This window comes from Micromonospora sp. NPDC126480, assembly GCF_040302465.1.
In the GTDB taxonomy this organism is placed as follows: domain Bacteria; phylum Actinomycetota; class Actinomycetes; order Mycobacteriales; family Micromonosporaceae; genus Micromonospora.
In genome coordinates, this window is sequence record NZ_JBEORU010000025.1 from 1 (window position 1) to 57,248 (window position 57,248).

A 57,248-nucleotide genomic window follows, 5' to 3' on the forward strand; every position below is an offset into this window, starting at 1 on the left:
CGCAACCACACAGACCTACAGCTTCCACGCCGACATCACAATCTTCGAAAAAGGGCTTGCCTCCCGGTCACGGCGCTAAACGCAACGGTGTTGACATCTGCGGGAGAGCGCGATCTTGGTGCGACTCACCAGAGTGAGGGCAACCCCGGGTACGTGTCAGTACGACTTGTCCTGACCCAGCACGTGCTGCGCGACGAAGTTGAGGATCATCTCCCGGCTGACCGGCGCGATCCGCCCCGCCCGAACCGCCCCCAGCAGCGTCGCCACCCCGTACTCCGTGGTCATGCCCGCACCGCCGAGCACCTGCACCGCCGTGTCCACCGCCAGAGCCGCAGCCTCCCCGGTCGCGTACTTCGCCATGTTGCCGGCGACGCCCGCCTCCAGGTCGCGTCCGGCGTCGTACAGCACGGCGGCCTTCTGGATCATCAGCCGGGCCAGCTCCACCTGCACGGCCGCGTGCGCCAGCGGATGCGACACCCCCTGGTGCGAGCCGATCGTCCGCCCGCCCCACACCGCGCGGGTGGCCGTGTACTCCGACGCGCGCTCGATCGCGTACCGGCCGGTGCCGGCGCCCATCGCGGCAACCGTGATCCGCTCCGGGTTGAGCCCGGAGAAGAGTGCCGGCAGGCCGGCGTCCAGCGACTCGCCGACCAGCGCGTCAGCGGGCAGGCGCACGTCGTCCAGGTAGAGCAGGAACTGGTTCTCCGGGGAGAGGATCTCCATGTCCAGCTTGGACCAGGTCAGCCCGGCCGCATCGGTCGGCACGATGAACAGCGCCGGCTTGAGCTTCCCGGTCGACGAATCCTCGGTACGCGCCACGACCAGCACGTGCCCTGCCTCGTCGACGCCGGAGATGTAGCACTTGCGGCCGGAGAGCACCCAGTCGTCGCCGTCCCGGCGGGCGACGGTGGCGAGGCGGTGGAAGTTCGACCCGGCCTCCGGCTCGGTAATCGCGAAGACGATCTTCTGGGAGCCGTCCGCCAGGCCGGGCAGGTGACGCTTGCGCTGCTGCTCGGTGCCGTGCCGGTTGATGACGGTGGCGGCGATGGCGGGGGAGACCACGAGCAGCAGCAGCGGGCAGCCCGCCGCGGCCAGTTCCTCGCAGACGATCGCCAGGTCGGTGATGCCGCCGCCCCCGCCGCCGTACTCGGTCGGGATGTTCACGCCCAGGTAGCCCAGCCGGCCGGCCTCGTTCCACAGCTCGGTGGTGTGCTCGCCGGCCTTGGCCTTCTCCACGAAGTACCGGTGGCCGTACCGCTTGCCCAGCGCCCGCACGGCGTCGCGCAACTGGTCCTGCTCGGGGGTGAGGTCGAAGTTCATGACTGAGCCTCCTCAAGGGGGTTGACCACGGCGAGCACGGCTCCGGTGTCGACCTGGCCGCCTTCGGGTACCGGCAGCTCGGCGACCACGCCGTCGGTGGGGGCGAGCACGGGGTGCTCCAGCTTCATCGCTTCCAGCGTCAACAGCAGGTCACCGGCGGTGACCCGCTGGCCGACCCCGACGTGCACCCGGGTCACCGCGCCGGGCAGCGGCGCGAGCAGCGACCCGGCGGCCAGCTCCGCGGTGGGCAGGGGGAAGCGCGGCAGCTCGGTGAGGCTCGCCGCCCCGTCCGGGCCGTCCACGAAGACCTCCGACCCCGCCCGGTGTACGCGGTACGCCCGCCGCACCCCGGCCACGTCCAGCACGACCCGCTCCGGTGCGGCGGTCACCATTCGCACCGCCGGCGAGTTAAGTGGGGGCCCTTCCTCTACCGGAGGCGTTGAACGGGGGCCCTTCCTTTCACTTGACCACTCGGCGAGGCCGCCTGAGCGGTCCAGCCGGTAGCGGACTTCGACCTCGGCGCCGTCCGGAGCGGTGAAGCGGGTGACCTGCGGGAAGGCGGGCACGTTGCGCCAGCCCGACGGCAGCCCGGCCAGCACCGGCGCCGAGGCGCGGCGGTCGGCCGCCGACGCGAGGGCCGCGGCCAGTGCGACCAGGGGGAGCTGATCGGCCGGCAGCAGCGGGGCGAACACCTCCGGGTGCCGGTCCAGGAAGCCGGTGTCGATGTCGACCGCGGCGAACTCGGGGCTGCGCAGGACGCGTACCAGCAGGTCCCGGTTGGTGGCGACGCCGTGCAGCTCGGCCCGGGCCAGCGCACCGGCCAGGGCGCGGGCCGCCTCGGCGCGGGTGGGCGCCCAGGCGATCACCTTGGCGAGCATCGAGTCGTAGTGCACCCCCACCACCGACCCGTCGGCCACGCCGGAGTCGAGGCGCAGGCCGGCGGAGGACAGCGGCCCGAACTCGGCCGCCACCCCCGGGACGGCGAACCGGTGCAGGGTGCCGGTCGCCGGCCGGTACCCCTGAGCCGGGTCCTCGGCGCAGAGGCGTACCTCGATCGCGTGCCCGACCGCCGGCGGGGCTGCGGACACGGGTAGAGCCGCACCCTCGGCGACGAGCAGTTGCAGCCGGACCAGGTCCAGGCCGGTGGTCAGCTCGGTGACCGGGTGCTCCACCTGGAGGCGGGTGTTCATCTCCAGGAAGTAGATCTCCCCGTCGGGCGCGAGCAGGAACTCGACCGTGCCCGCGCCGACGTAGTCGACCGCCCGGCCGGCGGCCACCGCCGCCTCGTGCAGCCGTTCCCGCACGCCGTCGGGAAGGACGCCGGGTGCCTCCTCGACGATCTTCTGGTGGCGGCGTTGGATCGAGCACTCGCGGACACCGACGGCGGCCACCGTCCCGTACGCGTCGCCGAAGATCTGGACCTCGACGTGCCGGCCGCGTTCGACGTACCGCTCGATGAAGACCGTGCCGTCGCCGAATGCGGAGGCCGCCTCGCGGCGCGCACTGGCGACGGCCTCGGCGAGCCCGTCGGAGTCGCGGACCACGCGCATGCCGCGCCCGCCGCCCCCGGCGGACGCCTTGACCAGTACCGGGAAGCTCGTCACCTGTTCGGCGTCGGTCCAGGTGGGCAGCATCGGTACGCCCGCCTCGGCGAGCAGTGCCTTCGCCGCCATCTTGTCGCCCATCGCGGCGATCGCCTTGGCCGGCGGCCCGATCCAGGCCAAGCCGGCGTCGGTGACGGCGGTGGCGAACTCGGCGTTCTCGGCGAGGAAACCGTAGCCGGGGTGGACGGCGTCCGCGCCGGAGCGGCGGGCCGCGTCGAGGATCAGGTCGATCCGGAGGTACGTCTCGGCGGGCGTGTTCCCCGGCAGCCGGACGGCGTGGTCGGCCTCGGCGACGAAGGGCGCGTCGGCGTCCGCGTCGGAGTGCACGACGACCGTCTCCACGCCGAGCGCCCGGCAGGTGGCGAAGATCCGGCGGGCGATCTCACCCCGGTTGGCGACCAGGAGTCTGCTGATCATGAACTGCCCCCTACATCCGGAAGACGCCGAAGCCGTCGGCGCCCTTCACCGGTCCGTTGTGGATCGCCGACAGGCACAGCCCGAGGACGGTACGCGTGTCCCGGGGGTCGATGACGCCGTCGTCGTAGAGGCGGCCGGAGAGGAACAGCGCTCCGGACTGGGACTCGATCTGCTGCTCGACCATCATCCGCATCGCCGCGTCGGACTCCTCGTCGTACTCCCGGCCCTTCGCGGCGGCGGCCTGCCGGGCCACGATCGACAGCACCCCGGCGAGCTGCGCCGGGCCCATCACCGCGGACTTGGCGTTCGGCCAGGTGAACAGGAACCTCGGGTCGTACGCCCGGCCGCACATCCCGTAGTTGCCCGCGCCGTACGAGGCGCCCAGGTTGACGGTCAGGTGCGGCACCGTCGAGTTCGACACCGCATTGATCATCAGGGCGCCGTGCTTGATGATGCCGCGCTGCTCGTACTCGGTGCCGACCATGTAGCCGGTGGTGTTCTGCAGGAAGATCAGCGGGGTGTCCGAAGCGTTGGCGAGCTGGATGAACTGCGCCGCCTTCTGCGCCTCCGCGCTGAACAGCACGCCCCGGGCGTTGGCGAGGACGCCGACCGGGTACCCGTGCAGCTCACCCCAGCCGGTGACCAGCGCGGTGCCGTAGCTGGGCTTGAACTCGTCGAACTCGCTGCCGTCCAGCACCCGGGCGAGGACCTCGCGCGGGTCGAACGGGACCTTGAGGTCGGCGCTGGCGATGCCGAGCAGCTCCTCCGGGTCGTACTTCGGTGGCCGGGGGACGGGGTTGCGGGGCAGCGGGCCGTGCTTGCGCCAGTTGAGCCGGCGTACGCACTGCCGGGCCAGCCGGATGCCGTCCCGCTCGTCCTCGGCGAGATGGTCGGCCAAGCCGGACGTGGTGGCGTGCATGGCCGCGCCACCCAGCGACTCGTCGTCGGCGTCCTCGCCGGTGGCCATCTTCACCAGCGGCGGCCCGGCCAGGTAGACCTGCGACCGCTCGCGGATCATGATCACGTGGTCGGACATCCCCGGCACGTACGCGCCGCCCGCCGTGGCGTTGCCGAAGACCACGCTGACCGTGGGGATCCTCGCAGCGGAGAGCCGGGTCAGGTCGCGGAACACCCGCCCGCCGGGGATGAAGATCTCCGCCTGGGTGGGCAGGTCCGCGCCGGCCGACTCGACCAGGTTGACCATCGGCAGCCGGTTGGCCAGGGCGATCTCACCGGCCCGCCGGGTCTTGGCGAGCGACCACGGGTTGACCGCGCCGCCGCGTACCGTCGGGTCGTTGGCGATGATCAGGCACTCGACGCCCTCGACCACGCCGATGCCGGTGACCACGCTGGCACCCACCGGGAAGTCGGTGCCGTACGCGGCGACCGATGACAGCTCCAGAAACGGGCTGTCCCGGTCGAGCAGCAGCTCGATGCGCTCCCGGGGGAGCAGCTTGCCGCGCTTGTGGTGCCGGGCCACGTACTTCTCGCCGCCGCCGGCCCGGGCCTTGTCCAGCGCGGCGTCCAGCTCGGCGAGGCGTTCCAGCAGGGCCTCGCGGTTGGCCTGGAAGCCCGGGGAGGCGGGGTCGATGGCGGTGTCCAGTGTTGTCACAGGGCCTCCTCCGGTCGCGGGCCCGGCGTGCTCGGCGCTCTCACAGGCCCATGCCCTTCGCGATGATCTCGTTCATGATCTCGGTGGTGCCGCCGCCGATGCCGAGGATGCGCTGGTCCCGGTAGTGCCGCTCGACCTCGGCGTCGCGCAGGTAGCCGAAGCCGCCGTGCAGTTGCAGCGCCGCGTCGACGACCTCGGCGCAGGCCGCCACGGCCACGTTCTTGGCCATCGCCACCTCGGTGATCGCCGGCTCGCCGGCGGCGACCCGCTCCGCCACCGCGAGCACGTACGCCCGGGCCGACTCGGCGCGGGTGTGCACCTCGGCCAGGCGATGACGCACGAGCTGCCGGCTCGCGAGGGGACGGCCGAAGGTCTCCCGGTCCCGGCACCAGCGGGTGGCCAGCTCGACGCAGCGCTGCGCGGTCGCGTACGCCTGGACGGCCAGCGAGATCCGCTCGGCGGCGAAGTTCCGCATGATGGCGAGGAAGCCGCTGTTCTCCTCGCCGACCAGGTTGGCCACCGGCACCCGCACGTCGGCGATGGACAGCTCGGCGGTGTCCGAGCAGTGCCAGCCGAGCTTCTCCAGCCGCCGCCCGACCGTGAAGCCGGGCGTGCCCTTGTCGATGACCAGCAGCGAGACGCCGCCCGCGCCCGGCCCGCCGGTGCGGACCGCGGTGGTCACGAAGTCGGCGCGGTGGCCGCTGGTGATGTAGGTCTTCGCGCCGTTGACGACGTAGTGGTCGCCGTCGCGGATGGCGGTCGTCCGCAGGCCGGCGACGTCCGAACCGCCGTCCGGCTCGGTGACGGCCAGCGAGCCGATCATCGTGCCGGCCAGGGTCGGCCGGACGTACCGGTCGACGAGGTCGTAGTCGGCGGCCGTGCCGGCCCGGTCGGACACCGCCGCGACGATGTGCGGCAGCGCGATGCCGTGCGTGAACAGCGCCGCGATCAGGCCGGATGAGCCGCCCGCGCGGATGACCTCCTCGGTGACGACGGTCGAGTCGAGCAGGTCGCCGCCGCTGCCGCCGACCTCCTCCGGAAACCCGATGCCGAGCAGGCCGAGCTTCGCTGCGGTGGCGTGCAGGTCCCGGGGGACCTCGCCGGCCCGCTCCCAGTCGGCGAGGTGCGGCAGCACCTCTTTGGTCACGAAGGCCCGGGTCAGGGCGCGGAGCTGACGGCGCTCGGGAGTGTCCAGGCTGGTCAAGGGGTCACCTCCCCGGCCGGCTCGGCGGCCGTGCCCGCTGGCGGGCCGGTCAACAGGTGGGCCGGCAGGTCCACCATCCGGGAGCGCAGCAGCTCGCCGAGCGCTTTGGCCTGCGGGTCGAAGCGGGTCGACGCGGCCACCCCCTGCCCGAGCAGGTCCCGGATGACGAAGTTGACCGCCCGCAGGTTCGGCAGCTCGTACCGCTCCACGCTCAACGGGGCGGTCTCCGGCAGCAGCTCGGCCAGCCGCTCGACGGTCAGCCAGCCGCGCAGCCAGGCCCAGGTCGCGTCGGTCCGCGCCCAGACGCCGAGGTTTGCGTCGCCGCCCTTGTCGCCGGACCTCGCGCCCACCAGCTCACCCAGCGCCCCCCGCCGGGTGGGATGTAAGGAGGGGACCCCCGTTAACGCCTGGCGTTGTACAAGGGACCCCTCCAAACACGTCACGGGCGGCGGGGGGATCGGCACGCGGGTGCCGTCGGGAAGGACCGCCACGTGGTCGACCGCGTCCTGCGGGACCGTGTCGGCGGTGAAGACCCCGTACGGCGTCGCGTCGCCGGGCAGCGTCGTCAGCGTGCAGCCCGGGTACGAGGCCAGGGCCAGCTCCACCGCGGCCGCCGAGAACGCCCGCCCGGCCCGCGCCTTGTCGCCGTCGCGCAGGTGTACGTGCAGCAGCGCGCTCGCCGCTTCGGTGTCGGTGGCGTCGGCGTGGTCGGTACGGGCGAGGACGAACTCCAGCCCGTCCTTGCCGACCGCCTCCTCGACCTGGCCACGTACCAGGGCGGCCTTCGCGGGGATGTCCAGCCCGCAGAGCACGAACGTCATCGAGTTGCGGAAGCCACCGAGGTTGTTCACGCCCACCTTGAGCGTCTCCGGCGGGGCCGTCCCCCGGACGCCGGACACCCGCACCCGGTCCGGCCCGTCCGGGGTGAGCGTCACGCTGTCCAGGTGGGTCACCACGTCCGGACCGAGGTACGCCGGCCCGCCCACCTCGTACAGCAGCTGCGCGGTGACCGTCTCGACGGTGACCGCACCGCCGGTGCCCGGATGCTTCGTGATCACCGACGAGCCGTCGGGGTGCAGTTCCGCGACCGGGAACCCGGGCCGGTGCCCACCGTCGGGCAGCTCGGTGAAGAAGCTGAAGTTTCCGCCGGTCACCTGCGCCCCGCACTCCAGCAGATGACCGGCGACGGTCGCTCCGGCCAGCGCGTCCAGGTCACCGCGGCCCCAACCGAACCGGGCGACCGCCGGGCCGACCACCAGGGACGCGTCGGTGACCCGACCGGTGACCACGACGTCCGCGCCGGCGTCGAGGGCCGCGGCGATCCCGAACGCACCGAGGTACGCGTTCGCGGTCAGCGCGTCCGGCCGCGGCAGGGCGTCGCCCTCGACGTACCCGACGTTGACGTCGAGCCCGAGCCGCTCGGCGAGTGAGCCGACGGCGGCGGCCAGGCCGGCGGGGTTCAGGCCGCCGGCGTTTGTGACGATCCGGACGCCCCGGTCCAGCGCCGCGCCGAGGGTGCCTTCGAGCTGGCGGAGGAAGGTCTTCGCGTACCCGAGACCGGGGTCCCGCATCCGGTCCCGGCCGAGGATGAGCATTGTCAGCTCGGCCAGGTAGTCCCCGGTCAGCACGTCCAGCTCGCCGCCGTCGAGCATCTCCCGCCAGGCGTTGAACCGGTCGCCGTAGAAGCCGGAGGCGTTGCCGATCCGCAGCACGTCGCCGGACACCCGGCCACTGTGGCGGGTGATCCGCTCGGCGGGCTCGCTCACGCCGGCACCTCCCGCGCGTTCCGCGGCTCGCGGCCGGCGCCGGGTGGGCCGGCGAAGGCCTGGGCCACGTCCAGCCATGCGTCGGCGACCGGCCCGGACGCGTCGAGGGCGAGGTCGGCGCGGTGCCGGCGCTGCGTCACGAGAAGGCAGAAGTCCAACGCCGGACCGGTGACCCGGTCGGCGGCGTCCGCCGGGCCGAAGGCCCAGGTGGCGCCGCCGGGTGCCGACAGCTCGACCCCGACCGGCGTCGCCGGCACCTCCCGGCCGTGGGCGGCGAAGGAGTGCCCCAGCGTACGGAAGCCGAGGTACGCGATGTGCCGCAGCCGCGCGGTGGCGGGCCGGTCGACGCCGAGCGTGTCGGCGACGTCCTGCCCGTGCGCCCAGGTCTCCATCAGCCGGGCGGTGACCATCGAGGCGGGCGACATCCGGGTGCCGTACCAGGGCAGCTTTCCGCCGGGCGGGGCCGCCGCGAGCGTGGCGGCCAGCGCCGACCGGCCGGCCCGCCACCGGGGCAGCAGCTCGGCCGGCGGGGCGAGGAACTCCTCCGCGCCCGCGTCGACAAGCCGGTCCGGCTCGGGCGCGGTGGTCACCGACGCGTAGAACGCCTCGGCATCCGTGGCGGCGAGCAGCGCGACGTGGTCCGTCCAGGCCAGGTGCGCTATCTGGTGGCCGATCGTCCAGCCGGGGGAGGGGGTGGGACGGGCCCAGTCGGCGGCGGGCAGCGGCGACACGAGGTCGTCCAGCTGCTCCGATTCGGCGGCCAGATCGGTGAGCAGGTCCGTGAGGTCGACCATGGTGCCTCCGGGGGTGCGGGGTGCGGCAGGGCCGTGCGTCAGGGGGTGAGCAGGTGGGCGAGCTGGCGTTTCCAGGTGGCGAGCAGGGCGGTGCGGCGCGCCGAGTCGTCGCTGAGCAGGTTCGCCACGCCCAGGCCGCGGAGCAGGTCGAGGGTGGCCTGCACCGCCTCCCGGACGCCGGGGCGGCGCTCGTCCACTTCGAGCAGCGCGACGGTCAGCCGGTGCATCTCGCGGCCGACCCTGGCCTCCAGCGGGACCAGCGCCCGGCGCAGCTCGGGGTCGGTGCGGGCGGCGACCCACAGCTCCAGGGCGGCGACGAAGAGCGGCCCGGTGAAGGCGGCGGCGAGCAGGTCGACCACGCGGTCGAGACGCTGCGGGCCGGCCGGCAGCGCCTCCGCCTCGGTGCGCAGCTCCTCGGCCCGCCGCTCGGCCAGGTGCCCGACCGCGGCGGTGACCAGCGCGGCCTTGGTCGGGTAGTGGTGCAACTGGGCGCCGCGCGAGACGCCGGCCCGGGCCGCCACGACCGTGGTGGTGGTGCCGGACCAGCCGTGCTCGACCAGGCACTCGACGGTCGCCTCCAGCAGACGGGCCTGGGTGGCGCGGCTGCGTTCCTGCTGCGGGACGCGGGTCGATGCGGCGGACACGGCCCCAGCCTGCCGCCCGCAAAACAAACAGTCAAGCCTGACTTTTTCTGAGTCGGGCCTGCCCCGCGGCGCGATTGGCGCCGGCTCGAGGGTCCTGGCGGTCACGAACGCCGCCGCGTCCGCAGCGGGCGGTACGGTCAGCGGCCGTCGCGGGGGGCGAAGACAGTCAATGCATCCGTGTCGCTGTGCCGGGAGCGGACGTACTCGTCGGCGAAGGCGGCGGCGTCGGGGTAGGCCGAATCCGCGGCGATCCGGGCGCAGGCGGCGTCCACGTCGAAGTCGGTGCGGCGCAGCTGCACGCCCGGGCCGAGCAGGGCCCAGAACGCGCCCGGTCCCCCGTACGGCATGCCGACGCTGCCCGGGTTGACGACCAGCCGGCGGTCGACCAGGCGGGTGAACGGCATGTGCGTGTGCCCACAGACCACCGTGCGGACCTCGGCCGGCACACCCGCCAGCACTTCGGCCCAGCGTTGCAACCGCGAGTCGACCAGGACGACCTCCTCGTCGTCCCGGGGGGTGGCGTGACAGAAGAGGGTCGGGCCGAGTCCGGCGATCTCCAGGGTGACCGTCAGCGGCAGGGCGGCCAGCCGGGCGAGTTGATCCTCCCGGAGCTGGGTCGCGGCCCAGTTGGAGACGTCGATCGGTGACGGCCGGCCGGCCCGGGCCTCGACCAGCTCCCGGTCGGCGTTGCCGCGTACCCAGCGCACCCGGTCACCCAGCCCGGCGAGCCGGTCCAGCACCTCCACCGGCTGCGGCCCGGCGGCGATGTCCCCGGTCACCACGATCAGGTCGGCGGCGGCCACGTCCGGCTCGGCCAGCACGGCGTCCAGCGCCGGCAGCACACCATGAATGTCGGAGAGAACCGCGACCCGATCCAGCATGGCCCCCACGTTCCCGGGTGTCCGCCGGCCCGTCCACACTGTTCTGCTTCCGGCAGACCGCCGTCGGCCACCGGGTTGCCTCTTGCCGCAGCCACCTACCGTGCGGAAGAGACGTCGCGAGTGGGCCGGTTACGCGGGGAGGCAACAGTGGGCAGGCAGGACCGGCGGCGCCGACGTCGCCCACGACCGCAGTCCACCACGGCGGCCGGTCCGGTCCAGCGGGAGCCGCGCAGCCGCTGGCGTCCCGGCTACTGGCTCCGGCATCCCGCCTTCGCGGCCTTCCTGACGGTGAGCTTCGGTGCCCTGACCTTCATGGGGTGTGGTGGGGTCGTGCTGATTGACGCCCACAGCCTGCGGGAGCGGGGCGAGTCGACCACCGCGGTCGTGGTGGAGTCCCGGGAACTGAATCGGGGGACATTGGTGAGGGTGTGGTTCACGACGGCCGACGGCGAGCGGGTGTCCGCACGGCTGGTCTCGTCGCCGGACGACCTTCCGGCCGTCGGGGAGCGGCTCGCCGTGGTCTACGACTCGGAGGCTCCCGAGCGCGTCTACGCCGTGGGTGTGACGCCGACCCTCGCGAAGGGTTGGCTGATCATCGCGGTCGGCCTGCTGCTGGTCGCGCTCTACCTCGCGTACCTGCGGCGGACCTGGCACCGGTGGCGCAACCAGGCCGAGCGATGGCGTCACCGCTTGCCGGTGCCCCGGCTGGGCACGAAGCAGGACGTGTGGCGGAGGGAGAAGCGCGACGACTCGCTGCCGTGACGCCGAGCGGCCCGGACCGCGTAGGGCGATCCGAGCCGGTCTGAAGGCTCCGGGTCAGACCCGGGCGCGGCGGGCCAGGCGCTCCGGGTCGAGGATGATGATGCTCTTGCCGTCCAGGCGCAGCCAGCCGCGCGAGGCGAAGTCGGCGAGCGCCTTGTTGACCGTCTCGCGGGAGGCCCCGACGAGCTGGGCGATCTCCTCCTGGGTCAGGTCGTGGGTCACCCGCAGCACGCCGCCGTCGCGGGTGCCGAACCGGCCGGCCATCTGGAGCAGGTTCTTCGCGACCCGGCCGGGGACGTCGGTGAAGATCAGGTCGGCCAGCGAGTCGTTCGTCCGGCGCAGACGCCGGGCCAGCACCCGCAGCAGCTGCTCGGCGATCTCGGGCCGGTTGTTCAGCCAGGGGCGCAGCGCCTGCTTGCGCAGCCGGACCAGGCGGGTGTCGGTCACCGCGGTGGCGGTCGCCGTGCGCGGGCCGGGATCGAAGAGCGACAGCTCGCCCACCATGTCCGACGGTCCCATGACCGCGATCAGGTTCTGCCGGCCGTCCGCCGCCCGGCGGCCCACCTTGATCTTGCCGGACAGCAGGATGTAGAGGCTGTCGCCGGGCTCGCCCTCGTTGAAGACGACCTCGCCCTTGCGGACCTCGAGCGTCTCCATCTCCTTGGCGAGCGCCTCGGCAGCCTCCGGGTCGACGCCCTGGAAGATTCCGCTGCGGGCCAGTACCTCGTCCATCGCGCACACCTCCGCCTGCGCGTGCCGTCTTCTCGGCCGGGTCCGCCGTCCGCTGATCCCTCGCGCGTCGCCAGTCTAGGCGCACGTGAGCGGTTATCCGAGGTGCACCCCTGGAAACTTGATCGTTGGGCGTAACGCAACCGTCGTGGTCGGGGACTATTATCGCGCGCCTGCCCGAGGGCGGCGCGCCGACCGGAACCGCAGGTCGTAGGGTCGCCACGTGCTGAACGAGCCGTCGCTGACCACCCGCCGCGAGAACGGGCGGGACGTCCCGATGCTGGTCTGGCGGGCCGACCGTCCGCTACTCAGCGTAAGCTCCGCGCCGCTCGGCGGTGGGCTGGACGTACGGAACTGGGTCGTCAACGCCACCGTACCCATGTCGTACGACCGGGACGACCCGGCCGACCACCTGGCCGAGCTGGCCGACCGGCTCGGCCTCGACGGGCCCGGGGTGGGCCTGCTGACCGGGGTGGACGTCGCGGAGGTGGTGGCCCGGGCCGACGGCGGCGTACGGGTGTGGGCGACGGTCGGGCTCGGCACCCCGGTCTGGGCCGCGGCGCCGGCGGAAGCGGGTGCACCAGCGGCGACCGTGGCTGCGGAAGCCGCGCCGGCGACGCTCGTCGAGCGGGTCGGCACGGTCAACATCGTGGCGTACGTGCCGGCCCGGCTCGGCCCGGCCGCCCTGGTCAACGCGGTGGCCACGGCCACCGAGGCGAAGGCGCAGGCGCTCGCCGAGCTGGGCGTGCCCGGCACCGGCACCCCGACCGACGCGATCACCGTCCTCTGCCCGGTCGACGGGCCGGAGGCGGCGTACGGCGGACCCCGCTCCACCTGGGGGTCCCCGCTGGCCCGGGCGGTGCACGCCGCCGTCACGGCCGGTGGCGCCGGCACCGTGGTGCCGTGGTCGGACCGGCTCGCAACCTGAACATCTGCCCGATCGGGTCTCGCTGGCGCGTCCACCGCCCGGTAGGGTCGCGGGCGATGTACGCTGCCTCCCCCCTCAGGCCCCGTCCGCGTCGACTCCTTCCGGCGGTCGGCGTGCTGCTCGCCGCCCTGCTCGCCGCGGGCTGTGGCGGTGCCGCACCCGGCGCCGGCGGGGTCTGGCAGCCCGGCGTCGGCGGCGGCGCCACCGGCGCTCCCCTCCCGTCGGCTGAGGCGTCCGAGGCAGCGGCGATCTCCCTCTCCGCCACCGGCGACATCATCATGGGCAACGCCCCCAACCGGCTGCCGGCGAACAACGGCAAGGGCTTCTTCGACGACGTCGAGAAGGCGCTCGCCGCCGACCTGGTGATGGGCAACCTGGAGGAGCCGCTCACCGTCGACACCGGCACCGGCAAGTGCGGGGCCAACTCCACCCGCTGCTTCCAGTTCCGGGCCCCTCCGGAGTACGCGGCGCACCTGCGCGACGCCGGCTTCGACCTGCTCAACCAGGCCAACAACCACGGTCACGACTACGGGGCGAAGGGTTACCGGAACACCCAGGCCGCGCTCGAGAAGTACGAGCTCGCGCACACCGGCGCGCCCGACCAGATCACGGTCGTCGACGTGAAGGGCGTGAAGGTCGCGGTGGCGGGCTTCTCGTCGTACCCGTGGTCGAACCCGCTCACCGACATCCCCGCCGCCAAGGAGGTCGTCGCCAAGGCGGCCGAGCAGGCGGACCTGGTCGTGGTGCAGGTGCACATGGGTGCCGAGGGCGCCGACCGGACCCGGGTGAAGCCCGGCACCGAGCTGTACCTCGGCGAGAACCGGGGCGACCCGGTCCGGTTCTCCAAGGCGATGATCGACGCCGGCGCCGACCTCATCGTCGGGCACGGTCCGCACGTCCTGCGCGGCATGGAGTTCTACAAGGGCCGGCTGATCGCGTACAGCCTGGGGAACTTCGCCGGCGGCGGGAAGATGCTCAACAACAGCGGCCGGCTCGGCTGGGGCGGCGTGCTGAAGGTCTCGCTCAAGCCGGACGGCACCTGGGCGGGCGGGTCGTTCACCTCGACCTACATGAACGGGGCGGGCCTGCCGACGATGGACGCCGACGACCGGGGCCTGGAGCTGGTGCGAGAGCTGAGCGGCCGGGACTTCCCGAAGACCGGAGCGGTGCTCGACGACGCCGGCAAGATCAGCCCGCCCGACGAGGGCTGACCGTCCCGGCGCGCGGGCGCGGCCCGACCGGTTGTCGGGCCGGCGACGTAGGCTGGCCCGCGTGACCACGAGCTTCACCGAGACCGACCTCGGGCGGACGCGCCGCGCCCGACGGATCGGGCGGGTGCTGACCGAGACCCACCCCGACGCGCACTGTGAGCTCAACCACTCCAGCCCGCTGGAGTTGGCCGTCGCGACGATCCTCTCCGCGCAGTGCACGGACAAGAAGGTCAACGAGGTCACCCCGAAGCTGTTCGCCCGCTACCCCCGGGCGGCCGACTACGCCGGCGCCGACCGGGCCGAGCTGGAGGAGCTGATCCGGCCCACCGGCTTCTACCGCAACAAGACCGACTCCCTGATCAAGCTGGGCCAGGCGCTGGTCGAGCGGTACGACGGCCGGGTGCCGGGAAAGCTCGCCGACCTGGTGACCCTCCCCGGGATCGGCCGCAAGACGGCAAACGTCATCCTCGGCAACGCCTTCGACGTGCCCGGGATCACCGTCGACACGCACTTCCAGCGGCTCGTGCAGCGGTGGCGGCTGACCACCGAGACCGACCCGGTCAAGATCGAGCACGCGATCGGGGCGCTCTACCCGAAGCGCGACTGGACGATGCTGTCGCACCGGATCATCTTCCACGGGCGCCGGGTCTGCCACGCCCGCAAGCCGGCCTGCGGTGCCTGCACGCTCGCCAAGCTCTGCCCGTCGTACGGCACCGGGCCGACCGAGCCGGCGGCGGCCGCGAAGCTGCTCAAGGGCCCCCGTGCGCGGGACCTGGCGGCGGCCGCCGGGGTCGACCCGGAGCTGGTGCCGGTCCAGGCCGTCAAGGCGGAGGCGCCGTGAGGACGCGGCTCGCCGCTCTGCTCGTCCCGGTGCTGCTGGCGGTGGCCGGCTGCACCGGAGGAGGCGGTGGGGAGACCGCGCCCACCACCCGGGAGGGTGCGGCACAGAGCCGGCCGTCCCCGTTCGAGGACTGCGCCCGGCTGACCACCGCGCCGACGGGCACGGCGGCGGGCACGGCGGCCGAGGGGCCGACCCTGCCGGAGCTGACGCTTACCTGCTTCACCGGGGGTGCGCCGGTGGCCCTGCGGGATGTCAAGGGCCCGGTCGTGATCAACCTGTGGGCCTCCTGGTGCGCCCCGTGCCGCACGGAGCTGCCGGCGTTCCAGCGGCTCAGCGAGCGGGCCGAGGGCCGGCTCACGGTGCTCGGCGTCAACACGCGGGACACGCGCGGCGGCGCCCAGTCCATCGGCGAGGACTTCGGCATCCGGTTCCCCAGCCTGGTCGACCAGGGCGAGGCGCTGCAACGCGCGCTCGGCCGCAACGCGATCCCGCTGACCGTCCTCGTCGACGGGGGCGGCCGGATCCGGCACGTCGACGCGTCCGGCGCGCTCGACGACGCCCGCCTCGCCGAGCTCGTCCGCGAGCACCTGGGCGTGGCGGTGCCGGCGTGAGCGGAGCGCGACCGGCGGCCCGGCCCGCCGATCCCGGGGCGGTGCCGGCGTGACCCGACAGCCGCCACCCTGGCTCGACCCGCTGCTGACCCGGCTCGGCAGCGCCCGGACGGAGGACTTCACCCGGCTGATCACCCCGGAACGCGGTGGGCGGGAGAGCGCGGTGCTGGTCCTCCTCGGCGAGGCCCCCGACACCGGCCCCGACGTGCTGATCCTCCAGCGGGCCGCCACGCTCCGCACCCACGCCGGCCAGCCGGCGTTTCCCGGCGGCGCCGCCGACCCGGAGGACGCGGACGCCTCGGCGACGGCGCTGCGCGAGGCGAACGAGGAGGTCGGCCTCGACCCGACGACCGTCTCCGTGCTCGCCGAGCTGCCGAAGCTGTGGATCCCGGTCAGCGAGTTCGTCGTGACGCCGGTGCTGGGTTGGTGGCACGAGCCGCACCCGGTGCACCCCAGGGAGCCGGCAGAGGTCGCCCACGTGGCCCGGCTGCCGATCAGCGAACTGGTCGACCCGGAGAACCGGGTGCGCGTACGCCATCCCAGCGGCTGGATCGGCCCGGCCTTCTCGGTGCGGGGCATGCTCGTCTGGGGCTTCACCGCCGGGGTGCTCTCCGCGCTGCTCGACATGGGTGGCTGGACCCGCCCCTGGCACCGCGGACGGGTGGTGGACCTTCCGCCGGTCGGCGCCAGCCCGGCGCCCTCGGCCGGCACCGACGAGGTGGACGAGAGCGCCGTGCGCTGACTCCGTGGTCACCTTCCGCTAGCGATGGTCATCTCGCGGGCGCACTCCCCGTACGCTTGACCCGTGTCCGCCGTGGATCTCGTACTGCTGTTGCTCATGCTCGTGTTCGCGATCAGCGGATACCGTCAGGGCTTCGTCATCGGGGTGTTGTCGTTCTCCGGCTTCTTCCTCGGTGCCCTGGTCGGCCTGCAGGTCGGGCCGCTGCTCGCGCAGCAGTTCCTCGACAGCGGCACCCGGGTGCTGGTCTCGCTGGTGGCGGTCTTCGGGCTGGCGGTGGTGGGCCAGGCGCTCGCCGGCTGGCTCGGTTCGCACCTGCGGCGCACGATCACAAGCGACGCCGGGCGGCAGGCGGACGACATCGGCGGCGCGTTCGTCTCGCTGTTCGCCGTGCTCCTGGTCGCCTGGCTGGTGGCGGTGCCGCTGGGCTCGTCGTCGCTGCCCTGGCTGGCCTCGTCGGTGCGCAACAGCGCGCTGCTCACGGTCGTCGACCGGGTGCTGCCCGACCGGGCGCAGGAGCTGTCCACCGCGCTGCGGGACACGGTCGACACGAACGGCTTCCCGGACGTCTTCGGTGACCTGGCGCCCACCCGCGCCCGCCAGGTCGCCCCGCCCGACCCGGCCCTCGCCGGCTCGCAGGTGGTCGCCAACAGCCAGCGGTCGGTGGTCAAGGTGCTCGGCTCCGCGCCGAGCTGCTCCCGCCGGATCGAGGGCTCCGGCTTCGTGTACGCCGACGACCGGGTGATGACCAACGCGCACGTGGTCGCCGGCACCCGCTCCACGGTGGTGGAGCTGAACGGTGACCGGTACGACGCCCGGGTGGTCGTGTACGACCCGGACCGCGACCTCGCCGTGCTCTACGCGCCCGGGCTGCCCGGCCCGTCGATGCGTTTCGCGGCCGGCAACGCGGGCAGCGGAGCGGACGCGATCGTGCTCGGCTTCCCGCTCGACGGGCCGTACAACGCACAGTCGGCCCGGATCCGGGACGTCGACCGGATCACCGGGCCGGACATCTACTCCGCCGGCAACGTGACCCGGGAGATCTACACGATCCGGGCGCTGGTGCAGAGCGGCAACTCCGGGGGCCCGCTGGTCTCCTCGAACGGCCTGGTGCTCGGGGTGATCTTCGCGGCGGCGGCCGACGACCCGAACACCGGCTTCGCGGTGACCGCCGCCGAGGCCCGCCCGGTCGCCCTCGCCGGGGCCGAACGCACCCGCGGCGTCGCCACCGGCGAGTGCACCTGACCGGTCAGTCTCCGGCAGTTCGGGCGATCCCCGGCGGAGCGGCCGCGGGTGTAACGACCCGCCAGACGGTGAAGGCGGCGGCGGTCGCGGCCACCACGGCGGCGCCCAGCAGCCAGCCGGCCACCACGTCGCTGGTCCAGTGCACGCCCAGTGCGACCCGGCTGAACCCGGTCACGACGGCGAGCAGGAGCGCCGCCACCCAGACCGCGTACCCGCCACGCCGGCCCGCCCTGGGCAGGAGGACTACCAGCAGCACCCCGGCGGCCAGCGTCGCGTTCAGGGCGTGCCCGGACGGGAACGCCAGCCCGACCGCCTGCGCCAGCGGCTCCGGAAAGTCCGGTCGGGCCCGCCCGACGAGCAGCTTGAGCAGGGGTCCCAGCAGCCCACCGACGATCATGGTGGTGGCGACCCAGCCGGCCAGCTGTCGCGCCCCGCGCCCGGCCAGCCAGATCACCAGCACCAGAGCGCCCACCCGAAGCGGCATTGGCCCGAACACGTCGGTCCAGACGTTCAGGACCCGGACCCAGGCCGGGTTCTCCAGGCCGTAGCCGACGAGCGCGTCGGTCACCGCGAGATCCAGCCGTCGCAGCGGTCGCCAGGACGCCACCACGAGCAGCGCCAGCAGCGTGAACGGCACCAGCACCAGGAACGCGGCGGTGGCCGCGAGGGTCAGCCGCAATCCCCGGGAGTGCTCGGGGTGCAGGCGACGGTCGCGCCACGACGGCCGGGACGGCAGGTCGAGAGTACGGGGGCCGGGCGCGGTCATGACGTCCGTTCTACCCGGAACGTCACCTCGTCAGTCCCGGATCCGGGCAATCCCGGTATCGGTCAGCGACCGGGTTGCCGGAACCGGCGTACCACCAGGGCGGTGCCGGTGAGCAGCGCGACGGCGAGCGCCACGCCGGTCCAGAGCCGCTCCGACGTGGAGTCGTGCTCGACGCCGGCGGGCTGCGCCGACCACCGGGTCTGCTGCTGGGGCGGCTCGAGCCCGAGCGCCTCGCGGCCGGCGTTCCCCTCGGCCGTGCCCGGCGCCGGGCCGAAGCCCACCACGCCGGGTGACGACTGGTCGTCCAGCGGGTTGTGCCCGACCGGCTCCACCTCGGCGGTCAACGCGGCGACCGGGTCCACCAGCCCGTACCCGAAGCGGTCGTCCCGGCCCGTCGGGCCGATGTCGCGAGCGGTGGCGAGCAACCGGTTGACCACGTCGCCGGCGGACATCTGCGGGTACCGGGCCCGGACCAGCGCGGCGGTCGCCGAGACCAGGGGCGCGGCGAAGCTGGTGCCCTGCACCCGCCAGTAGCCCTCCGGGGGACGGGCGCCGACCAGCCCGCTGGCGGGCGCGGTGAGCACCGTCTGACGGCCGGTGATCGCACCGGACCACAGGTTCTCGCTGTCCCGGTCCAGCCCGGACACCGCGAGCACGCCCGGCTCCCGGGCCGGATACCACACCTTGCTGTTGGTCGAGGTGGCCACGTTGCCGGTGCAGGCGACCACCACCACGTCCCGGGCGAAGGCGTAGTCCAGCGCGGCGGCCAGCGCCGGGCTGTCGCTGCTGCCGCCCAGCGACAGGTTGATCACCCGGGCACCGTTGTCGACGGCCCAGCGCACACCCTTCGCGACGATCATGGCGTCGTCGTAGCGGTTCTCCGCGTCGAGCACCCGCACCGGCAGGATCCGGGAGTCGGGCGCGAGACCGACCACGCCCTGCTTGTCGTCGTTGCGGCCGGCGATCAGGCCGGCCACTGTGGTGCCGTGCCCCACCGGGTCCGGGTCGGTGGCCCCGCCCGGCGACACCAGGTCGAGACCGGGCAGCACCTGGCCGGCGAGGTCCGGGTGCGAGCCGTCCACACCGGAGTCGATGACCGCGACGACCACCCCGGAGCCGGTGGAGGTGCGCCACGCGGTGCTGGCCCGCAGATCGTCGAGCTGCCACTGCTCGTCGCGGATCTGGTCCGGGCGCTCCGTCCGGTCCGGAGCGCGACCCGGGGGCGCGCCGGCGGTGCCCGGCACGGACACGGCCACCGGCCCGGCCGGACGCGGCCCGGCGGTTGCCGGCGCGACGGGTACGGCGACGGACGCGACGACCGCCGCGAGCCCGAGCAACGCCCGGCCCGCGCTCCGCCGCGCGGCAGAGTCGCCGCTTCGTCGCACCCTTGTCACATCCCCGGCCATTCACCTCGACGACACACGACGATGGGAGATTACCGGTTCCCGCGCCCGCTCCGGGGCGTTCCGGGGACACCGGTCACGGTGGCGGCAGGTGGGCGAGCTGCACCAGGCGTACGCCCTCCCGCCGGGTCACCAGCCGCCCGCGCCCCGGCGGCAGCGGCCCGGGGCGCACCGAACCGACGAGCGCGCCCTCCTCCGGGCTGCCCGCCATCACCAGACCGGCGGTCGACAGCTCGCGGAGCCGCTGGGCGACCGGCTCGTACTGGGCCCGGCCCGCGCCGCCGGTGCGGCGGGCGAGCACCAGGTGCAGCCCCACGTCCCGCGCGTGCGGCAGGTGCTCCTCCAGCGCCCGCAGCGGGTTCGCCGGGGCGCTCGCCACCAGGTCGTAGTCGTCGACAAGCACGAACAGCTCCGGCCCCGTCCACCAGGACCGCTCCCGCAGCTGGGCCGGAGTCACCTCCGGGCCCGGCGCCCGGGCCTGCAGGTAACCGGCGGCGGACTCGATCAGATCGGTGGTGTGCGCGGCCGCCGTGCCGTAGCCGATCACGTGCACCGCCCCGGTGAGGTCGACCAGGCTGCGCCGGTAGTCCACCAGGATCACCCGTGCCTGCTCCGGAGTGAACCGGGCCATGATCGAGGTGGCCAGGGCGCGGAGGAACGAGGACTTGCCGCACTCCGCCTCGCCGAAGACGACGAAGTGCGGCTCGGTCGCGAAGTCCACGACCACCGGACGCAGGTCCGCCTCGGCCACCCCGACCGGGATCCGCAGCCCGGTGGCGGCCGTGAGGTCCAGTTCGGCGTACGGCAGCACCGGCGGCAGCAGCCGTACCGGCGGGGCGGCCGGCCCGCGCCACCCGGCGGCGACCCGCTTGACCAGGTCGGCGGTGTCGGTGCCGGCGGTGAGCTGCGGCAGCGCGGTGAGGAAGTGCAGGCTCTCGGCGGTGATCCCCCGGCCGGGCGTCTTCTCCGGGACGTTCGCCGCGGCGCGGCGGGCGACAAGCGAATCCGCCGGGTCGCCGAGGCGCAGCTCCAGCCGCGAGCCGAAGAGGTCCCGGATCACCGGCCGGAAATCCAGCCAGCGCACGGCCGTCGCGACCACGTGCACCCCGTACGACAGGCCCCGGGTGGCCAGGTCGGTGATCAGCGGCTCCAGGTCGTCGTACTCGCCGCGCAGGGTGGCCCAGCCGTCGACGACCAGGAACACGTCGCCGAACGGGTCGGCCGCCGGCTGACCGGTGCCGGCCAGGGCCGCCCGCCGTCGCCGCCAGGCGACCATGGACTCCACCCCGAGGTCGGCGAAGCGGCGCTCCCGGTCGGCCAGCAGCGTGGTGACCTCGCCGACGGTCCGCCGGACGGCCGTCGGGTCGGCACGACCGGCCACCCCGCCCACGTGGGGCAGCTCCCGCAGCGCGGCCAGGCCGCCACCGCCGAAGTCGAGACCGTAGACCTGCACCTCGGCCGGCGTGTGGGTGAGCGCGAGCGCGCAGATCAGCGTGCGCAGCGCGGTCGACTTGCCGCTCTGCGGCGCGCCGACAATCGCGACGTGCCCGGCCGCGCCGTCCAGGGCCAGCCACAGCAGGTCCCGCCGCTGCTCGAAGGGCTTGTCGACGGTGGCAACCGGCACCTGCAGGGCACCGTGCAGCTCCGGGTTGGCGACGGTGAGGCCGCGGGCCGGGTCGACTGCGGCCGGGCCGAGCAGCTCGTCCAGCGCCGGCGGGTCGCCGAGCGGCGGCAGCCATACCTGGTGTGCCGGCGGGCCCTGCCCGGCCAGGCGACCGACAAGCAGATCCAGCAGGGTGGTGCCGCCCTCCTCCTCGGCCGACGGCAGCGCCGGCGGGCCGACCGGCTCCGGGACGGGGACGAGGTGCGAGGTGAACGTGACGACCCGTGGCGCCCCCGCGACGTCGCCGCCCGGTGCCGCGTCGCGCCGGCGGACCGCGCCGGACACGTACGCCGCCTTGAAGCGGACCAGCGGGTCGGTGCCGGCGCGCAGGTAGCCGTGACCGGGCGAGCGCGGCAGCTCGTGGGCGTCGGGCACCCCGAGCACCGTGCGGGACTCAAGCGCCGAGAAGGTCCGCAACCCGATCCGGTACGACAGGTGGGTGTCCAGGCCGCGCAGCCGGCCCTCCTCCAGGCGCTGCGACGCCAGCAGGAGATGCACGCCGAGGGACCGGCCCAGCCGGCCGATCTGCACGAACAGGTCGATGAAGTCGGGCTTGGCCGACAGCAGCTCGGAGAACTCGTCGCACACGATCAGGAGCGAAGGCAGCGGCGCGAGCGGCGTACCGGCGGCCCGCGCCCGCTCGTAGTCCCGTACCCCGGCGAAGTTGCCGGCGCGGCGCAGCAGTTCCTGGCGGCGGACCAGCTCGCCGTTGATCGCGTCGACCATCCGGTCGACCAGCGGTAGCGCGTCGGCCAGGTTGGTGATGACCGCGGCGGTGTGCGGCAGCCGATCGAACGAGGCGAAGGTGGCGCCGCCCTTGAAGTCGACAAGCACGAAGTTGAGCTGCTCCGAGCTGTGCGTGGCGGCCAGCCCGAGCACCAGCGTACGGAGCAGCTCGGACTTGCCGGAGCCGGTGGCGCCGATGAGCAGGCCGTGCGGACCCATCCCGTCCTGCGCCGACTCCTTCAGGTCCAGCTCGATCGCGCCGCCGTCGGCGCCCACCCCGATCGGCACCCGCAGCCGGTCCCGCGGCGCGCGGGGTGCCCAGCCCTGCTCGGCGGTGAAGTTCTCCGGGTCGCCGAGGCCGAGCAGTTCCAGCAGTCCCAGCTCGGCCCCCGGCGACGCGTCGCCGCCGTGCACCGCCGTGGCCGGCCGCAGCGGTGCCAGCCGGCGGGCCACCGCCTCGGCGTCAACCAGGTCCAGCCGGTCGGCCGTGCCGACCTCGGCGTGCCCGTCGGTGGAGTGCGAGTGCAGCCGCCCCGTACGCAGCTCAAGTAGCAGCGCGTACCGGTCGAGCAGCCGGGGCGGTGGGGTGTCCAGGTCGATGACGGTCACGGCGTCGACGCCGCTCTCGCCGGTCAGGCCCGCCGCGCCGGTCAGGTCGCCTCCGTCCAGCAGCACGACGACGTGCGGACCGTCGGTGGCCGGCCCCGCCGGGCTGAACCGGGACCGGGTGGCCAGCACCTCGTCGAGGAGGGCCTCCAACTCGGCCGCCGAGCTGGTGACCAGCCGGACCGGGCCGAGGGCGTCGGTGCGGGTGGGGTGGTGGGCGTGCGGGAGCCACTTGACCCAGTCCCAGTCGGCCCGCCGGTCCGGACCGGCGCACACGGCGATCAGCAACTCGTCGGGGGCGTGGAAGACGGCGAGCTGGGTGAGCATCGCCCGGGCCAGTGCCTGCGCGGCGGCGGGCCGGGCGCCCGGCCCGGCCGCGGTCTCCCGCAGGTGGACGCGGGCGAAGCTGCGCAGCGAGAGGGCCACCGGCAGGTCCGGCACGACCGAGTACGCGTCCAGGAACCGGCGCAGCGCCCCCGCGGTCATCGGCTCCAACTCCTCCAGCGGCCGGGTGACCGGCGGGACCAGCGGGGTGGCCAGGGTCTGCGGCCCGACGGCCACCCGGACCACCGCGAAGTCGGGGTCACCGGGCCGGCGCTCCCAGACGCGGTGGCTGTCGACGGTCGACCAGAGCCGGTCCGGGTCGGGGTGCCGGTAGTAGAGGCCGGTCCGCTGCCGCCCGGCGGTCTCCCGGACCCGCCGGCGCAGCCCCTTGAGGTGCCGCAGGTACTCCCGACGGGCGGCCATCATCTCCGACTTCTTCGGGGTGCCGGCGGCGCTGCCCCAGGAGGTCACCAGCATGGCCAGGGAGGACAACCCGAACATCCCGCCGACCACGTAGGAGTACGCGCCCCCGCCGCGGCCGAACATCATCGCCATCGCCACCGTGCCGCCGAGCATCGGCAGCACCATGAGCAGCTGCTGCCAGCGACCACCGGTGACCGGGGGGATCTCCGGCGGCGGATCCACCGGCAGCTCGCCCGTCGGGATCTCCGGCGCCGGCCGCCGGGGTGGCCGCCGGATGACGACAGTGGACACTCGACCCCTCCCGACTGCGCTCAGTGATCCGAGCCTGGCTCATGGTAGGTAAAGTCCTGTCGTCCGCGCAGCCACCAACCCCGTTCGATATGGAGATCAATCGATGACAATCGGGTTGGCCCGGGTCACCATCAACGCGCCGCGACGGCGACTGGACGTGGCCCTGCCGGAGCAGGTCCCGCTCGCCGAACTGCTGCCCGAGGTGCTGCGCCACGCGGGCGAAGGCCTGGCCGACGACGGCGAGCGGCACGGCGGCTGGGTCCTGCGACGCGGCGACGGTGCCCCGCTGGTCACCGCCCAGGCGCTGTTGTCGCAGGGGGTCCGTGACGGCGAGGTGCTGCACCTCGTGCCGGCCCGCGCGCAGTGGCCGGAACTCGAGTACGACGACGTGGTCGAGGCGATCGCCGACGGGGCGCGGCGGCGCGGCGGGGCCTGGTCCCCGGGTGCCACCCGGGTCACCGCCCTCGGCGGCGCGGCCGTCCCGCTCGGCGTCGGGCTGCTCGCCGTGCTCGCCGGCGGCCCGGCCCACCCGGCCGGCTGGCCGGCGGCCGCCATCGTCGCGCTGCTGCTCACCCTGGCCGGTACGGCTTCCGCGCGGGCGTACGGCGACGGCACGGCGGGTGCCACCCTCGGCGGGTACGCGCTGCCGTTCGCCGCCGCGGCCGGCGCGCTCGCGGTCAGCAGCGGAGACCCGGTGGGTCCGGTGCCCGGGCTGCGCTGGCTCGGCGTACCCGAACTGCTCGCCGGCTCGACCGCGTTGCTGCTGATCTCGGTGCTCGCCCTGGTCGGCGTGGCGACCCGGGTCCGGGTCTTCGTCGCCGGCGCGGTGGTCGGGCTCGCGGGTGCGGTCGGCGCGGTCGGCGGAATGGCGCTCGACCCGGCCGGCGCCGCCGCCGTGCTGCTCTGCGTGCTCGTCTTCGCGGTCGGGGCGATCCCGCTGCTGGCCATCCGGCTCGGCAAGGTGCCGCTGCCGCCGATCAGCCTGCCGACCGGCGACTTCGGTGACGGCCCCGCCGGTCCCGGCCGGATCCGGGACCTGCCGGACCGCGAGCGCGTCCACGCGGCGGTCGCGCGGACCGAGGAGATGCTGACCGGCATGCTGCTCGGGCACGCCGTGCTGGCCGTCGTCGCCGCGGTGCTGCTCGGGCTCGCCGGGGGCGTCGCGGGACGGGTCCTGGTCGCCGTCACGGCGACCGTCCTGCTGCTGCGGGCCCGACTCTTCGTCGCGGTGCGGCACCGGGTGCCGGCCGTGGTCGCCGGGCTCGCCGGCTACGCGGTGCTGGGGGCCGTGCTCGTCGGCCGGTCCGGGGCCGGTGGGCTGCTCGCGCTGACCCTCGGTGGGCTCGCGCTGGCCCTGGTCACCGTCGTCGCCGGCGCCACGTACGCGCGCCGGCCGGTCTCACCGTACGTCGGGCGGGTCGCCGACCTGGCGGACACCGCCCTGGTGGTCTCGGTGGTACCGGTCGCCTGCGCGGTGCTCGACCTGTACGACCGGGCCCGGGGGCTGCTCGGCTGAGCGACCCCCGGGCCCGTCGACGTCGTCGCTCAGTGCGTGGACTCGCCGCGCTCCTCGGCCTCCCGTGCGCGCCGGAACGAGGCGACGATCTCCGCCTCCGCCTCCTGGCGGCCGACCCAGGTCGCGCCCTCCACGGACTTGCCGGGCTCCAGGTCCTTGTAGACCTCGAAGAAGTGCTGGATCTCCAGCCGGTCGAACTCGCCGAGGTGGTGGATGTCGCGCAGGTGCTCCTGACGCGGGTCCTCGTACGGCACGCAGAGGACCTTGTCGTCGCCGCCCTTCTCGTCGGTCATCCGGAACATGCCGATCGTGCGGCAACGGATCAGGCAGCCCGGGAAGGTCGGCTCGGGGACCAGCACCAGGGCGTCCAGCGGGTCGCCGTCCTCGCCCAGCGTGCCCTCGATGAAGCCGTAGTCGGCCGGGTACTGCGTAGAGGTGAAGAGGGTGCGGTCCAGCCGGATCCGGCCGGTCTCGTGGTCAACCTCGTACTTGTTGCGGTGACCCTTGGGGATCTCAACCGTGACGTCGAAATCCATCTGCACGCTCCCTCGTTTGCCCACGCTGGCAACGGACCAGCGGCGTCGTCGGTCTCCGGACACGCTGAACAGCAGCCCGGCGCTCCGGTCGCCGCATAGTGTTCGGACCGAAGTAGTGTCACCCAAGCAGATTTTCGCGGGGGGAGGAGGGGGTCGTGGGGAGGGAAGATTCACACTACCGCCCGGAGGAGGGGGCCGGACGGGGTACCGGCGGATCCGGTGGCGGTGGTGCCAGCGGGCGGGTACCGGTGCCCGAAGCGCAGGCTTCGCGCCCGCCGACCCCGGGCCGCATCTACGGTTCGTCCCCGGAGCGATCCGGTGCCGACCGACCCGCCCCGCCGCCGTGGTCGCCGCCGGGCAGCCCCGGACGATTCCCCGTCCTCGATCGACCCGACCAGGCCGGCGGGCACACCCCGGTGCACGGCGCCGTCCCGTCCGGTGATCCGGTGCCGGCCGGCTCCGGGTACGGGAGGGCTGCCGTGACGCCGAACGCGACCCCGCGGGCCGAGCCGCTCGACCTCTGGGCCGCCGCCGCGTCCCGCCCGCCCGCCGGACCGCCGCCGTCCGCCGGCCGGCCGGACGCCTCCCCACCCGCCGCACCCCCGCCCCGGCGTCGCCGGCTGCTGCCGGTCGTGCTGGCCACGGTGCTGGTCCTCGTGCTGGCCGCCGTCGGTGTCGTCGTGGTACGCCCGGGCCCGGTGGCTGACTGGCTGGGCGGGGAGCCCGCCGGCGAGCAGGCAGCGGAGACTCCGGAGCCGGCGCCCGTGCCCGTCCTGGCCGCCGCGGACCCGAACGCATCCCCGCCCACGGCCGCCGGGGTGCGCGCCGCGCTCGACCCGCTGGTCCGGGCCGGCGCGCTCGGCGACCGGGTCAACGTCTCGGTGGCCGACGTCGCCACCGGCGAGGCCCTCTACGGCCGGGGCGCGGACGACGGCACGGTGCCCGCGTCGGTGACGAAGCTGGTCACCGGCGTGACCGTGCTCGCGGCGCGCGGCCCCGGGTACCGCATCCCGACCAGGGCGGTCGCCGGGGCGGCACCGGGTGAGGTCGTGCTCGTCGGCGGCGGTGACCCGACCCTGGCCGTCGACCGGAACGGCTTCTACCCCGGGGCGGCGCGGCTCGACGACCTGGCCGCGCAGGTGAAGGCGGCGCTCGGCGGCACCGAGCCCACGCGCGTCGTCGTCGACTCGTCGCTGTACAGCGGTCCCGTCCACGAGCCTGGCTGGGACGACGACATCCCGACCGGCGGCTACGGCGCGGCGATCACCGCCCTGATGACCGACGGCGCGCGCAGCGACGTCAAGCAGGCGAAGAAGGATCACGACGACGGCAACCACGCCGCCGAGCGGGTGGGCCAACCCGACCTGGCCGCCGGCCGGGCGTTCGCGCGGCTGCTCGGCGTACCGGCGGACGCGGTCAAGCGGGGCAGGGCGCCCGAGGCCGGGGCGGACGCGACGGCCGGAGCCCCCGGCAGCGAACTGGGCGTGGTCCAGTCACTGCCGATGGTTCGGCTGGTCGACATCATGATCAGTGACAGCGACAACATCGTCGCCGAGGCCCTCGCCCGGCAGGTCGCGCTGGCTCGCGACGAGCCGGCGTCGTTCGCCGGAGCGGGCAAGGCGATGGACGCGGTCGCCGGTGAGCTGGGGTTGCCGGCCGACGAACTCTCCCTGGCCGACGGCAGCGGCCTGTCGCGTACCAACCGGATCAGCCCCTCGCTGCTCACCGACCTGATCGCGCTGGCCGGCGACGGAACCCGCCCCGAACTGGCCGCGATCTTCGGCGGTCTCCCGGTCGCCGCCTGGTCCGGCACCCTCGCCGACCGGTACGCGGGCACGGCGGCCAAGGCCGGCGCCGGCGTGGTCCGCGCCAAGACGGGCACGCTGACCGGGGTGCACGCGATCGCGGGCGTGGTGACCACGGCCGACGGCCGCCTGCTGAGCTTCGCCGTGCTCACCGACCGGGTGCCCGCCAACGGGCTGGAATCGGCCCGATCCGCGCTCGACCGGATCGCTGCCAGGCTCGCCGCCTGCGGTTGCCGCTGAGCCGCTGTCCGAGGCCCGGCACACGCGCCCGGCCGGCTGCGACGGCGCGGGGCCGGGGCACGAGCCCGGGCCGGGTTGTGGCGGCGCGGGTACGGTGGGTCCATGGCGCAGTTCGTGGACTGGGATCTGGCCGCCGCGACCGCGGGGGCGCTGGGCAAGACGGGCCCGCGCGTGTCGTACGCGGAGGCCACCGAGGTGGTCGGCGACCTGCGACGGCTGACCGACGAGGCGGCCGGGCACGTCGCCGACTTCACCGGGCTCCGTTCGCAGGTGCCGCACCCACCGGTGCGGGTGGTCGACCGGCGGGACTGGGCCGCGACCAACATCGCCGGACTGCGCGAGGTGATCGGCCCCCTGGTCGGCCGGCTCACCAAGGACAAGCAACCGGGGGTGCTGACCGAGGCGGTCGGCTCCCGGATCACCGGCGTGCAGGCCGGCACCGTGCTGGCGTACCTCTCGGGCCGGGTCCTCGGGCAGTACGAGGTGTTCTCCGGCGAGCCGGGCCAGCTGCTGCTCGTCGCGCCCAACATCGTCGAGGTGGAGCGGAAGCTGCAGGCCGACCCGCGCGACTTCCGGCTCTGGGTCTGCCTGCACGAGGTCACCCACCGGACCCAGTTCACCGCCGTGCCCTGGATGCGGGCGTACTTCCTCAGCGAGGTGCAGGCGTTCGTCGACGCCTCCGCCAGCGGCGGCGACCACCTGGTCGAGCGGCTGCGGCGGGGCGTCGCGACCCTCTCCGACGCGGTGAAGGATCCGGAGAGCCGCTCGAGCGTGCTGGACATCGTCCAGACCCCCGCCCAGAAGGCGGTGCTCGACCGCCTCACCGCGCTGATGACGCTGCTGGAGGGGCACGCCGAGTTCGTGATGGACGGCGTGGGACCGCAGGTCATTCCGAGCGTCGAGCGGATCCGGGCGTCCTTCAACCGGCGCCGTGAGGCCGGTAACCCGCTGGAGAAGGCGATCCGCCGGCTGCTCGGCGTCGACGTCAAGCTGCGCCAGTACGCCGAGGGCCGCAAGTTCGTGCACGGGGTGGTCGACCGGGTCGGCATGGAGGGTTTCAACCGGATCTTCGCCTCGCCGCTGACCCTGCCCCGGTTGGCGGAGCTGGGCGACCCGGACGCCTGGGTGGCGCGGGTGCACGGGCCGGCCGGTCCGATCCCGGCCGCCGGCTGACCATCCGCCCGTGGCCGCGCTCGCCCCGCCGGTCGCCGCGATCCGGGTCGCCGTCCGCCGCGCGCTGACCGGGCTGCCCGACCGGGGGCCGGTGCTGGTGGCCTGCTCGGGGGGTGCCGACTCGCTCGCGCTCGCCGCCGCCACCGCCTTCGTGGCACCGCGGCTGGGACGTCCCGCCGGGCTCGTGACCGTCGACCACGGCCTTCAGGAAGGCTCCGCCGAGCGGGCCGCGGCGGTCGCGGCGTGGGCGCGCGAGACGGGCTTCACGCCGGTCGAGGCGGTCCGCGTGGACGTGTCCGGCCGGTCCGGTGGGCCGGAGGCCGCGGCCCGCGAGGCCCGCTACCAGGCGCTGGTTGAAATCGGCCACCGACACCGGGCGGCGGCGCTGCTCGTCGGGCACACTCGCGACGACCAGGCGGAGACGGTGCTGCTCGCGCTCGCGCGCGGAGCCGGGCCGCGCGGGCTGGCCGGGATGCCGGCCCGGCGGGAGCTGGACGGGGTCCCGCTGCTGCGGCCGCTGCTCGAGGTGAGCCGGGAGCAGACCCGCAAGGCGTGCGCGATGCTCGGGCTGACCCCGTGGGAGGACCCGCACAACGTCGACCCTTCGTACGCCCGCGCCCGGATCCGGGCCGACGTGCTGCCGGCGCTGGTACGCGCGCTGGGTCCCGGGGTGGTGGACAACCTGGCCCGCACCGCCCGGCTGGTCGCCGACGACAACGTCGCCCTGGACGACCTGGCGGCCGCCGCACTGGAGGCGGTGCGCCACCCCGACGGTGGGCTGTCCGTACCGGGGCTGGCCGGTCTCGCGCCCGCCGTTCGGGGACGGGTGCTGCACGGCTGGGCCCGGGAGCTGGGGGCGCCGCCGGCCGCGCTGTCGTACCGGCACGTGACCACTCTGGAGGCTCTGGTGACCGGCTGGCACGGCCAGGGCGCGGCGCACCTGCCGGGCGGGCTGCGGGTCATCCGCCGTGACGGCCGCCTGACCGCAGTCGGCCTGCGCTGAGCCGCGTGGAGGAGTCCGTGTTAACAAGGGGCCCGGCTACTACCGGAGGCGTTAAGAAGGGGCCCTTCCTTACCGGAGGCGGTAGACATGGCGGATGGCGTACCCACGCATGCCCCTCTTCGCCCCGCACGGCGCGGTGGCGACGAGCCACCCGCTCGCCGCGGCGGCCGGCCTGGCCGTGCTGCGGCGCGGCGGCAACGCCGTCGACGCGGCGCTGGCCACCGCGACCACCCTGACCGTGGTCCAGCCGCCGTCCAACGACATCGGCGGTGACCTGTTCGCGATCGTCTGGGACGGCGACCGGCTGTACGGGTTGAACGCCGCCGGCCGGTCCCCGGCGGCGCTGACCCGCGAGCTGGTCCTCGCCGCGACCGGCGGCTCCGGCGCCGAGCCGGCGGCCGCGCTGGGCGGCGCGCAGGGCCGCGGCCCGGCGATGCCGGCCCGGGGCTGGCTGCCGGTGACCGTGCCCGGCGCTCCGGCCGGCTGGCGGGACCTGCACGCCCGGTTCGGATCGCTGCCGTTCGCCGACCTGTTCGCCGACGCGATCGGGTACGCCGAGCACGGCCACCCGGTCTCCACCGGTGTGGCGGCGGCCTGGGAACGGGCGCTCGCCGGGCACGCCGGCCTGATCGGCGAGGAGTTCGCCGAGTTCGACCGGGTGTTCGCCGCGGGCGGTCGGGCGCCCCGGCCGGGCGAGCGGTGGCGCAACCCGGACGCCGCCCGGACGCTGCGGAGGATCGCCGCGACCGGCGCGGACGACTTCTACCGGGGCGAGATCGCCGAGGCGCTGGCCGCCCACGCGGCGCGCACCGGCGGCTTCCTCACCGGCGCCGACCTGGCCCGGCACACCTCGACCTGGGTGACGCCGGTGCACACCCCCTACCGGGGGCACGAGGTGTGGGAGCTGCCGCCACCCGGTCAGGGACTCGCCGCGCTGCTCGCCCTGCGGATCCTGGACGGCCTCGACCTCACCGGACCGCCTGCCGAGCGGGTGCACCGCCAGGTCGAGGCGACAAAGCTCGGCTTCGCCGACGCGCACGCACACGTCGCCGATCCGGAGCGGGCGGCGGTGCCGACGGAGGCACTGCTCGACCCGGCGTACGCCGCGTCCCGGCGGGCGCTGGTCACCGAACGGGCCGGCGAGCCGGCCGCCGGGGAACCGGAGCGGGGCGGCACGGTCTACCTCTGCGCCGCCGATGCCGACGGAATGATGGTGAGCCTCATCCAGTCCACGTACCTGGCGTTCGGCTCGCACGTGGTGCTGCCCGGGTACGGCTTCGCGCTGCAGAACCGGGGACTGGGCTTCCGTCTCGACCCGGGCCACCCGAACGTGGTGGCTCCCGGCAAGCGACCCTTCCACACGATCATTCCGGGCTTCCTGACCCGCGACGGTGCTCCGGTCGGCCCGTTCGGGGTGATGGGCGGTCACATGCAGCCGCAGGGTCACGTGCAACTCCTGTCGGCCACCCTCGACCGGGGGCTCGACCCGCAGGCGGCGCTCGACGCGCCGCGCTGGTACTGGCACGCGGGCCGGGCGCTGCTCGTCGAGCCCGGCCTCGCGGCGGAGCCGGGCCTCGTCGAAGGGCTGCGCGCCCGGGGCCACGAGGTCGCCGTCCCGGCCGAGCCGTCGGTCTTCGGGTACGGGCAGGCCATCTGGCGACGCCCGGAGGGTGGTTACGTCGCCGGCTCCGAGTCCCGGGTCGACGGGGGCGTCGGCGGCTACTGAGATCCGGCCGGGCCGGGGTCAGCGCGCCGGCGTGCGGTCCCGGAAGGTGGTCCGGTACGTGTGCGGGGTGGCGCCGACCCGGCGGGTGAAGTGGTGCCGCAGGGCGGCCGCGTCGGAGAAGCCGGCCCGGTCGGCGACCTCGTCCACGGTGAGCCGGGTCTCCTCCAGCAGCCGCCGCGCCAGCAGCACGCGCTGGTTGGTGAGCCAGTCGTGTGGCGTGGTGCCGGTCTCGGCCCGGAACCGTCGGGCGAACGTCCGGGGGGCCATCTCGGCGCGGGCCGCGAGGTCGTCCACGGTCAGCGGCCGGTCCAGGTGGCCCATCAGCCACTCCAGGACGGGCTCCAGCGTGGGCGCCTCGGGCGCCTTCGGGATCGGCGCCTCGATGTACTGCGACTGGCCGCCGTCGCGGTGCGGTGGGACCACCATCCGGCGGGCCAGCCGGGTGGCGGTGGCGGATCCGTGCGCCTCCCGCACCAGGTGCAGGCAGGCGTCGATGCCGGCGGCCGTGCCGGCGCTGGTCAACAGCCACCCGTCCTGTACGTACAGCGAGTTGCACCGCACCTTGGCGCTCGGGTGCCGACGCTGCAGGTCGTCGACGTACTTCCAGTGCGTCGTGCACTCCCGGCCGTCGAGCAGCCCCGCCTCGCCCAGCACGAACGCGCCGGAGCAGACGCTGAGCACGTACGCACCCCGCTCGGCGGCGCGGCGGAGTGCGGCGAGGGCGGCGGGCGGCACCGGCGCGCCCCGCTTGTGGGCCGGCACGGCCACCAGGTCGGCCTCGTCGACCGGCGCCAGGTCGGCGTGCGGCGTGAGGTGGAACCCCGACGAGGTGCGGACCGGACCGCCGTCGACCGTGCAGACGTGGAACCGGTAGCCGGGGAAGCCGTCGTCGGTGCGGTCGGTGCCGAAGACCTCGGCCAGCACCCCGAGCTCGAACGGGGCGACGTCGTCCAGGGCGATGACGGCGACGGAGCGGAGCATGTGACGAGGGTAACGCGTCAGCTGGCAGGAAATCCACGTCCAATGGCAATCCTGCCACTGTGCGGCGGGGGTTCGGGGGCGGAGACTGGGGACAGTCCGGTGCGCACCGGCGGCGAAACCAACCCGAACCTCGCGAAAGTGAGCGCCGCCATGGAGTTCCTGCTGTTCCTTCTCTTCTTCGTCCTGCTCGCCTCCGCCTCGGCCGCCGGCCTGACCGCCGACACCCGGGACTCGGCGGACTGGAAGCCGACCGACAGCGGCCGGCGCTGGCGATCCCGCGCCTGCTGAGACTTCTGATGGCTGTTGTCGGAAATATCCGGGGCGGGACCGTGCCCAAAAGGGGCGGCCCCGCCGACGGCGGCCATCCGGCGTACGGCAGGCTAGGAGTCATGGCTGACGGCTCCTGGTACGACGCCGACATCGACCACGTGATCATCTCCGAGGCGCAGATCCGCGAGAAGACGGCGGAGCTGGCCAAGCAGGTCTCGGCGGACTACGCCGACGTCGAGGACGGGCTGCTGCTCGTCTGCGTCCTCAAGGGCGCGGTCATGTTCATGGCCGACTTCGCGCGGGCGCTGGGCCGGCACGGCCCGCCGGCCGAGCTCGAGTTCATGGCCGTCTCCTCCTACGGCCAGGGCACCACCTCCTCCGGGGTGGTGCGGATCCTCAAGGACCTGGACCGGGACATCGCCGGCCGGCACGTGGTCGTGGTGGAGGACATCGTCGACTCCGGCCTGACCCTCTCCTGGCTCCTGCGCTACCTGCAGTCCCGCTCGGCGGCCAGCGTCGAGGTGGTCGCGCTGTTCCGCAAGCCGGACGCGGTGAAGGTGCAGGTTCCGGTGAAGTACGTCGGCTTCGACATCCCGACCGAGTTCGTCGTCGGTTACGGCCTCGACTTCGGCGAGCGCTACCGCGAGCTGCCCTACGTCGGCGTGCTCAAGCCCGAGGTCTACGCGCGGTAGCGGTCGGGCCGACGTTCAGCGGACTCTCAGCCACGCGGACTACGGTGGAGGCCGGTGGCGTGGAGGCACCCTCCACGCCCGACCCCTCGCACCGCGTGACCGGGCGGTCGGGTGGCCGGGTGCGGAGCTCCCGTCGCGCCGGCTGAAACCCCGGTTCGCCCTACGCGTAAGTGCCGGGCTGGCAAGCTCGCATCTGGCACGAACGGTGTACCGTCGAATAACCGTGGCGCGATTCGGCGCCCCGGGGTCGAGGCCGGCCCGCACGGCGGCTCGGCCGCCGCGCTGGCGGCGACACCATCAGACGGTCAGGACGTCGATCAGGAGGATGCGGGCGTCACGGCGCCCGACAACAGTATGGAACGTACGCGTTTCTTCCGCCGACCGGTGGTCTGGATCATCCTGGTCATCCTCGGCGCCGTTGTGCTCAGTCAGCTGTTCACCGCTGGTCCCAGCTACCACCGGGTGGACACTTCCGTTGCGCTCGACCAACTCAACACCGGCACGCCCAAGATCGAGAAGGTCGTCTTCGCGGACAAGGAGCAGACGCTCCAGCTCGACCTGGCCGAGGAGGCCAAGTTCGGCGACACCGAGACCGACCGGATCGAGGCCCAGTTCCCGTACGAGGTCGGTGACGAGGTCTGGAACGAGGTCCTCGAGGCCAAGGCGAACAACCGGGTCACCGGCCCGGCCGACACCAAGGTGTCGTCCGACAGCATCTGGGTGAGCCTGCTTGTCAACCTGCTCCCCATCGCCCTGCTGGTGCTTCTGCTGCTGTTCTTCATGTCGCAGATGCAGGGCGGCGGCTCCCGGGTGCTCAACTTCGGCAAGTCCAAGGCCAAGATGATCACCAAGGACACGCCGAAGACCACGTTCGCGGACGTGGCCGGCGCCGAGGAGGCCGTCGAGGAGCTGCACGAGATCAAGGACTTCCTGCAGAACCCGGCGAAGTACCAGGCGCTCGGCGCGAAGATCCCCAAGGGTGTGCTGCTCTTCGGCCCGCCCGGAACCGGTAAGACCCTGCTCGCCCGGGCGGTCGCCGGCGAGGCCGGCGTGCCGTTCTACTCGATCTCCGGTTCGGACTTCGTCGAGATGTTCGTGGGTGTCGGCGCCAGCCGGGTCCGGGATCTGTTCGAGCAGGCCAAGGCGAACGCCCCGGCGATCGTCTTCGTCGACGAGATCGACGCCGTCGGCCGCCACCGCGGCGCCGGCATGGGCGGCGGCCACGACGAGCGCGAGCAGACCCTCAACCAGCTCCTCGTCGAGATGGACGGCTTCGACACCAAGGGCGGCGTCATCCTGATCGCCGCCACCAACCGGCCGGACATCCTCGACCCGGCGCTGCTGCGGCCGGGCCGCTTCGACCGGCAGATCCCGGTGGACGCGCCCGACATGGAAGGCCGCAAGGCCATCCTCCGGGTGCACGCCAAGGGCAAGCCGTTCACGCCGGACGTCGACCTCGACTCCGTCGCGCGCCGCACCCCGGGTTTCAGCGGCGCCGACCTGGCCAACGTGATCAACGAGGCCGCGCTGCTCACCGCCCGCAGGGACCAGCGGGCGATCACCAACGACTCCCTGGAGGAGTCCATCGACCGGGTGATCGCCGGCCCGCAGCGCCGTACGCGGGTGATGAGCGACCAGGAGAAGAAGATCACCGCGTACCACGAGGGTGGGCACGCGCTTGTCGCCTGGGCGCTGCCGCACGCCGCTCCGGTGCACAAGGTGACGATCCTGTCCCGGGGCCGGTCGCTGGGCCACACCCTGGTCCTCCCCACCGAGGACAAGTACACCCAGACCCGCGCCGAGATGGTCGACACCCTGGCGTACGCGCTGGGTGGCCGGGCCGCCGAGGAGCTGGTGTTCCACGAGCCGACCACCGGCGCCGGCAACGACATCGAGAAGGCCACCCAGCTGGCCCGCGCCATGATCACGCAGTACGGCATGAGCTCCAAGCTCGGCGCCATCAAGTACGGGACCAGCGGCGACGAGCCGTTCCTGGGCCGCAACATGGGCCACGAGCGGGACTACTCCGACGCGGTGGCCGCCGAGATCGACGCCGAGATGCGTGCGCTGATCGAGCTGGCGCACGACGAGGCCTGGGAGATCCTGGTCGAGTACCGGGACGTCCTGGACAACATCGTGCTGGAGCTGATGGAGAAGGAGACCTTGTCCACGCAGGACATGGCCCGCATCTGCGCCCGGGTGGCCAAGCGCCCGCCGATGGCTCCGTACAACGGCTTCGGCAAGCGTCAGCCCTCCACCGAGCCGCCGGTGCTCACGCCGGCGGAGAAGGACGCGCTCAAGGCGCAGGCCGAGGCCGACGGCGCCTCGGTCGGCGGCGGCCCGGCCTCGAACAACTCGGACGGCCCACACTGAGCACCGACGACGCGGCGGCCAGCCCTCACCGGGGGCTGGCCGCCTCCGCGACCGAGCCGGACGGCGACGACGCGCTGGACTACGTCGCCGCCCGGCTCATCAGCGGCAAGCTCACCGGCCGCCCCGTCGAGGACACCATGGATCTCGCCCGGATCGAGAAGGCCGTACGCGAGATCCTGATCGCGGTCGGGGAGGACCCGGACCGCGACGGGCTCCTGCAGACCCCGGCCCGGGTGGCCCGCGCGTACGCCGAGCTGTTCGCCGGGCTCCGGGTCGACCCGTCCCAGGTGCTCACCACCACCTTCGAGGCCAACCACGAGGAGCTGGTGCTCGTCCGGGACATCGACGTGATGAGCCTCTGCGAGCACCATCTGCTTCCGTTCCGGGGCAGCGCCCACATCGGCTACATCCCGGGGCCGGACGGCCGGATCACCGGCCTGTCCAAGCTGGCCCGCCTGGTCGAGGTCTTCGCGCGCCGGCCGCAGGTGCAGGAGCGGCTCACCTCGCAGATCGCCGACCTGCTCATGGAACGGTTGGAGCCGCGCGGCGTGATCGTCGTGCTCGAGTGCGAGCACATGTGCATGGCGATGCGCGGCATCCAGAAGTCGGGTGCGCAGACCATCACGTCGGCCGTCCGCGGCACGCTGCAACGGGACGCGAAGTCCCGCGCCGAAGCGATGGCTCTGATCAACTCCCGCTGATCGCGGGTCAGCCGGCCAGCAGGGCGAGCAGGAGCACCGCGCTGGTCAGCACGGCCGGGACCAGGCATACCAGGACGCCCAGCCGCGGCGTGCGGTCCGGCCGCCCGCCGGCACCCGGCGGGAAGAGTCGCCCGATGCCCCACCACCCCGCCCCGAACGCCGCCGCCGGCATCACCAGCCCGCCGAACAGCGCGGCGGCGGTCACCGGACCGGATCCGACGACGGCCAGGAGCACCAGCTGGATCACCGGCACCAGGAGAGCCAGCGGACCGTACACGAGGAGGTTGCGAGCGGCGACCGGCCAGCCGGCCGCGCCGACCAGGCCACGGGCGTCAAGCGCAGCCTCCGCCGCGTCCACCCGGGCTCGCGCCACCCGAAGCTCGGCCAGGACCGCCGCCGGCCCGCTCGCCATCGACCGGGTCGCCTCGGTCAGCTCCGGCGGCGTCGGAACGAGCGAGATCGGTGGTACGCCCGCCGCACGCAACCGCGTCTCCTGCGCCGCCAGCCGCGTGCGTACCGTGGCCAACTCCTCCCGGGCGGCCTGGACCGCGCGCGCCTGCTCGCCCGCGGCGGTGGCCGCGTCCCGGCGGACGCCGTCGAGCTGCCGGGCCGCCGCGAGGTAGTCCGTCCACGCCGCCCCCACCGGCTCGCGGGCCGGCTCGGGCAGGTCGACGGGGGTACGCTGCCGGCCGGGACCCGGATCGCGGGTGCGCGCCCGGCTCATGCCGGCGTTCCGTCCAGCGCGAACGGCACCAGGACGACGCCCTGCTCGCCGTGGCCGTCCCAGAGGACCGCCCGAGCCTCCCGGGGTCGCCAGTCGACCGGGCGACCGAAGACCGTGGCGAGTTGCGCGCCGGGCACGTCCACGGCGGCCACCGCGGCGAGCTTGGCCACGTCGCCCTCCGGTTCGAGCAGGGCCGCGAAGGGCGGCACCGCGCGCCACCGGCCCAGCAGGTGCCGGCCGGCCGGCGGACCCTCGCGGAGCAACGCGCCGAGCCGCTCCGGCGGGAGCTGCCCGGCGACCGGCCCGTCCAGGTCGAAGGCGATCAGGTACGCCGGCCCGGACGCGTCCAGCACCGCCGGCAGGTCGGCCCGGCCGATCGTCTCGACCCGGTGCTGTGTGGCCAGCTCGGCGGCGAGCGCCTCGGCGACCGCGCGAGCGTCGTCCTCCGGGGTCAGCACGACGAACCGTGCGGAGCCCGGCGGGTGGTGGACGGCGACACTACGGGCCGCGTTGACCAGCAGACCCGCCGCCTCGTCGCCCGTACCCAGCACCGCCAGGTTGCGGCCCGGCGAGGGCCCCAACGGGACCGCCACCGTCGACCGGGTCACGTCCACCGCCCGGCCCAGCAGCGCCGCCGGGCCCGCTGCGCCACCCGCGGCCGCGGTCCGATACCGCGGATCGTTACGTAGCAGCGGGCGTGCGTACCCGGCGAACACGACCGGTGGCGCCGCCCGCTCCGGCCGGCCGTCCCACAGCCGGTGCCGCAGGCCCTCGACCACGTCCGGGTGATCCTGGGGGTCGGGGAAACGGACCATCCGCTCGTGTCCGCGGATGGCGCCCCGGGGCCCGCCGAGCCCACCCGCCGTGTTGACCACCGCACTGCCCACCGGCAGCCCGGCGGCCGAGTCGTTTGTCGGCTCGAGGACCGCGCCCCCGCCGGGCAGCGCCACCCGCACCGGGAACTGCCCGAGCACCGAGTCCCGGTCGGTGCGGGTGCCCAGGCCCAGGTCGCCCTCGCCGGCCAGCACCAGATGCACACCGTACGACCGGCCGGCCCGGGCCAGGACGTCGAGCCGGGCCGCGGCCTCGGCGGCGACCCGGTCCCGGCCGGTCAGGAGCAGCGGCAGGTTGTCCACCACGCAGACGATCCGGGGCAGCTCGCGGTGCTGCCGCAGCTCCGCGTACCGCTGCCCGCCGGCCCGGGCGCCCGCCTCCTCCCGGCGGCGTACCTCGGTGGCAAGGAGATCGAACAGGTCCAGCACGTACTCCCGATCGGCGGCCATCGCGGCGGCGCGTACCTGGGGTATCCAGGACCGGTCGCGCTCGGTCTGGAGGAACTCCACGAAGGACTCCCCGCCACCGAGGTCGGCCAGGTAGAGGACCAGGTCCTCCGGACCGTACCGGGCGGTCAGGCCCAGCAGGGCGGTGGTGAGGAAGGTCGAGCGGCCGGCGCCCGACCGGCCGCTCACCAGCCAGTGCGGCGTCAGCTCGGTGAACCCCAACGACACCGGCCGGCCCCCGGCGTCCCCCACGGTCGTCGACAGGCCGTCGACCGAACCGGCCGTCCACAGCGGCTCGGCCGGATCCGGGAGCAGGTCGGTCAGGGCCAGCCGGGACCCCGCCTCCACCTGGTCCGCGAGCCGACGGCAGACCCTCTGGACGAGGTCGGTCGGCGGATCCGAATCGATGAAGACCGGTGAGTTGAGCCCACCTGGCGGGTCGCCGGCCGGGCTCGATGCTGCGTGTGGCCCGGCGTCCGCGGTGCGTGGCCCGGCGTCGCCGGTGTGGTGGCCGGTCTCGGCGATGCGGGGTCCACCGAAGGAGGTGCCCGGCGGGTCACCCAGCAGCGCGTAGACGGTGCGGATGGCGAGCGGCGTCGCCCGGGGCACCGGCGCCCGCCCGGGTGGCCAACCCGCCACGAGAAGGTGCAGACCGCTGGCAACGCCCTGCTCGGCGAGCGCCTCGATGCGGCTCAGGTCGGTGTGCCCGGTGGGCTCGGGCAGTGCGGCGACCACCAGCAGCAGGACGCGGTCGTGCCGCGGGCGCCCGCTCGCACCCGGCGTCACCCACTGCTCCGCCTCGGACAGCACGGCGCGCAGGCCGGCCACGTCCGTCGCCGGCGGCGGCAGGAGCCCGGCGTCGGCCAGCGCCGCGAACGGCGCCAGCGCCGAGCCCGTCGCGTCCACCGCGCGGACCAGCAACGCCCCGGCGGGCGTGGCCGCCAACAACCGCAGCAGTACGGCACGCAGCAGGCCGGCCGCCCGGGGTTCCCGGACGTCGGTGTCGATCGCGAGGTTCCCGGTACCGACGAACGGAACCAACGCGGGGAAGCGGGCGTCGTCGAGGGGGGCCGCGGTGCCGACCCGGACGAAGGTGGGAGGACCCTCGCCGGCCGGAGTGGACGGTGTGAGGGTCTCCAGAGCGGCGCCTGCCCAGCCCGGTGCGAGCTGCGCCGCCGCGGCGCGGAGGCGGTTGGCCAGCTCGTACTGGCGACCGTGGTCGGCAGGGGCGGGCCGGATGCCGTCGAGGACGTCGGCCGCCGACGCCACGGTGGCGGCGGCCCGGCGGTGCAGGGCGGCGGCCCGGCTCGCCCGTGTCCTCGGACCGGCCACCGCGTCCACCCCCTCCGCGAGGTCGGTAACCCCTCCCCGCGCAGAGACGGTAACCCAGGATGACCCGCTGCCGACGGAGGTGCGGCGGCGGTGCGCCGGTGTTGTTGTGGATGTCACCGGTGGGGAGGGGTCCGTCACGATCCGCCAAATCTGAGGCATTGGGTATGCCGTCGTCAGCCGATAGCCTCAGGAGGTGGAATCAGTGCAGCCCCCCGCCGGTTCCCAAGTCTCCCGTGTACCGGCGCAGCGGCCCCCCTCCGACCAACTGGCGCCGCCGACTCCGGCGCCGGCACCGGTCCGGCCGCGCCGCCGCCTTGGCACGATCCTCACCGTGATCGGCGCCGTTGTGACGGCGCTCGTACTGGGTGGGATCGTCGGCGGCTACCTGCTGTACGACCGCGCCACCACCCCCGACCGCAGCGCACCCGACGTGGTGGTTAGTAGCTATCTCCATGCCTACCTCGTGGACCGTAATGAGACACGGGTGCGCATGTTCACCTGCCAAGACGGCGTCTCTGACGCCGAACTGCGTGCTTTGCGGGACGACCTCGAGTCCAGAGAGGAGCGCTTCGCGACCGACATCTCGATCAGTTGGGGAAGCCTGCTAGTCCGGCGCGAAGGCAACGAGGCCGAGGTTGACGTGGAACTCATCATTTCTGCATACGTCGATGGTGTTGCTCAAAGCGACCGTCAGCCGTGGCGGTTCAACACACGCCTGACGGACGACTGGCGAGTCTGCTCTGGCACGAAACTGAGCTAGAACCTACTCGATCCACAGGAGATGGACCGGCACCTCCAGGGTGGTGGGGGTCTGTCCGCGCCAGGCCCACCGGTACCACTCGATCTCCCGAGTGATCCGGACGCAGATGTCCCCTTCCGCGCCGGAGTAGGTCTCCGTGACGGCGCGCAGGTCGCGGTGCTCGACCGAGTCGACCACGTGCACGACCCGCCGGCCGGCGACGGCGTCCGCCTCGAAGACCGGTGTGGGAGCGCGATGGGCGGGCGCGTCCAGTGACACGAGGCGGTCGACCTCCCGGACGGCGGGCTCCCGTCGCGCGCCGATGGTCTCCACCCAGACCCGGTCGACCGGCACCAGCGGGGCGAAGACCTCGACCTGGTCGGCCTCCGCGCGGTACCACTCGTGTTCGGGGATGACCGGGACGTAGGTTCGGCTGCCCTGGACCACGCGGTCGTCCGCCCGGAGGTCTCCCCGCCAGCCGAGGCCGGGCAGCCCCACCAGCACCCGGCGTCCACGCAGCTCGACGCTGCCGGTGGCGGGCACGATCTCGATCGGTCGGGGTGGCAGCGGTGCCCAGTCCGGCTGGCCCGCGAAGGGATCGGGCAGCGGGTCGGTCATGGCTGTCGACGCCTCATTCCACGCTCCGTAGCGGCGCGCCGCGCTCCCGCATGAACCGCACCGGGTCGATCGCACCGCGGCTGCTGCGGTCACCGTCGGTGTGGACCTCGAAGTGCAGGTGCGGCCCGGAGGAGTTGCCGCTGCTGCCGACCTCGCCGATCACCTCGCCTGCCTTGACGGTCTGGCCGACCCGGACCCGCGGCTTGCTCACCATGTGGCAGTAGCGGGTGATGATCTCCCCGGCGTGCAGGATGTCGACGAACCAGCCGCAGCCGCCCTTGTCGGGCCAGCCGTCCACGTCGCAGCTCAGCCGCCCGGCCCGGTCCGGGTCGCAGCGGGAGACGAGGACGCGCCCGCTGGCGGCGGCCCGGATCGGGGTGCCCTTCCGCGCCCCGATGTCGACACCGTTGTGCGCCGGACGCCGGGCGGTGCGGAAGCCGGAGCCGACGTTGCCGGGGACCGGCGCGGTCCAGCCGGAGGCGGCGATCCGTCCGTCCTCCGCCGCGTCGCAGGCCTGACGACCGGCGACGGGCACGGTCCGGGCGGCGCCGCCGGCCAGCGCGTTGACGATGGTGGCGGCGAGGGTCTCGTGCTTGGCGTACGCGTCCGGGAAGGCGCTGATCTGCACGGCCTGGGCCGCCCGGGTCAGCGGCATCCGCTCCCATCCCGGGACCTGGAGCAGCTTCTCGTAGAACTTGCGGGCCGCGTACTCCGGTGTCATCCGCTGCGCGACCGTGCCCCAGCTCGCCCGCTGCTGGAACAGCCCGACCGAGTCGTGGTCCGAGCCGACGCCCTCGTTCGGAATCGTCTGCGACCCGGCCACGGTGGGGTTCGCGAGATTGCGCAGGCGCGACTCCTGCATGGCGGTCGCCACGGCGATCACCCAGCCGCGCGGCGGCACCTTCATCTCCTGTCCGACCTTGATGATGCGCGCGGCGTTGCGGAGCTGGATCTCCCCGTACTGCGACATCCGGGGCATCTCGCCGGTGATCTCGACGCGGAAGTCGCCCGTGCAGTCCTGGCTCGCCAGCCGCAACTCGTCGCCTCCGTCGCCGCCCAGCTCGGTAAGGAAGAAGGCGCCCGTGCCGCCGACGCAGCAGAGCAGCACGAGGGTCGCGGTGAGCGCGGCGACCAGCGCGCCGACCCGGAGCGGACGACGGCGGGGGCGAGGCGCTCCGCTCATTGCTGCTCCCAATCGATCGTGTCCACAAGCCATCGGCCGTCGGACGCCACCAGTTCCAGCCGAAGTCGCCCGGTGTCGAACGGCACCCGCACCTCGACGACGGTCTCCGCACGCGGCTCGACCGTCGGATCGCCCGTCACCTGCCCGGCCGGAACGTCGGCCGGACCGGCGCCGACGAGCTGCTCGGCCAGCGTCGGCGTGGTCAGCGGGCGCAGGCCGGCACGCCACTGCTCCGGTGTCAGGCCCGGCCGACCATGCCAGGCGGTGACGAACCGTTCCGCGGTCTGCCGCGGCGTGAGCTCCCCGGGGCGGGTGACGGGCGTGGGGGGATCGGTGGCGATCGCCCCGTCGTCCCCGGCGGTCGGCGGCACGGTGGTGATGGGCCGGTCGGGACGGTTGCTGAGCCCGGCGCCCGGATCCGGCGGGCCGGCGACGAGCCGGGCGGTGCCGATGATGCCGAACACCACGACGGCGAGCGCCAGGGCGATACCCAGTCGGGACCGCAGCACCCGGGTGAACACCGATTCGATCGCCCGACGCACCGCGATCACCGGGCCTCGGAGCGGATCCGCGGGGTGTCGCGTTCGGGAACCGCCTCCGCCGAGCCCGGCCGGTAGATGACGAAGGACGGACTCTCCTGCGGGACGTCCGGCTCGGTCCAGGTGGCCGGTTGCCGCCGCTGCCGAGGTGCCGCCGACCGTCCGCCGGCCACCCGCTCCGGGCGCGGCGGTTCGACGTCGCCGGGCCGCTCACGGCCGTCCGGCCGGCCGCCCTGATCACCGGAGTGCACCGGATCCTCGCGCCGGGCCTCCGGCCGCAGGGTGCTCGGTTCGGCGACCACCGGCCGGCGGCGTCCCATCGTCGGCTCCGCGGTGCCGCCGGGCTCGGCGACGTCGAGACGAGCCGCCGTGCGCATGTCGCGGAAGAACCGCCGGTGCCAGGAGCCGGCCGAGCTGACCGCCTCGCTGCTGTCCTTGCCGCCGAGCTGGGTGATCCGCCGGTACGGGCGCAGCAGCAGCCAGCCGACCACCCCGCAAAGCCAGACCAGGACCACCTGGAGCCAGCCGGGCAGGGTCGGCGTGCTCATGATCAAATCCACGGCGAACAGGTAGATGGCCGCTCCGGTGCCGAAGATGGCGATGTTGAAGATTGCCGCGACGACGGCGTTGCCCAACCGGCGCAGGCCGGCACTGGCCGGGCGCAGCAGCCCGACCGTGCCGAGGATCGGTGCGGCGATCACCGCCCACCGGAAGATCAGGAAGCCCAGCAGCACCAGCACCGACGCGGTCAGGTCGAACATCGCGAAGAGCAGCGCGGCGAGCACCGCGATGAACCCGGCGCCCACCCGGTCCATGTCCCGGACCCCCTGGAGGTACTCGTACGCCTCCGGGTCCTCCGACTTAATTTGCTGCGCCACCCGCGCCCACTGCTGCTGCTTCAGCTTGATGGTCAGTTCCCGTGTCGCCGGGTTGGAACGAAGCCTCTCGGCCTCATCCCAGGAAAGCGATTTGGCATCGTAAAGAGCGCGACCGTACTTCTTGGCAGTCTCACTGTCGGCTGAACCCAGCACCCCTCGCAGCCAGTTGCGATAAAGCATGGCCTCGGTTGCCGTGTCACTTGCCCGGACAGCAGGCGGTCGCTTGTCAACACACGCCTCCGGATTCGGCAGCACGCACTTGTCCGGCGGGGTGTCCTTGGAGGTCGGCCCGACGGCGTCGTGAACGACGCCGAGGGTGGTGATGAGGGTGCCGTCGGCGATGTTCGCGGACTTGACCGGCCACGCGGCCAGGGCGGTCACCGCCACCATGACGAGCAGGGCCCAGCCGGCGGTCGTCATCGCGTTGCTCATGTCCGACTGGCGGGAGCGCCAGAGCAGGTAGAGGCCGACCACGCAGAGGGTGATGATGCCGAAGACGCTGAACACCTTCTGGTAGACGGCCTTCGTCGCCTGCTCCACAAGCGGGTCCGCCCAGCCCCACATCGAGCGCGGGTCCCAGGCCCGCTCCCGAAGTGCGTTCGAGGCGCCGACGATCGCTGTCGCGATCATGAACTCGCCGTTGGCGACCGTGTTCGTGAACTTGTAGTCGGGATGCAGGACCGCCGTCGCGCAGCCGGTGTCGACGTCGTACGTGGAGTAGCTGTATCCGGCGTAGCCGTAGTCGCTGTAGAAGCCCTTCGGCCCGGGTTGCTTCGCGGAATCCGGGCGGGATGCGAACCATCCGGCGATGCCCGAGTCCGGTGCGGTCGGCGTCGGGGCGTTGCGGCAGGTGACGTCGTCCTCGGCGACCTCTTTGAGCTTCGCCACGCAGGCGCGGAAGTCGGCCTGCCATTCCTGGGTGGTGCAGAGGTCGGCCGGTGCCTGTGCCGTCACCGGCCCGGCCGCCGCCGCGCCGACCGCCGGCCAGCCGATCGTGGCCCCGGCCAGGACGCCGAGGGCGAGCAGGAGCGCCGCCGTCCGTGCCCGGACCCCGGCCATGTCACGCCTCCAGATCCGGTGCGACGGAGGGCAGCACGCCGGCCGCTGCGGCCACCGCTGCCGGTGTGGTGTCGAGGTGGTCGAGCAGCCCGTCGACGTACGAGACGTCGACCCGGACCTTCTGCACCCGACCGTCGACGTCGCGCATCACGAACTCGCGGAAGCCCAGCCGGGAGGCCGAGGTGGCGTCGGCGGTGGAGAGGGAGGCGAGGGTGGCCTCGTACCCGTCGTTGACCGGCACCCGCAGCAGCCGCAGGGCCTCGGAGGCGATCTCCGCGTCCTCGGCGATCCGCCCGACGAAGACCGTGGAGACCAGGTTCTGCACGTCGAGGCCGAGGATGTCCTTCGGGTTCTGCGAGGCGACCAGGGCGGCGAGGTTCCACTTGCGGGAGTCGCGCGCGAGACGTACGAGGAACGAGCGGCCGGACCGCCAGCCCTCCATGAAGTGCGCCTCGTCGAGGCCGACCAGCTTCCGCGACGACATCGACCCGCCGTAGCAGCGGCGGACCGCCAGTCGGTGTGCGGTGTGCAGCATGGGCAGGGCCAGGGCCTCCTCGGCCGACCAGTACTCGCGCTCGATCTTCAGATCGGGCAGGCGGAGCCCGGCCATCGTGATCACGGTCAGCGCGGCGTCGGGCCCGAGCAGTCCCTCCGGGGGGCGGCCGAAGAAGAGCATGGCAAGCGGCATCTCGGCGGTGTCCAGCAGGAGGTTGGACAGCTCCTTGCCGGCGTCGTCGTCGAGCTGCCCGAGGGTGGTGACCACATCGTCCAGGGTGGACGTCTCCTCCGCCGGCACCTGCCGGACGGCGTGCCGGAAGAGCGTGGCCGTCGACGCCTCGCGGGCCACCTGTGGCGGCACGAGCATCATGCAGATGTCCTGTACGAGCATCCGCCGCTCGGCCCGGGCGTTGGAGACCGCGATCTCGAACTCCCGGTCGCCGGCCGCGCCGGTGCCGAACTCGCTGCGCAGCGGCGTGGGGATGAGGGAGTACGGTGCCAGGGTGCCGTGCTCGGAGCCGGTCAGGTTGAGCACCCGCGCGTACGGCGCCAGCTCGGGCATCGCGCAGAGCCGGGCGAGCGGGCCGGACGGGTCGAGCAGCGTCACCTGCACACCGCGCCGGGCGGCGAGGTATCCGAGGGCGCCGAGCAGGGTCGACTTGCCGCCGCCGGGCTCCGCCACGAAGACGGCGAGCCCCGAGCGTTCCCGGACCTCCATGGGGAAGTGCAGGTCCAGGAAGACCGGCCGACGGCAGGTGCCGGCCGTACGTCCGATGAGGTCACCGCGGCGGTCGCCGACGGTCGAGGCGGCCTGGGGGAGGGCGGCGGCGAAAAGGTTGACCGGCATCCGGCGGACGTAGCCGGTGTTGGCGATCGGCTCCCCCGGAATGAACTCGCGGGCGAGCCAGTCCTGGTTCTTCGGGTGCTGCAGCGAGATGCGCAGCTCCCGAGAGTAGAGCTGGATCAGCCGCCGGGCCCGCTCCAGGCACTCCTCCCGCGTCCGGCCGCCGACCGCGATCCGGTGCCAGCCGTGGGCACGCGCGGAGTCGACCGGCAGGCCGGTGGTCATCTCGTCACCGATCACCAGGGCTCGCTTGGCGAGGCGCTCCAGCTCGGGTGGCGCGTCGATGCCGTGCTCCGCGTAGTCGAGCTGTTGGGAGCGGATCATCCGCAGCCGGTGCTCCAGATTCCGGAAGGAGTCCCCGGAACCGAGGATGTCGACCCGGCTGGACAGTTCCATCGGCCAGGGCAGCCGCTCGTGGAAGTGCAGCCACGGCTCGTGCCGCTCGGGGATCTCCAGTGGCTCCATCCGGCCCACGGCGAGCACGGCGACGTGCCGCTCCTCGCCGGTCATCCGGTTGACCAGCTTGACGGTCGAGCCGTACGGCGTGCGGTAGCGCTCCACCTGCTCGGTCAGGGCGAGCAGGTCGCCGCGTTCCCAGCGCCCGTCGGTGACCGGGGAGAGCCGTCCGGGCGGTGCCATGCAGAGGGCCACCGAGCGGTAGAGCAGCCACTCCAGCTCCTGCGCGGTGACCCGTCGTCCGCGCATGCCGAAGGCGCCGAGCACCTCGTCGAACTGCTCGACGGTGCGGCCGAGCCGGCGTCGCTCGCCCTCGGCGACGCCCCGACCGAAGGTGCGCAGCATCCGTTCCACAAGCGAGTCACCCAGGGAGCGCCGGGCGAAGGTCACGCCCAGGTACGTCTGCCCCTCGGCGTGGTTGACCGACAGCAGGTGGCGCTGCGCCGCGACGAGGTGGTCGGCCCAGCCCGGAGTCCCGGGGACGTCGGGCAGCGGCGCGCGGGTGTGCGAGTCGATGGTGCGGGCCCACTCGTCGGCGGGGAACGGGCGGGTGGTGCGTCTCAGGTGCAGGCGGAACCCGGCCAGCCCGGCGTACTGCTCGGAGATGGCCGAGAGCAGGGCCTCCCGTTCGGCGTCCGGCCGGAACGCCCAGCGCACCTCGGGCAGCCAGTACCAGGCGGTGACGGTGTTGGGGGTGAAGGTCAGGTGGCCGGCGATCTCGGTGATGGCCAGCTCCACCGACGGGTCCCGGTCCCCGAACTTGATCTTCGGTGCCTTGACCCGTACCGGCTTGGTGGGGCGCTCCGGGCGACTGGCGGAGCGCTGCCGGGGCGGGGCGAGGTCGCGGGTGCCTGTTCGTTCGGGCAGGTGATCGCCGGCACGGCGGTGCCGTGGCTCGGTCGGCGCGACCGCGGGTGCCGGCTCGTCCGCCGCGGGGCGGACCGCGGGGAGGCGGTCACCGGCCTGGTGCGGCACCCGGGCGGGCCGGACGGCCGGCGCCGCGTCCGACCCGTACGGCTCGGACGCCGGCATCCGTTCCACCGGCGCGGTGGACGGCGGGACCGCCGGCGCCAGCTCGGCGGGGGACGCCGGCGGAGTGATCGGCAGCTCCTCGGGGGCCCGTGCCGTGCGGGCCCGGGTCGGGGCGATCGTCGGTTGCTCACCGGTGGCCCAACCGGAGCGGGACCGGGGCGGATCGACCACCGGCTGCTCACCGGTCGACCAGTCGCCGCCCGCCCTCGGCTGGCCCGGGGCGGACGGGGACCGGGTCGCCTGGACCCGTGCGGCCGGAACGGGTGGTTGGTGCGGTGGCGGCGGCGGACCGGCGGTGGGTTGCAGCGGGATCGCCGGCTGTTCCCGACCCGGTTGCCGGGCCGGCGTGGACCGGGCCGGTCGGGTCGCCCCGAACAGGTCCAGGAAGGGGGAGTCGATGTCGGTGCCGTCGCCGGCTGCGGGCTCCGCGGGGGCCCGGCGCGGCAACGGACGGGGTGCCTGGAAGACGCCGACCCCGCCGTAGCCCGGCGTGGTGGCCAGGGCCGGATCGAACGCAGCCTCGTCGAGGTCGGTCGCATCCGCGTAGTCGTGCGACCGCGTACCGTCACTGCGCGGAGCGGCCGGCCGCCCGGCCGGGGATCCCGGCGTGGAGGAGCGACTCATGCGACCGCCTCACCCGCGTCGTTGCACTGCCCGGTCATGCCAGTTCCTCCCGGATCCTGATCCGGCTGCCGACCAGGCGGGGGTCGCGTTGCTCGGCGGCCGGCTCCCGGGTGCGCCGCCAGTCGGTGAGCGCGGTGCGGATCACCATCCGCGCCGGCCGGTCCGGGTCGACGTACCGGAAGACGAACGAGGTCGTCACGATCGCGAGGGCGATCTCCCAGGCCGGGAAGAGCTCGACCCGCAGCGTGAACAACCAGTGGATGAACATGTAGAGGGGAACGAGCAGCATGAACAGCCCGTACTGCGCGTACGGGAGGTGGACCGGAAGGGTGTAGCCGGGCGGCCCGAGATAGACCAGGCGGGCCCGGTAGATGTCGTCGTCGGTGCGCAGCCGCATGTCCTGCCCGCGCCTATTCGAAGATCAGGTCGATCAGGTAGTCGCCGACGAAGAAGAGGGTGGCGGCTCCGGCGATGAAGGCCAACCCGACGATCGCGATGGCCGAGCTCGTCAGCACCTTGGAGATCTCGCCCCGGCTGGCGCGCCCGATGAAGATGACGCCCAGCACGGCCAGCAGGATCGGAGCGATCTTGCTGGCGAAGAAGGTGACGACGCCCTCGGTGTCGATGCCCTTGGGCGCCGGTTCGGCGAGTGGCGTCGACCCCAAGGTGGACAGAGCGTGGGCGGCGGCGGATGACGCCGTCTCCATCAGCTCGATGGCGATCACTGGAACCTCCCCATAACGCGGCCGGCGGCGCCGCGGCGGTGCAGTAGGCATGCCTGGCGGGAACGGTGCTCAACGTCGCGCGGCCACGACGCCGCGTTCGTCACCCACCACGGTGAGTGGTGAGCTCTGGGCGGATTTTCCCGCTTCGGCCCTCCCTCCAGGCTTCGCCATCTCGATGCTGGGCAATTCCAAAGCGTACGGCCACCCACCGTCTGCGACAAGGCGCGAAGAGTGGACCTGATCCGGCACCGGTGTCCGATCGTACACCTGTTCTAACGCGCATGTCAGCACCCCTGGCCCGGGCGGCGCCGGACCGTCCGCGGGGACCGGTACGGTCTATCCGTGACCGATCTGGTGCGGGCTGCGGCCCCGGTGGTGATGGGCGTCCTGAACGTCACGCCGGACTCCTTCTCCGACGGCGGACGGTACGCCGACCTCGATGCCGCCGTCGCACACGGCGTGCGGCTGCGCGGCGAGGGCGCCCACCTGGTCGACGTGGGCGGGGAGTCCACCCGGCCGGGCGCCGACCGGGTGGCCGCGGAGACCGAGGCCGCCCGCGTGCTGCCGGTGATCCGCGAGCTGGTCGCCGCCGGGGTGGCGGTAAGCATCGACACCACCCGTGCCCGGGTCGCCGAGCTCGCGCTCGCCGCCGGCGCGGCCGTGGTCAACGACGTCTCCGGTGGGCTCGCCGACCCGGACATGGCCCGCGTCGTCCGGGACGCCGGATGCCCGTGGGTGCTGATGCACTGGCGCGGCCACTCGCGCACGATGAGCGAGCTGGCCCGCTACGGCGACGTCGTCGCCGACGTCCGGGCCGAACTCGCCCAGCGGGTCGACGCGGCACTCGCCGCCGGGGTCGCGGCCGACCGCATCGTCGTCGACCCGGGGCTCGGGTTCGCGAAGACCGCCGCGCACAACTGGGAGCTCAGCGCCCGCCTGTCCGAACTGCTCGACCTCGGCTACCCGCTGCTCTTCGCAGCCTCCCGCAAGTCCTACCTGGGTGCGCTGCTGGCCGCGCCGGACGGCACGCCGCGGCCGACCGGCGACCGGGAGATCGCCACGGTCGCCACCAGCCTGCTGGCGGTGGCGGCCGGCGCCTGGGGCGTCCGGGTGCACGACGTCCGGGGCACCGTGGACGCGCTCGCCGTCTGGCGCGCCACCGGTTCGCCCCGCCTGACGGCCGCCGCGCCGACGGGCGCCGGATCTCGGGGAGGAGAGGAGTGACCGACCGCATCGAGCTGACCGGCCTACGAGCACACGGCCGGCACGGGGTGTACGACTTCGAGCGCGCCGAGGGCCAGGACTTCGTGGTCGACGCCGTCCTGGAACTGGACCTCGCCCCGGCCGCGCGTTCCGACGACGTGGCCGACACCGTCCACTACGGCGAGCTGGCCGGGCGGCTGGTGGCGGTGGTCAGCGGGGAGCCGGTCAACCTGATCGAGACCCTCGCCGACCGGCTCCTCGCCGTGTGCCTGGAGGATCCCCGGGTGCGGACCGCCACCGTCACGGTCCACAAGCCCGAGGCGCCCGTCCCGCACGCCTTCACCGACGTGGCCGTCACCATGACCCGGGCGCGTGTCCGGTGACCCGCGCCCTGCTCTCCCTCGGCAGCAACCTGGGCGACCGCTTCGGCCACCTGCGGTCGGCCGTCGCCGCGCTGGGCGAGACGGTTCTGCTGGTCTCCGGCGTCTACGAGACCCCGCCCTGGGGCGACGCCGACCAGCCCGCGTACCTCAACGCGGTCCTGCTGGCCCAGGATCCCGCCGCGACGCCGGCCGACTGGCTGGAGCGGGCCCGGGCGGCGGAGCGCGCGGCCGGGCGGGAACGCGACCCCGCGCGACGCTTCGGGCCTCGCACCCTCGACGTCGACGTCATCGCGGTCTGGACGGAGGACGGTGCGCCGGTGCTGCGCGACGACCCCGAGCTCACGCTGCCGCATCCCCGTGCCCACCTGCGCGCCTTCGTCCTGCGGCCGTGGATCGACATCCAGCCGTACGGGCTCCTGCCCGGGCACGGCTGGCTGACCGACCTGTTGAACAGCGGGCCGGCGGCCGCGGACGCGTTGGAACTGCGTCCCCGTCCGGATCTGGCGTTAGAGTCGACGGCATGAGGCAGTGGAGCCGGTGGGCATGACGCAGGCGAAGTCTCCGCCACCGGGCGGCACAGGTCCCGGCCGGATCGGCCCCACGCGGATCTCCACGCTTGTGGTCGCCGGTCTCGCGGCCGCCGCGGTCGCGTGGCTGCTGATCAGCTTCCTCTATTACGACTACCTGCCCGACGACCTGCCCTGGCTGCCGGTGGTCACGCTCGCCGCGCTCGCCGTGCTGGAGGCGTACGCCGCGGCCAACACCCGCGCCCGGATCGAGCGCCGGCCCGGCCGCGAGCCGGTGAACGCGCTGCTCGTCGCCCGCTTCGTGGTGCTGGCCAAGGCCTCCTCGCTGGCCGGCGCGATCTTCGCCGGCTTCTACGCCGGCCTGACCGGTTGGCTGTTCGTGGAGAGCACCGAGGCCGCGGCGGACGACCGGACGGTGGCCGGCGCCGGTGTGCTCGCCTCGCTGGCGCTTGTGGCCGCCGCGCTGTGGCTGGAGCGGTCCTGCCGCGTCCCGGAGCAGAAGGACGACGAGGACCGCGAGCCCGGCGACCGGGAGGACCGCCCCGGCCGGCGTTGAGCAGGGGCTTTCGCCAGGCTTCGCCGCGCAGGTACGGTGCCTGCGACCGGAGAGCAACGGCCGCGCCGGTCCGCCCGCGCGCGTCGGACCCCGGACGGGCGGCCACCTGGAAGGCGGGCGCATGGGGTACGACCAACCGGGGCGGGAGTCCGCCGACACCTCGTCCGGGATCCCCGCCGCTGTGCTGGAGAACGTCTTCGACGATCCGGCCCACGGCGAGCCCGGCCGGGACCGGCTCGCCGTGCACGTCGTGTGGGAGGTCCTGCTCCTGGCCGGGGTCGCCGCCGTCGGGTACCTGTTCTGGAAGGCGGATCCGGACGCGCTGCGTGGCGACGGGCTCCGCGAGCTGCTGGCGGACGGGGTGGTGCTCGGGCTGCTGGCGATGGCCGCCGGGCTGAGCCTGCGTACGTCCGGGGTGAACCTGGCGATCGGGCCGGTGGCCGTCGCGGCCGCCCTGCACATGGCGGAGCAGGGCGACCGGGGCGTCGTCGCCGCGATCGGCCCGGCGGTCGCCGTCGCCGCGCTCGGTGGGCTGGTCCTGGCGCTGGTGGTCGGCGTGCTGCACGTCCCCGCCTGGGCGGCCAGCCTCGCCGCCGGCGCGGCGGTCGTCGGGTACATCGAGCGGCGCACCGCGCCCGTGCTGCCGCAGGGCGGCTACGACCTGGTGCAGGACGCGCCGTACCTGTTCGCCGGGTTCGCGGCGGTCGCGGTGCTCGGCGGGATCTTCGGCGCGCTGCGGCCGGTCCGCCGGCTGGTCGGCCGGTTCCGGCCGGTCGTCGATCCGGCCCGCCGCCGAGGCGTCCTGGCCGCCGTGGTCACCGGTGGCGCGCTGGTCGCGTCCACCGTGCTGGCCGCGCTGGCCGGGTCCCTGCTGGGGACCGGCGACGCCGGGCCGGTGGCCCCGACGCCGGGCCTGGACTGGACGGTGCTGGCGGTCGGCACGGCACTGCTCGCGGGTACCAGCGCCTTCGGCCGCCGCGGGGGAATCCTCGGCGCCCTGCTGGCGGTGTCCCTGGTCACGCTCGTCATCGCGGACCTGCGGGCGGAGGGCCATTCGGTGAGCCGCTGGGCGGTCGGTGCGGCGGCGCTCGGCGTCGGGCTGGTGGTGACCCGGCTCGTCGAGGCGTACGGTCGGCCGCCGGCCGGCCGGGCGGTGCCGGCCGACGGTCCCGACCCCGACGGCCGGATCAGCACCGGCTGGAGCGTCCAGCGCGCCGATCCGATCGGCGACTGGCCGCCGTCCCTGCCGACGCAGTCCGTCGAGAGCCCGGGGGACCGCTGGGACCTTCCGGAATGGGACAGCGGACGGCATTGGGACTCCGGGGACCGCTGACCTCGCGTCCACCGAGCCGGCGGTGATCTCGCCGGTTAGGCTCGGCGGCATGACCGACACACCATCGACGTCCCCCAGCGGCCGGTCGTTCGAGGAACTGGACGCACTGTCCACCGAGGAACTGCGGGAGCAGGCGTTCGCGGTGGCCCGGGAGCACCGCGACGTGAGGTTCTTCTGGTCGGTGCTGCGTCACCTGCCGAATGCCGACGAGGCGGCCGCCCTGGACGGTGCGCCGAACTCGGTCGGGCCGACCGTCGACGAGGCGGTGGCGCTGTGGCGGGAGTTGACCGGTCACGGCTACGAGGAGTCGGCCCCGCTGCTGCGCGCGGCCTTCATCGACTACCTGATGAAGCACCCGGAGTGACCCGCCCCGGGCAGGTTTGCTGCCCACCGCCGCCCGGGCACTGAGTGATCATGGCGTTGACCAACCGGGCCGGTACGAGCAGCCGGTACGGCACGGCGGCGGGCACCGGCGCCGCGGCGGCGTTCCTGCTGGTCGCCGTCGGGGGGAGCCCCGCGTACGTGGGGTGGGCCGGGGCGAACACCGACGAGACGTCGGCGGGCGGGTGGTTCCTGCGCCTGCTCGCCTGGCCCGCCTGGTCGTACGACCCGGACGTGCCGGGTGGACTCCTCGCCGCCGACCTGCGGGCCGTCCTGCTGGTGGGCTTCGCGGCGGCCCTGCTCTACCTGCTGCCGGCCGCCCAGGCCGCCCGGGTGCCCGGTGCCGCCAGCCAGTTCCTCACCGGCTGGGCCGCGTACGCCCTGGCCGGTGGCCTCGCCTCGCTGGTGGCCGCGTTCGCCGCTGCGGACCCGTCCCTGCTCGCCGCCGTGCAGGCCGGCGGCACGGGAGCGACGTACGGCTTCCTCACCGGCTGGGTGGTGGGCACGGCCAGCCTCGGCGGCCGCGCCTGAGGACCACCCCGGGCGGGCCGGGTGTCAGTCCCCGGCGCGCGGGCCGGCCGCGTGGCCGAGGTCGAGCAGCCCGGCCCGGGTGAGGACACCCACCGGCCGTTCCTCCTCGGTCACCACGACCCGGTCGACGGCGGAGGTCAGCAGGACGCCGAGCGCGTCGTACGCAGACCCGCCGAGCGGGACGGTGGGCAGCCCTTCCACGCCCCCGGAGGCGGGGAGGGGCTCGACCGCCGCCCGGGTAAGCGGGGTGACCGCCAGGCGGCGGATGCCCCGGTCCGCGCCGACGAACTCGCGGACGAACGGGGTGGCCGGTGCGCCCAGGACGGCGGCCGGCGTGTCGTACTGCTCCAGGCGACCGCCCTGGGAGAGCACCGCGATGCGGTCACCCAGCCGGACCGCCTCGTCGAGGTCGTGGGTCACCAGGACGATGGTCTTGCGCACCTCGGCCTGCAACCGCAGGAACTCCTCCTGCAGCCGGGTACGCACGATCGGGTCCACGGCGGAGAAGGGCTCGTCCATGAGCAGCACCACCGGGTCCGCGGCGAGCGCCCGGGCCACGCCGACCCGCTGCCGCTGACCGCCGGAGAGCTCGTGCGGGTAGCGGCCACCGAATCGCGCCGGGTCCAGGCCGACCAGCTCCAGCAGCTCGGCCACCCGTTGCCGGCGGCGTTCCCGGGGCCAGCCGAGCAACTGCGGCACGGTGGCGACGTTCGCGCTCACGGTCTGGTGCGGAAACAACCCGACGTTCTGGATGACGTACCCGATGCGGCGGCGCAGCCGGACCGGGTCGACCCGGGTGACGTCCTCGCCGCCCAGCAGGATCCGGCCGCCGCTCGGCTCGATCAGCCGGTTCACCATGCGCAGCACCGTCGACTTGCCGCAGCCGGACGGACCGATCAGCACCACCAGTTCGCCGGCGGCCACGTCCAGAGTCAGTTCCCGGACCGCCTCGGTGCCGTCCGGGTAGCGCTTGCTGATCCCGTCGAGCGAGATCGACGCGGCACGCGTCCCGTCGCCGCCGGATGCCTGCGGGGTAACGTCCACACGTGTCCTTCCGTCTGAGCTACCGGGCCGACCCGGGCAATCCCTGGTTCTCCGGGCAGTACCTGCGGGACAACTCTGACACGATCCTCGCCGCGCTGCGGGAGCACACCTCGCTGACCGGGCGGGCGGTGCTCATCGCCGTGCTGGTGGCGCTGCCGTTGGCGGTGGCGGCGTACTGGTTCCGTCCGCTGGCCGGCCCCATCCTGGCGGTCACCGGCGTGCTGTACACGGTCCCGTCGCTGGCATTGTTCGCGTTCCTCGCGCCGTACCTGGGCATCGGCGCGGTGACCGTGCTCAGCGTGGTGGCGCTCTACGCGCTGCTGGTGATCGTCCGCAACGCGCTGGCCGGGCTCGCCCAGGTGCCGCCCGAGGTGCGGGAGGCGGCCGAGGGCATGGGGTACGGCCGCTGGGGGCGGCTGTTCCGGATCGAGCTGCCACTGGCCCTGCCCGGCATCGTGACCGGGCTGCGGCTGGCGACGGTCTCCACGGTGGCCCTGGTGACGGTGGGCGTGGTCGTCGGGCGGGGCGGGCTCGGCCAGTTGATCTTCGCCGGCTTCCAGAACAACTTCTACAAGGCGCAGATCATGACCGGCACGCTGCTGTGCGTCCTGCTCGCCCTGGTGCTCGACCTCGCCCTGGCCGGGGCCGGGCGCCTGCTCACCCCGTGGCTGCGCCGCCGGAGCCCGGCGTGAGCGCGGCGAACCCCATCGAGGCGGCGGTGGTCTGGCTCAACGACCCGTTGAACTGGACCAACCCCGGCGGCATCCTGGACCGGCTGGGCGAGCACCTCTCGATGTCGGCGGCGGCGGTGGCCCTGGGCTGCCTGGTCGCCTGGCCGATCGGGCTCTGGCTCGGGCACCGTGGGCGCGGCGGCGGGCTGGTCGTGCTCGTCGCCAACCTGACGCTCGCCGTGCCGACGCTGGCCCTGCTCACCATCCTGCCGTTGACCTTCCTCGGTTTCGGCCGGCCCTCGGTGGTGGTGGCACTGGCGGTCTTCGCGGTGCCGCCGCTGCTGGCCAACGCGTACACCGGGGTGCGGCAGGCCGATCCGGAGGCCCGGGACGCGGCGCGGGGGATGGGCTTCTCCGGCTGGCAGTTGCTGCGCCGGGTCGAGCTGCCGCTCGCGGTCCCGTACCTGGCCGCCGGCTTCCGGACGGCGGCGGTGCAGGTGGTCGCCACCGCCGCACTGGCCTCCTTCGTCAACGGTGGCGGTCTGGGGCAGATCATCCGCGCCGGTTTCGGCCTCGACATCGCCGCCGGTGGTGGGCAGATCCTCGCCGGCGGTCTGCTCGTGGCCGGGCTCGCCGTGCTGGTGGAGCTGGTGCTGGCCCTGGTCGAGCGGTTCGTCACACCGCGGCCGCTGCGCATCGGGCGGCGGCGCGCGAGCCGCCGGGCCGCCGACGCGGTCACCGGTGCGTGAGCGTCGACTCAGTGGCGCGGTGGTGTCCGGGCACCGGTGACGATCCGGTGACGAAAGCCCGCCCCAGGTTTGTCGTACCCGTCCGGAGGATGTTGTGTGGGAGGTACGGGCGGCCCGAGTCGCCCGTCGGACACGCGGCCGGCCCGGAGGGTCGCGCCGGGACACGGAAGGCGGGCAGACATGCGCGCACGTACACGTTTGGCGATCGGCGCCGTCGGCGCCCTCACGGCGGCCGGGCTGCTGACCGGTTGCGGTGAGGCCGGTTCGTCCGGCACCGACGCGCCGGAGTCGGCCGCGTCGGGCGCCGGATGCGCACCGGTGGCCGGTGACGAGCTGGTCGTCCTGACGGACGACAAGAAGCTCCAGAACAGCGACAACGTCATCCCCGCGGTCAACGCCGACGTCGCGACGCCGCAGCTCGTCGCCGCGCTCGACAAGGTCTCCGCGGCACTGGACACGCCGAAGCTGATTGAGCTGAACAAGGCCGTGGACGTCGACCGCAAGACCCCGGCGGTCGCGGCGAGCGAGTTCGCCGGCGCCAGTTCCCTGACCGCCGGCATCGCGAAGGGCCCGGGCGGGCCGATCGTGGTGGGCGCGGCCAACTTCAGCGAGAGCCAGACCCTCGCCGAGCTGTACAAGATCGCGCTGACGGCCGCCGGCTACCAGGTCACGGTGCAGCAGGTGGGCAGCCGTGAGCTGTACGAGCCCGCTCTGGAGAAGGGCGAGATCCAGGTCTTCCCCGAGTACGCGGCCACGATGGCGGAGTTCCTCAACACCAAGGCGAACGGGCCGGACGCCCAGCCGGTCTCCTCG

The 57,248-nt window shown here is 74.0% G+C and carries 51 protein-coding genes (1 of these 51 running past the window's edge); 27 read left to right on the forward strand and 24 right to left on the reverse strand.

What is annotated here, in order from left to right:
• Window positions 1-156 precede the first annotated feature (156 nt).
• The 8 genes from ABTW87_RS21700 to ABTW87_RS21735 form a co-directional block, all read right to left on the reverse strand.
• Window positions 157-1,320 carry an acyl-CoA dehydrogenase family protein gene (locus tag ABTW87_RS21700; protein WP_350652761.1) on the reverse strand — a complete coding sequence of 388 codons (1,164 nt, stop codon included), beginning with the start codon at window positions 1,318-1,320 and terminating at the stop codon, window positions 157-159.
• Window positions 1,317-3,341, reverse strand: a complete 2,025-nt coding sequence (locus ABTW87_RS21705; RefSeq protein ID WP_350652762.1) for an ATP-binding protein — start codon at window positions 3,339-3,341, stop codon at window positions 1,317-1,319. The genes ABTW87_RS21700 and ABTW87_RS21705 overlap by 4 nt, the downstream gene beginning before the upstream one ends.
• Window positions 3,342-3,351: 10 nt before the next feature.
• A complete protein-coding gene (locus tag ABTW87_RS21710) occupies window positions 3,352-4,953 on the reverse strand; it encodes an acyl-CoA carboxylase subunit beta (protein WP_350652763.1) in 1,602 nt (533 codons plus the stop codon).
• Between the two features lie 40 nt (window positions 4,954-4,993).
• Window positions 4,994-6,157 carry an acyl-CoA dehydrogenase family protein gene (locus tag ABTW87_RS21715; protein WP_350652764.1) on the reverse strand — a complete coding sequence of 388 codons (1,164 nt, stop codon included), beginning with the start codon at window positions 6,155-6,157 and terminating at the stop codon, window positions 4,994-4,996.
• A complete protein-coding gene (locus ABTW87_RS21720; protein WP_502891628.1) occupies window positions 6,154-8,001 on the reverse strand; it encodes an acyclic terpene utilization AtuA family protein in 1,848 nt (615 codons plus the stop codon). Before ABTW87_RS21720 ends, ABTW87_RS21715 begins: the two co-directional genes overlap by 4 nt.
• Window positions 7,920-8,717: a TIGR03084 family metal-binding protein gene (locus ABTW87_RS21725; RefSeq protein WP_350652766.1), complete on the reverse strand. Its 798-nt coding sequence runs from the start codon at window positions 8,715-8,717 to the stop codon at window positions 7,920-7,922. Before ABTW87_RS21725 ends, ABTW87_RS21720 begins: the two co-directional genes overlap by 82 nt.
• Window positions 8,718-8,755: 38 nt before the next feature.
• Window positions 8,756-9,361: a TetR/AcrR family transcriptional regulator gene (locus ABTW87_RS21730; protein ID WP_350652767.1), complete on the reverse strand. Its 606-nt coding sequence runs from the start codon at window positions 9,359-9,361 to the stop codon at window positions 8,756-8,758.
• Between the two features lie 137 nt (window positions 9,362-9,498).
• Window positions 9,499-10,242 (reverse strand): metallophosphoesterase family protein, encoded by a 744-nt coding sequence (locus tag ABTW87_RS21735; RefSeq protein ID WP_350652768.1) that lies wholly within the window; start codon window positions 10,240-10,242, stop codon window positions 9,499-9,501.
• A gap of 147 nt (window positions 10,243-10,389) precedes the next feature.
• Between ABTW87_RS21735 and ABTW87_RS21740 the strand changes: the two genes are divergently transcribed.
• Window positions 10,390-11,004, forward strand: a complete 615-nt coding sequence (locus ABTW87_RS21740) for a DUF3592 domain-containing protein (protein WP_350652769.1) — start codon at window positions 10,390-10,392, stop codon at window positions 11,002-11,004.
• A gap of 54 nt (window positions 11,005-11,058) precedes the next feature.
• On the opposite strand, the gene ABTW87_RS21745 is transcribed toward ABTW87_RS21740, so the two are convergent.
• Window positions 11,059-11,736, reverse strand: a complete 678-nt coding sequence (locus ABTW87_RS21745; protein WP_088981720.1) for a Crp/Fnr family transcriptional regulator — start codon at window positions 11,734-11,736, stop codon at window positions 11,059-11,061.
• Between the two features lie 220 nt (window positions 11,737-11,956).
• Between ABTW87_RS21745 and ABTW87_RS21750 the strand changes: the two genes are divergently transcribed.
• The 6 genes from ABTW87_RS21750 (at window position 11,957) to ABTW87_RS21775 (ending at window position 17,308) form a co-directional block, all read left to right on the forward strand.
• Window positions 11,957-12,661, forward strand: coding sequence for an adenosylcobinamide amidohydrolase (locus ABTW87_RS21750; protein WP_350652770.1), 705 nt, complete (start codon window positions 11,957-11,959; stop codon window positions 12,659-12,661).
• Window positions 12,662-12,717: 56 nt separating this feature from the next.
• On the forward strand, window positions 12,718-13,872 hold the full coding sequence (locus tag ABTW87_RS21755; protein WP_350652771.1) for a CapA family protein: 1,155 nt from the start codon (window positions 12,718-12,720) through the stop codon (window positions 13,870-13,872).
• A 61-nt stretch (window positions 13,873-13,933) separates the two neighbouring features.
• Window positions 13,934-14,713: an endonuclease III gene (gene nth / locus ABTW87_RS21760; RefSeq protein WP_350652772.1), complete on the forward strand. Its 780-nt coding sequence runs from the start codon at window positions 13,934-13,936 to the stop codon at window positions 14,711-14,713.
• On the forward strand, window positions 14,710-15,324 hold the full coding sequence (locus tag ABTW87_RS21765; protein ID WP_350652773.1) for a TlpA family protein disulfide reductase: 615 nt from the start codon (window positions 14,710-14,712) through the stop codon (window positions 15,322-15,324). Before nth ends, ABTW87_RS21765 begins: the two co-directional genes overlap by 4 nt.
• 49 nt (window positions 15,325-15,373) lie before the next feature.
• The gene (locus ABTW87_RS21770) at window positions 15,374-16,066 is read left to right on the forward strand and encodes an NUDIX hydrolase (RefSeq protein ID WP_350652774.1); all 693 of its coding nucleotides are present in this window, start codon (window positions 15,374-15,376) and stop codon (window positions 16,064-16,066) included.
• A 63-nt stretch (window positions 16,067-16,129) separates the two neighbouring features.
• Window positions 16,130-17,308 (forward strand): MarP family serine protease, encoded by a 1,179-nt coding sequence (locus ABTW87_RS21775; RefSeq protein ID WP_350652775.1) that lies wholly within the window; start codon window positions 16,130-16,132, stop codon window positions 17,306-17,308.
• 4 nt (window positions 17,309-17,312) lie between these two features.
• On the opposite strand, the gene ABTW87_RS21780 is transcribed toward ABTW87_RS21775, so the two are convergent.
• The 3 genes from ABTW87_RS21780 to eccCa all read right to left on the reverse strand — a co-directional run bounded on the left by ABTW87_RS21780 (window position 17,313) and on the right by eccCa (window position 23,510).
• Entirely contained in the window at window positions 17,313-18,074 is a 762-nt protein-coding gene (locus ABTW87_RS21780; protein ID WP_350652776.1) for a phosphatase PAP2 family protein, read from the reverse strand.
• 62 nt (window positions 18,075-18,136) lie between these two features.
• Window positions 18,137-19,480, reverse strand: coding sequence for a type VII secretion-associated serine protease mycosin (mycP, locus tag ABTW87_RS21785; RefSeq protein WP_350652777.1), 1,344 nt, complete (start codon window positions 19,478-19,480; stop codon window positions 18,137-18,139).
• A 73-nt stretch (window positions 19,481-19,553) separates the two neighbouring features.
• Window positions 19,554-23,510, reverse strand: coding sequence for a type VII secretion protein EccCa (gene eccCa, locus ABTW87_RS21790; RefSeq protein WP_350652778.1), 3,957 nt, complete (start codon window positions 23,508-23,510; stop codon window positions 19,554-19,556).
• Window positions 23,511-23,613: 103 nt separating this feature from the next.
• On the opposite strand from eccCa, the gene eccD reads away from it, so the two are divergent.
• Window positions 23,614-25,026: a type VII secretion integral membrane protein EccD gene (eccD, locus tag ABTW87_RS21795; protein ID WP_350652779.1), complete on the forward strand. Its 1,413-nt coding sequence runs from the start codon at window positions 23,614-23,616 to the stop codon at window positions 25,024-25,026.
• Window positions 25,027-25,055: 29 nt separating this feature from the next.
• On the opposite strand, the gene ABTW87_RS21800 is transcribed toward eccD, so the two are convergent.
• Window positions 25,056-25,562, reverse strand: a complete 507-nt coding sequence (locus ABTW87_RS21800) for an inorganic diphosphatase (RefSeq protein WP_350652780.1) — start codon at window positions 25,560-25,562, stop codon at window positions 25,056-25,058.
• A 620-nt stretch (window positions 25,563-26,182) separates the two neighbouring features.
• Between ABTW87_RS21800 and dacB the strand changes: the two genes are divergently transcribed.
• From dacB to ABTW87_RS21820, 4 genes are all read left to right on the forward strand, one after another.
• Entirely contained in the window at window positions 26,183-27,607 is a 1,425-nt protein-coding gene (gene dacB / locus ABTW87_RS21805) for a D-alanyl-D-alanine carboxypeptidase/D-alanyl-D-alanine endopeptidase (RefSeq protein ID WP_350652847.1), read from the forward strand.
• Between the two features lie 102 nt (window positions 27,608-27,709).
• Window positions 27,710-28,780, forward strand: a complete 1,071-nt coding sequence (locus tag ABTW87_RS21810) for an Rv3626c family coenzyme F420 biosynthesis-associated protein (RefSeq protein ID WP_350652781.1) — start codon at window positions 27,710-27,712, stop codon at window positions 28,778-28,780.
• A 10-nt stretch (window positions 28,781-28,790) separates the two neighbouring features.
• A complete protein-coding gene (gene tilS, locus ABTW87_RS21815; protein ID WP_350652782.1) occupies window positions 28,791-29,783 on the forward strand; it encodes a tRNA lysidine(34) synthetase TilS in 993 nt (330 codons plus the stop codon).
• A 94-nt stretch (window positions 29,784-29,877) separates the two neighbouring features.
• Window positions 29,878-31,509, forward strand: a complete 1,632-nt coding sequence (locus ABTW87_RS21820) for a gamma-glutamyltransferase family protein (protein WP_350652783.1) — start codon at window positions 29,878-29,880, stop codon at window positions 31,507-31,509.
• A gap of 18 nt (window positions 31,510-31,527) precedes the next feature.
• Here ABTW87_RS21820 and ABTW87_RS21825 read toward each other — a convergent pair whose 3' ends face one another.
• On the reverse strand, window positions 31,528-32,490 hold the full coding sequence (locus tag ABTW87_RS21825) for a GlxA family transcriptional regulator (protein ID WP_350652784.1): 963 nt from the start codon (window positions 32,488-32,490) through the stop codon (window positions 31,528-31,530).
• A 138-nt stretch (window positions 32,491-32,628) separates the two neighbouring features.
• Here ABTW87_RS21825 and ABTW87_RS21830 point away from each other — a divergent pair, with 138 nt between their 5' ends.
• From ABTW87_RS21830 to folE, 4 genes are all read left to right on the forward strand, one after another.
• Window positions 32,629-32,778 (forward strand): hypothetical protein, encoded by a 150-nt coding sequence (locus ABTW87_RS21830; RefSeq protein WP_350652851.1) that lies wholly within the window; start codon window positions 32,629-32,631, stop codon window positions 32,776-32,778.
• A gap of 101 nt (window positions 32,779-32,879) precedes the next feature.
• Window positions 32,880-33,452, forward strand: coding sequence for a hypoxanthine phosphoribosyltransferase (gene hpt / locus ABTW87_RS21835; protein ID WP_350652785.1), 573 nt, complete (start codon window positions 32,880-32,882; stop codon window positions 33,450-33,452).
• A gap of 354 nt (window positions 33,453-33,806) precedes the next feature.
• Entirely contained in the window at window positions 33,807-35,825 is a 2,019-nt protein-coding gene (ftsH, locus tag ABTW87_RS21840) for an ATP-dependent zinc metalloprotease FtsH (RefSeq protein WP_350652786.1), read from the forward strand.
• A 35-nt stretch (window positions 35,826-35,860) separates the two neighbouring features.
• A complete protein-coding gene (gene folE / locus ABTW87_RS21845) occupies window positions 35,861-36,526 on the forward strand; it encodes a GTP cyclohydrolase I FolE (protein ID WP_350652848.1) in 666 nt (221 codons plus the stop codon).
• Window positions 36,527-36,533: 7 nt separating this feature from the next.
• On the opposite strand, the gene ABTW87_RS21850 is transcribed toward folE, so the two are convergent.
• Together ABTW87_RS21850 and ABTW87_RS21855 are read right to left on the reverse strand one after the other, a co-directional pair.
• Window positions 36,534-37,250 (reverse strand): hypothetical protein, encoded by a 717-nt coding sequence (locus ABTW87_RS21850; protein ID WP_350652787.1) that lies wholly within the window; start codon window positions 37,248-37,250, stop codon window positions 36,534-36,536.
• Window positions 37,247-39,871, reverse strand: coding sequence for an FtsK/SpoIIIE domain-containing protein (locus tag ABTW87_RS21855; RefSeq protein WP_350652788.1), 2,625 nt, complete (start codon window positions 39,869-39,871; stop codon window positions 37,247-37,249). Before ABTW87_RS21855 ends, ABTW87_RS21850 begins: the two co-directional genes overlap by 4 nt.
• Window positions 39,872-40,064: 193 nt before the next feature.
• Between ABTW87_RS21855 and ABTW87_RS21860 the strand changes: the two genes are divergently transcribed.
• Complete coding sequence (locus ABTW87_RS21860; protein WP_350652849.1) at window positions 40,065-40,622, forward strand: hypothetical protein; 558 nt, start codon at window positions 40,065-40,067, stop codon at window positions 40,620-40,622.
• A gap of 3 nt (window positions 40,623-40,625) precedes the next feature.
• On the opposite strand, the gene ABTW87_RS21865 is transcribed toward ABTW87_RS21860, so the two are convergent.
• The 7 genes from ABTW87_RS21865 to ABTW87_RS21895 are packed head-to-tail and all read right to left on the reverse strand — an operon-like array spanning window position 40,626 to window position 49,057.
• Window positions 40,626-41,219 carry a hypothetical protein gene (locus ABTW87_RS21865; RefSeq protein WP_350652789.1) on the reverse strand — a complete coding sequence of 198 codons (594 nt, stop codon included), beginning with the start codon at window positions 41,217-41,219 and terminating at the stop codon, window positions 40,626-40,628.
• Window positions 41,220-41,232: 13 nt separating this feature from the next.
• Entirely contained in the window at window positions 41,233-42,402 is a 1,170-nt protein-coding gene (locus ABTW87_RS21870; protein ID WP_350652790.1) for a M23 family metallopeptidase, read from the reverse strand.
• Window positions 42,399-42,953 carry a hypothetical protein gene (locus ABTW87_RS21875; RefSeq protein WP_350652791.1) on the reverse strand — a complete coding sequence of 185 codons (555 nt, stop codon included), beginning with the start codon at window positions 42,951-42,953 and terminating at the stop codon, window positions 42,399-42,401. The genes ABTW87_RS21870 and ABTW87_RS21875 overlap by 4 nt, the downstream gene beginning before the upstream one ends.
• Window positions 42,950-44,878, reverse strand: coding sequence for an MFS transporter (locus ABTW87_RS21880; protein ID WP_350652792.1), 1,929 nt, complete (start codon window positions 44,876-44,878; stop codon window positions 42,950-42,952). Before ABTW87_RS21880 ends, ABTW87_RS21875 begins: the two co-directional genes overlap by 4 nt.
• Before the next feature lies 1 nt (window position 44,879).
• Window positions 44,880-48,332, reverse strand: coding sequence for an ATP-binding protein (locus tag ABTW87_RS21885; protein ID WP_350652793.1), 3,453 nt, complete (start codon window positions 48,330-48,332; stop codon window positions 44,880-44,882).
• Window positions 48,333-48,366: 34 nt separating this feature from the next.
• Window positions 48,367-48,729, reverse strand: coding sequence for a hypothetical protein (locus tag ABTW87_RS21890; RefSeq protein WP_164448629.1), 363 nt, complete (start codon window positions 48,727-48,729; stop codon window positions 48,367-48,369).
• A 13-nt stretch (window positions 48,730-48,742) separates the two neighbouring features.
• Window positions 48,743-49,057, reverse strand: a complete 315-nt coding sequence (locus tag ABTW87_RS21895) for a hypothetical protein (protein WP_130320750.1) — start codon at window positions 49,055-49,057, stop codon at window positions 48,743-48,745.
• A 342-nt stretch (window positions 49,058-49,399) separates the two neighbouring features.
• Between ABTW87_RS21895 and folP the strand changes: the two genes are divergently transcribed.
• The 7 genes from folP (at window position 49,400) to ABTW87_RS21930 (ending at window position 53,971) form a co-directional block, all read left to right on the forward strand.
• Window positions 49,400-50,281, forward strand: a complete 882-nt coding sequence (folP, locus tag ABTW87_RS21900) for a dihydropteroate synthase (RefSeq protein ID WP_350652794.1) — start codon at window positions 49,400-49,402, stop codon at window positions 50,279-50,281.
• A complete protein-coding gene (gene folB / locus ABTW87_RS21905; protein ID WP_350652795.1) occupies window positions 50,278-50,643 on the forward strand; it encodes a dihydroneopterin aldolase in 366 nt (121 codons plus the stop codon). The genes folP and folB overlap by 4 nt, the downstream gene beginning before the upstream one ends.
• Window positions 50,640-51,167, forward strand: coding sequence for a 2-amino-4-hydroxy-6-hydroxymethyldihydropteridine diphosphokinase (gene folK / locus ABTW87_RS21910; RefSeq protein WP_350652796.1), 528 nt, complete (start codon window positions 50,640-50,642; stop codon window positions 51,165-51,167). Before folB ends, folK begins: the two co-directional genes overlap by 4 nt.
• A gap of 19 nt (window positions 51,168-51,186) precedes the next feature.
• On the forward strand, window positions 51,187-51,726 hold the full coding sequence (locus ABTW87_RS21915; RefSeq protein ID WP_350652797.1) for a DUF3180 domain-containing protein: 540 nt from the start codon (window positions 51,187-51,189) through the stop codon (window positions 51,724-51,726).
• A gap of 106 nt (window positions 51,727-51,832) precedes the next feature.
• Window positions 51,833-53,059, forward strand: a complete 1,227-nt coding sequence (locus ABTW87_RS21920) for an ABC transporter permease (protein WP_350652850.1) — start codon at window positions 51,833-51,835, stop codon at window positions 53,057-53,059.
• A gap of 49 nt (window positions 53,060-53,108) precedes the next feature.
• On the forward strand, window positions 53,109-53,423 hold the full coding sequence (locus tag ABTW87_RS21925; protein ID WP_350652798.1) for a hypothetical protein: 315 nt from the start codon (window positions 53,109-53,111) through the stop codon (window positions 53,421-53,423).
• A 50-nt stretch (window positions 53,424-53,473) separates the two neighbouring features.
• Entirely contained in the window at window positions 53,474-53,971 is a 498-nt protein-coding gene (locus ABTW87_RS21930; RefSeq protein WP_350652799.1) for a hypothetical protein, read from the forward strand.
• A 24-nt stretch (window positions 53,972-53,995) separates the two neighbouring features.
• Here ABTW87_RS21930 and ABTW87_RS21935 read toward each other — a convergent pair whose 3' ends face one another.
• Complete coding sequence (locus ABTW87_RS21935) at window positions 53,996-55,015, reverse strand: ABC transporter ATP-binding protein (protein ID WP_350652800.1); 1,020 nt, start codon at window positions 55,013-55,015, stop codon at window positions 53,996-53,998.
• A gap of 2 nt (window positions 55,016-55,017) precedes the next feature.
• Here ABTW87_RS21935 and ABTW87_RS21940 point away from each other — a divergent pair, with 2 nt between their 5' ends.
• The 3 genes from ABTW87_RS21940 to ABTW87_RS21950 form a co-directional block, all read left to right on the forward strand.
• Window positions 55,018-55,707, forward strand: a complete 690-nt coding sequence (locus ABTW87_RS21940; RefSeq protein ID WP_350652801.1) for an ABC transporter permease — start codon at window positions 55,018-55,020, stop codon at window positions 55,705-55,707.
• Entirely contained in the window at window positions 55,680-56,435 is a 756-nt protein-coding gene (locus ABTW87_RS21945) for an ABC transporter permease (protein ID WP_350652802.1), read from the forward strand. Before ABTW87_RS21940 ends, ABTW87_RS21945 begins: the two co-directional genes overlap by 28 nt.
• A 180-nt stretch (window positions 56,436-56,615) precedes the next feature.
• Window positions 56,616-57,248: the 5' portion of a glycine betaine ABC transporter substrate-binding protein gene (locus ABTW87_RS21950; RefSeq protein WP_350652803.1), read on the forward strand. It continues 372 nt past the right edge of the window; the window shows 633 of its 1,005 coding nt (coding positions 1-633); it begins with the start codon at window positions 56,616-56,618; the stop codon falls past the right edge of the window.

Excerpts from the sequence above, each read along its gene's own strand:
- ABTW87_RS21700 (WP_350652761.1), bottom strand. The coding sequence starts at position 1,320 with ATGAACTTCGACCTCACCCCCGAGCAGGACCAGTTGCGCGACGCCGTG.
- ABTW87_RS21705 (WP_350652762.1), bottom strand. The coding sequence starts at position 3,341 with ATGATCAGCAGACTCCTGGTCGCCAACCGGGGTGAGATCGCCCGCCGG.
- ABTW87_RS21720 (WP_502891628.1), bottom strand. The coding sequence starts at position 8,001 with ATGGCTGGACGTGGCCCAGGCCTTCGCCGGCCCACCCGGCGCCGGCCG.
- ABTW87_RS21725 (WP_350652766.1), bottom strand. The coding sequence starts at position 8,717 with ATGGTCGACCTCACGGACCTGCTCACCGATCTGGCCGCCGAATCGGAG.
- ABTW87_RS21735 (WP_350652768.1), bottom strand. The coding sequence starts at position 10,242 with ATGCTGGATCGGGTCGCGGTTCTCTCCGACATTCATGGTGTGCTGCCG.
- ABTW87_RS21745 (WP_088981720.1), bottom strand. The coding sequence starts at position 11,736 with ATGGACGAGGTACTGGCCCGCAGCGGAATCTTCCAGGGCGTCGACCCG.
- ABTW87_RS21755 (WP_350652771.1), top strand. The coding sequence starts at position 12,718 with ATGTACGCTGCCTCCCCCCTCAGGCCCCGTCCGCGTCGACTCCTTCCG.
- ABTW87_RS21780 (WP_350652776.1), bottom strand. The coding sequence starts at position 18,074 with ATGACCGCGCCCGGCCCCCGTACTCTCGACCTGCCGTCCCGGCCGTCG.
- mycP (WP_350652777.1), bottom strand. The coding sequence starts at position 19,480 with ATGGCCGGGGATGTGACAAGGGTGCGACGAAGCGGCGACTCTGCCGCG.
- eccD (WP_350652779.1), top strand. The coding sequence starts at position 23,614 with ATGACAATCGGGTTGGCCCGGGTCACCATCAACGCGCCGCGACGGCGA.
- ABTW87_RS21800 (WP_350652780.1), bottom strand. The coding sequence starts at position 25,562 with ATGGATTTCGACGTCACGGTTGAGATCCCCAAGGGTCACCGCAACAAG.
- ABTW87_RS21810 (WP_350652781.1), top strand. The coding sequence starts at position 27,710 with ATGGCGCAGTTCGTGGACTGGGATCTGGCCGCCGCGACCGCGGGGGCG.
- ABTW87_RS21820 (WP_350652783.1), top strand. The coding sequence starts at position 29,878 with ATGGCGTACCCACGCATGCCCCTCTTCGCCCCGCACGGCGCGGTGGCG.
- ABTW87_RS21825 (WP_350652784.1), bottom strand. The coding sequence starts at position 32,490 with ATGCTCCGCTCCGTCGCCGTCATCGCCCTGGACGACGTCGCCCCGTTC.
- hpt (WP_350652785.1), top strand. The coding sequence starts at position 32,880 with ATGGCTGACGGCTCCTGGTACGACGCCGACATCGACCACGTGATCATC.
- ftsH (WP_350652786.1), top strand. The coding sequence starts at position 33,807 with ATGGAACGTACGCGTTTCTTCCGCCGACCGGTGGTCTGGATCATCCTG.
- ABTW87_RS21850 (WP_350652787.1), bottom strand. The coding sequence starts at position 37,250 with ATGAGCCGGGCGCGCACCCGCGATCCGGGTCCCGGCCGGCAGCGTACC.
- ABTW87_RS21865 (WP_350652789.1), bottom strand. The coding sequence starts at position 41,219 with ATGACCGACCCGCTGCCCGATCCCTTCGCGGGCCAGCCGGACTGGGCA.
- ABTW87_RS21870 (WP_350652790.1), bottom strand. The coding sequence starts at position 42,402 with ATGAGCGGAGCGCCTCGCCCCCGCCGTCGTCCGCTCCGGGTCGGCGCG.
- ABTW87_RS21880 (WP_350652792.1), bottom strand. The coding sequence starts at position 44,878 with ATGGCCGGGGTCCGGGCACGGACGGCGGCGCTCCTGCTCGCCCTCGGC.
- ABTW87_RS21885 (WP_350652793.1), bottom strand. The coding sequence starts at position 48,332 with ATGAGTCGCTCCTCCACGCCGGGATCCCCGGCCGGGCGGCCGGCCGCT.
- ABTW87_RS21890 (WP_164448629.1), bottom strand. The coding sequence starts at position 48,729 with ATGCGGCTGCGCACCGACGACGACATCTACCGGGCCCGCCTGGTCTAT.
- ABTW87_RS21915 (WP_350652797.1), top strand. The coding sequence starts at position 51,187 with ATGACGCAGGCGAAGTCTCCGCCACCGGGCGGCACAGGTCCCGGCCGG.
- ABTW87_RS21925 (WP_350652798.1), top strand. The coding sequence starts at position 53,109 with ATGACCGACACACCATCGACGTCCCCCAGCGGCCGGTCGTTCGAGGAA.
- ABTW87_RS21930 (WP_350652799.1), top strand. The coding sequence starts at position 53,474 with ATGGCGTTGACCAACCGGGCCGGTACGAGCAGCCGGTACGGCACGGCG.